This is a genomic window from Streptomyces canus 299MFChir4.1 (assembly GCF_000383615.1).
Lineage (GTDB): Bacteria > Actinomycetota > Actinomycetes > Streptomycetales > Streptomycetaceae > Streptomyces > Streptomyces canus_C.
Genome location: NZ_KB911583.1, coordinates 225,426 through 276,276, shown reverse-complemented (window position 1 = coordinate 276,276; position 50,851 = coordinate 225,426). Strand labels below are relative to the sequence as shown.

Here is a 50,851-nt window from a genome sequence, read left to right as displayed (position 1 = left end):
CCTCGCTGCTGGCGGGCCGGATCGCGCTCGGCCTGGGGTGGCGGGAGGATGCCCGACGGCACCTGGAGGTGGCGGCCCGCAGCCGGCGCAGCGGGCCGCCGCTGGCGCGGATGACGGGATGGGCCGCGCAGGCGCTGTGGGCGCGGGCCGCGGGCTCCGACCGGCGGGTGCTGGAAGCCTGTCGCCGCGGCCTGGACGTCCTCGACGCTCACCGTACGACCCTGGGCGCCTCGGAGCTGCGGGCGCGGGCCACCGCGCAGGGCGCCGAGCTCGCCGGGCTCGCCGCGCGGGCCTCGCTCGCGTCGGGCGGGCCGCGACGGCTGCTGGTGTGGAGCGAACGCTGGCGGGCCACCGTGCTGTCCGCGCCGCCGACCCGCCCGCCGGCCGACCCGGCGCTGCTCAGCGACCTCACCGCCTTCCGGGAGATAGCGGCACGCGCGGAGGGGTCCCGGATGGAGGGCCGGCCGGTGCCGACGCTGGAGCGTGAACAGCGGCGCCTGGAACGCGAGATCCGCTCCCGGACCCTCCATATGCGCGGCGACGCTCCTGGCGACGGCTACCGGTTCGACCCCGGCAGGCTGCTCGAACGGCTCGGTGACGACGTCCGGCTGGTCGAACTCGCCGTGCTCGACGGCCGGGTCCAGGTGCTGCTGTGCGCGCAGGGCCGGGTACGGCGGTTCGAGGGCGGGCTGCTCGCCGACGCCGAGCGGGAGGCGGAGCACGTCCAGGCGGGGCTCAGGCGACTGGCCCACCCGGGGGCGGAGGCTCGGCTTCCGGTGGTGGAGGCGGCCGGGCGGCGGCTGGAGGAGCTGCTGCTCGGGCCGGCCGCGGCGCAACTCGGGTCCGGCCCGGTCGTGGTGGTGCCGCCGGGGCGGCTGCACCAGGTGCCGTGGGCGCTGCTGCCCTCGCTGCGGGAGCGGGTGTTCAGCGTGTCGCCGTCGGCGAGCAGCTGGCTGCGGGCGAGGGAGACCGCGCCGCCGCCGAGCGGACGCCAGGTGCTCGTCCGCGGACCGGGGCTCGCGACCGGGGGCGCCGAGGTGCCCGAACTGGCCGGGCGGCACGGCTCCGCGACGGTCTTGGAGTACGACGACGCGCGCGTGCCGCGGGTGCTGGAGGAGCTGGACGGGGCGGCGCTGGCGCACATCGCCGCGCACGGCACGTTCCGTGCGGACAGCCCGCTGTTCTCGTCGCTGCGGATGGCCGACGGGCCGCTCATCGTCCACGACTTCGAGCGCCTGGACCGCAGTCCGTACCGGATCATCCTGTCCTGCTGCGACACGGCCCGGTTCGCCTCGGTCGGCGCGGACGAGCTGCTCGGCCTGGTCACCGCGCTGCTGCCGCTGGGCACGGCGGGAGTGGTGGCGTGCAGCGCGCCGGTCAACGACGAGGCGGTGGTGCCGCTGATGCTCACGCTGCACAAGGGGCTCGGTGCGGGGGCGTCCATGGCGGAGGCGCTACGCGACGCGCGGGCCTCGCTGCCGGGGGACTCGGTGCATCAGGCGACGGGGTGGGCGTTCTCGGCGTTCGGGGCGGCGTGAGCCGCGCCACGGCGGTGTGTGGGGCGGCCTGACCCCTCCCCCGAATACTGGGGGTCAGACCGCCCCGGTCCGGGGTTCGGCTCAGGCCGGCTGTGCCTCCGGCAGCTCCACCAGGCACGGCAGGGCGTCGCGGTCGCTCGCGCCGAGGCGGGCGTACGCGCTGTAGAGGTGGTTGCCGACCGTACGGACGGACAGGGTGAGTTTCTCCGCGATCTGGCGGTTGCTCAGTCCGGCGGCCGCGAGGGTGACGATCTGCCGCTGGCGGGCGGTGAGTTCGCCGAGGACCAGCCCGGACAGGGCCGGGGTGCGGGCGCCCTGACAACGGCGGGCCAGGGCGACGGCGCGGGTGCGTGAGGTGCGGGCCGCTCCAGGGTCGCGGTGCGCTTGCGAGGCCTGGGCGTACGCCTCCGCCGCGAAGAGCAGGAAACCGCGCTCCTCCAGTGCCTGGGCCGCACCGTCGAGGGCGAGCCCGTCGCCCCGGGCGAGCGCGTCGGCGTGCGCGGCGAAGACTCCGGTCAGCCTGCCGACGGCCCGGTCGGGCGCGCCGAGGCGCACGGCGTCGTACGGCTCCGCACCGACCGCGTCGAGAGCCGCGTCGAGATCACCGCGGGCGGCGGCCCACCAGGTGGCTGCGCCGGCTGAGGGGACTGTAGGGGTCGTGGGTCGGGGGGTGCCGGAGCCGGCGGCGGGCCGAGCGGGTCGACCAGCTGGTCCGGCCGATGGGTCCGAAGGGCGGTTGGCACCGGCGTCCCTTCGGCAGCCGGCGGAGCCGAGATCTCCGGGTCCGGCGTCTGCCGAGGCGGCGGGCGATCGACGGTCGTCGGCACCCGCGTGCGTCACCACCGGCACCGGGTCGGCTGTCTGCGGAACCACGGACGCCGGATCGCCCGCCTCGGTGACCACCGACTCCGAGTCACCCGGCTGCGCCACCACCGGCCCCGGATCGCCCGACTGTGCCGTCGCCAAGGTGAGTTCGAGGCCGCAGGGCAGGTCACCGGAGGTGGCTCGCAGACCCTCCCTCGCCCAGGACGCGGCCTCCCGCAGTTCGCCGCGCAGGCGGGCGAAGCGGGCTCGTACGGCGGCGTGCGGGGCCGGGATGCCGACACCCTCGCTCACCAGCCACTCCCCCACCGGTGCCGGCACGGTCCGTACGTCCGTCTCGGCGATCGCCCGGGTCAGCGTGGCCGTCTCGGTCTCCAGCGCGGCCGTGCGGTCGGACGGGGTGGGGGCGAGGCGGCGGGCCCTGAGGCGTCCGGCCGCTGCCCGCAGCACCGGCCCGTGGAGGGGGTGGGCGAGGCGGGCGGTGCCGTGGTCGTCGACGTGGACCAGGCCGTCGCCCTCCAGGGCTTCGAGCGCGGCAAGGTCGAGCGTGTCGGCGTCCGCGGGGAGCGGCTCGCAGAACGCCAGGCGGTCCAGGGTCTCGCGCTCACCGGGACCCGTGCGGTCGAGGAGGTCCCCGGCGCGTTCGCGCACGGTCGCGGTGACCGGCACCGGTCCCCGCCACTCCCACTCGGCCGAGTCCGCGACGCGCTCCAGGAGCCCCTGCTCGCGCACCGCTCCCACGAGTTCGCGCAACAGTCGCAGATCGCCCTGGCAGAGGCGGTACAGCCGGTTGACGGTCAGGGCCTCCAGGCCGCCCGCACCGGCCGCGAGCAACCGCGCGGTCTCCTCGCGCGGCAGCGGCTCCAGGGCGAGGCGCGGCAGCAGTTCACCGGTCCACAGTCGGGAGACCGCGCCCGGCGCCCGCGTTCCGTCGGTGGCGACGACCAGGAGCCGGGTGCGGCCGTGCACGGCGAGCTGGTGGACCAGGGCGGCCGAGGCGTCGTCGAGCAGATGGGCGTCGTCGACCAGCAACATCCGTACCCCTGACAGCAGTTGGACCGCGCGATGCAGGGACACGGTCTCCGGGAGGAGGTGTGCGAAGGCGGCGAACGGGAGGCCGCGGGTCTCGGGCGTACCCGCGGCCCTGGCGCAGTCGGTGCCGCGCACGGCCTCCGTGACCAGTCGGGTCTTGCCGCGCCCCGCCGGTCCGGTCACCACGATGCCGTGCCGGCCTCCCGCCACCGACCCGCGGACCAGGTCGAGTTCCTCCTCGCGCCCGGTGAACGGCCAGGGCAGCTCAAGGGTCTTCGCGTCCCGTTCGAATGTCGTCACGGAAGCTAGAGCAGCGCTACTCAGTCCTGATACAGGGGGACTTGAGTAGCCCCCGACTCAGGCGGTCCGGGACGCCCGACGGCACGCTGAACCCCATGACCGCACGCTACTGCTCCCTCGCGCAGCAGTCGGCTCCGGCGTTCGCGCCGGGACTGGCCGCCGAGCGGCTGAGTGCGCTCATCGGCGGCAGCCGGATGTGGGTCAACAGCACGGTCCTGCACTACTGCTTCTTCGACGGCGATACCGACGGGTCGGTCATCCCGGTTCCGGGGACCGGTCAGTCCCGCCGGGTGTCGTGGGTGGGGGACGAGAAGCAGCGGGACGTGGTGCGCGAGTGTTTCCAGGAGTGGCAGGACCTCGGGATCGGGGTGAGGTTCGCCGAGGTCGGCGACCGTTCGGAGGCCGAGCTGCGCATCGGGTTCCAGATCGGCGACGGCTCCTGGTCGACCGTGGGCAAGGACGCGCTCCTCGTCGGTCTGAACGAACGCACCATGAACTTCGGCTGGGACCTGACCGCGCCCGGGGAGCGCGGGACGGCGCTGCACGAGATCGGGCACGCGCTGGGCATGCTGCACGAGCACCAGAGTCCGTTCGCCGGCATCCACTGGGACGACGAGGCCGTCTACGCCGACCTGGCGGGCCCGCCGAACTTCTGGAGCCGGGAACGGACCAGCTTCAACATCCTGCGCAAGCTGGACCCGGACGAGGTCAACGGCTCCGTCTGGGACCCGCAGTCGATCATGGAGTATCCCTTCGAGGCGGGGCTCATCCTGGAGCCGGAGCAGTACCGTGCGGGCCTCAACCCGCCCGGCTCGCTGTCGGCCGCCGACAAGGAGTACGTCCTGCGCTGGTACCCGCCGGCCCAGCCGAGCCGGCCGCCGGCGCTGGTGCCCTTCCGGTCCGCGCCGCTCGGGCTCGGCCCGGGTGAGCAGGCCGACTTCACCGTGGAACCGCCGGAGACCCGCGAGTACACCGTGGGCACCTTCGGCGACGGCGACAGCGTGGTCGTGGTCTTCGAGGAGCGGGACGGGGAACCCCGCTATCTCTCCGGCCGGGACGACGGAGGCACTCCGCACAACGCCGTGATTAGGGCCCGTCTCGTGAAGGGCCGCCGCTACTTCGTCCGTGTACGCCTGTACTCCGCGTGGGGTTCGGGGGAAACCGCGGTCATGTGCTGGTGACAGCACGACAGGCCGCACGGGCGAGGCTGGACCACTGTCCGGCGCCGGGGGAATGGCCGGAAGTACGTAGCCTTCGGGGGAAGGTAGTGCTTAGGGGCACCGAGATACGTACCCGGCCTGCCGGGTCCGCTGCACGGGGGTGGCAGCGGACCCGGCTTAATCGTTGATCAGGGGTTTTCAGTCGGCGGTGACTTCGTTGACGAGGTCGAGGATGTCTCCGAGGCGGCCACGCATCCGCTCGACGAGGAGGATGAGGCCGGCCGCGTCCAGGCGTCCGAGGTCCTGCGCGCGTGCGTCTTCAAGGTCGCGGCGGGCGAATTCGATTCGCGTCTTCTGCCCCTCGGTGAGGTGCCCATGTGTAGGAGCATGCTCGTGCGTCATTTGTCACCTGATACGTGCGGTGGGCGGAACGGGTGCCTGAGGGGTGCTGTAATCGTTTGCCTACACTGCGTGCGTTGACAATAGGCCAAAGATCACATCATCCGAACGGGTGTTTTATTCACCTGGGGCTTGCGCGACACCAGACTCCTTGATCTAAAAATGCCTGGTTTACCGTGCTGACTCGCGATCATGTACCCCAGAAGCGTGGGCGGGGTGCCCGATCACCCTGACGACGCCTGGCTCGCGGACCGACTCCGCACCATCGCTGACCGCATCCGCCTCGAACGCAAGCGGCAGAACCGCACCCAGGAATGGCTGTACCTGACGGCCGGCGTCAGCAGGTGGGCTGTCCAAGACGCCGAGTCAGGACTCGGCAACCCAACGACGCGGACGCTCCTGCGAATTGCCCGCGCTCTGGACGTCCCGCTGTCCACACTGCTTGAGAGGGAAGATTGACCCGCCGCCGGCGCTGGTCTCCGACACCGGCGGCGGGCCGTGGCCGCTCCCGCGGGGGAGCACGAGCGGCCGTTCATCCCTCCCGTACCGGCTCGTCGGCGCGCGACGCGAGAGAGGTCAGGGTCCGCCTGCGCGGGCACCGGCCACGGTGCGCGTACACCGTGATACCAGCGCCTGAGGCAGAGGAGTGGTCGTGCTGAATCTGCTGCTCGTCCGGGTAGATGCGGGCGCTGCATCGGGCGCAGTACTTCACCGGTACTCCCTCATCAGCCGTCGCAGCGTGAGCCCGGTCTCGCAAGCGGAGGCATCGTCGACGCACTGCTCGCACAACGGCGCGTGGTCATGCAGGGCGGCCAGCGCCGCGGTCTGGACGCAGCGGTGGTGGGCGCGCGGGAACCAGCGCATCCCAGGGTCGCGGCCGTCTAGGGGACTCAGGTGCTCGCCGAGGTCGACTGCCGTCTCCGGGGTGAGTGGGGTGTCGTCGGGGCACCAGACGCAGCTGGCGCCTCGCGTCTGCGCGTCCGCCAGGCCGTCCAGGTCGGGGAGTGTGAGCAAGGCGAGTGCCTCGCGGGAGTCGACTGTGCTGTCCGTGCGCGTGCTCATGCGGACCGCCCTGCTCGCTCGCTGTCTTCCAGGGCGGCCCGCAGGGCGGCGGGGTCGGTGATCCATCCGTCGTCGCCCGGGCAGACCCGCCAGTGTGGATCGCGGCCGTGAGTGCGTCGAGGTGGAGGGATCGCCACGGTCGCGCCTGCGCCGAGAGCGCGTGTGCCGGCCACCTCCCACCGGGCGGCCGTGCCGACCGGGGTGAAGAAGTAGAGGAGCTTGGTGAGCGGGTCGTCGACGACGGCCCCGCAGCGTGAGCCGAGGATCGCAACGGCCGGAACTCCGACGGCGCGCGGTACGCGGATGGCGTCCCAGTCGTGCCCGGCGTCCTCCAGGGTGCAGCCTGCGGCGGACGGTAAACGCGTGGGTGGCATCGGTACTCCTCGGACGCCTTGTGGATCAGGTGCGTACAAGGGTGGCCCTGCAATTGCACGGCGCCGAGGACTCTGAGAGGTCTTTTCGGTGCCGGAAACAGGACTTTCGTGCGCCCGGGAGGGTGGCCGCTGGCCAATTGGAGGACTCGGGGCGACACTTGCGGCAGCGCTCAACCAGGAGGTGCAGCAGTGGCACGCCCCGCAGGGAATTTCCGCCTTAAGGCCGCCCGCCTCGCGGCCGGTTACCACTCTCAGCAGGCCCTCGCCGACGCCCTCAAGGTCGGCGTCCGGCAGGTCCGCCGGTGGGAATCCGACGCCCCGCCCTTGCCTCAGCCTGAGGTAGGACAGGCTCTCACACGCCTCCTCGGCCAGGAGCTGGAAGCGCTCGGATTCACCCCGCCCGGGGGCGCCGCCGCCGGGCCCGCACGGCGCACCGTGCTCGCCGCGGCCGGAGGACTCGCCGCCGTCCCCACCCAGGCCGTCGCCGTACAGCCCGCGACCGCGGCCGACGACTACGCGGCCGTCACCCGCTCGCACCGGCGGCTGTACTGGTCCGTCGCGCCGGCGACCCTGCACCCGGCCGCGCTCGCGCACGCCACCTTTGGCTGCGCCCTTCTGCCGGAAGCTGTCGGCCAGACCCGGCAGCGCATCGCCGCGGCCCTCGCCGAGACCTGGCTCCTCGCCGGACGCATCGAGTTCTTCGACATGCGGGAGGCCGACCGTGCGCAGCAGACCCTGCTGCGTGCCTTGCAAGCCGCAGGCGAAGCCGACGATCCCCTGCTCGGGGCTGCAATCCTCGCGCACACCGCGTTCATTCCCGGGTGGGCCGGTGACCGGGAAGCGGCGGTCGAGCGAATGGTGGCCGCGCGGACCTACGCCCGGCGCGGGCCGGCGTCGGCTGAGCTGCTGGCGTGGCTGGACGCCGTCGAGGCCGAGTGCGAGACCCGGTGCGGGAACGCGCGCACGGCCCTGCACTTGATCCGGCACGCGGAGGATGTCCTCGCCGCGGGCAGTGAGCACGAGTCGCCTGAGTGGCTCGACTGGTTTACCCCGGTACGGCTGGCCGCCTTCAAGGGGAACACCGAGCTGCGCGCTCGCCACCTCCCGCAGGCCCGGGAGACGCTGCTTGGGGTGCTGGAGGCGCTCGACCCGGCCGAGGAGAAACAGCGCACGGTCGTCCTTGGAGACCTCGCTGCTGTCGAGGCGGCGGCCGGTGATCCGGAAGCGGCGTGCGGGTACGCGCTGCGGGCGCTCGATCAGCTGGAGCGGACGTGGTACGCGATGGGCATGGACCGTGTGCGGGAGGTGCGGCGCACGCTGGCGCCGCACCAGCACGAGCAGTGCGTGCGCGACCTCGACGACCGGCTGTATGGCTGGTCGACGACGGTGAGCGCGCTCAGCCGTTGAACTCGGCGATCCTGCCGGGCAGTTCCAGGAGGCTCTCGACCCTGAAGGTCGGGAGCTTCTCGGCTTCCTCGGTCCGCCACTGGATGGTTGCCCACGGGCCGCGGTGCACGAGAGCGCTGTGCATGCCTGCGGCGACGGCCGGGCGGAGGTCGTTGTCGACGCGGTCGCCGACGTAGAGGATCTCGTTGGTGGCGAACGGGGTGACCTCGGCGACCCGCTCGAAGAAGAGTGGGTCGGGCTTGCTGGCGCCCCAGTCGTCCGAGGTGCCGATCAGGTCGACGTCGTCGGTGAACAGCTCGCGCAGTAGCCCTCCTGCCCGGACCGTCTGGTTGCCCGCGATGCCCAGCCACAGCCCGTCCGCCCGCAGCTGGCGCAGGGCCGGGCGTACGTCGGCGTAGAGGTCTTCCTCGCCGAACCACTCCGGCTGACCAGCCGCGGCCCGCTTCTCCCGCTCCTTGTAGAGGTCGAAGCCGGGCCGGAACTCCTGGAACACCTCGCGGTAGTCCCTCCCTTGAGCGATGACCGCGCCGAACATCGAGTGGAAGGTGTGGCGCGGTACGCCGAGCCAGTCGGCCCATGTGCCGTACTCGCGGGTCTCGTCTACGAGGCACTCACCAACATCGAAGATCACAGCTCGAATCATGCGGGCAGGGTATCGGGCGCCGTGAGTCATCTGGATTGGCGGCCGCCGGCATGAGTGAATCGCCGCTGCGATCTCTAGACTTGGGGGTATGTCCCCCAGCCTCCCGAGCCCGGGCTCGGTGCGCCCTGCTGCCGTGGTGAACGAGGACATCCGGCAGCTTGCGAGACGTGCGTGGGGGCGGCCGTTCACGGATGAGGAACGGGCCCGGTATGAGCTGCTGGTGGTGGAGTGGACGGTTGCGGACCGGGCCGAAGTCGTGAAGGCGGCCTGAGCTAAGCGGCCTGCCGTCGCTGCGTCACACCCCACAGAGCCAGCAGCGCTACACCCTGCTGCTTCCCCGGGGCGTCCCCCGGCTGCGACGCGTCATCCTTCCGGCAGACCAAGGCGTCCGGATCCCAGGACGGGGCCTGCCACGAATAGCCGTCAGGGCAGGACTGCCCCGCTGGCCCTGCTGGCCCCTGCTCGCCGCGCTCACCCTGGGGCCCCTGTGGACCAGGAACGGTCGAGTCTGCCCCTGGCTCCCCCTGAGGCCCTTGCGGGCCGGGCACCGTGGAGTCCGCACCAGGCTGCCCCGGAGCACCCGACGCCCCCGGCGCGGGCGTGATCGTCGGGGCAGCCTGGCCGGGCTCACCCTCGGGTCCCCGCGGCCCCGGGATCGGCACAGGTACTTCCGCCCGGGCGGGCAGATTGGCCACGGCCTTCGTCGGGTCGGGTGCCACCGGGGTAGCGCCTTCCGCCTTCACCTGCTCCCGCAGCGCCCGCACGTCCCCCGCGAGCGTCGACACCGCCGTCCCCCGCAGATCCGCTTCCTTCGCAGCGGCCGCATACCGCTGGTCCTGCTCGCGGTCCTGCGCGTCGATGCGGTGCCACAGCACCAGGGAGATCCCGAACAGAGCGACGAGGGCGCACACGACCGCGAGGCCGCGCCAGTGCAAGACGATCGTGCGCTCTGTCCGGGTCATGGCGGGATGGTTCCTCCGAGTCGGGTGACCTCGATCTCCAGCTGAGTGATGCGGATGAGATCGCTGCGTCGCTGTAGTTGCAGGGAGACGACTTCGGTCTGCGCAGCAGCCAGTTCGGTCGTCTTACGGCCGAGCTCCTCTTGGAGCTGGTCGGTCATGGAGTTGAAGCGGGACAGTCTGTTCTCGCCGCGCTTGCCGATGTACGCCACCACCGCGGTGGACAGCACCCCTACGCTCGCGAGGACTGTGCCGATGGTGGTGGCGTCCAAGCGGGGCTCCTACTCGGCTGCGTGCTGTGGTGTGCCGGTCGACGTGGCCCGCTCGATCCCGGGCGCGATCCCGGACGGCTTCCACAGGGTGTGGTAGGTCGTACCGATGACGATGACCGCGATGAGGATGGAGCTCACGATGGTGCGGCCGTTGAAGTCGCCGTTGAAGTAGGCGGTTCCGAGGCCGACGATGGCGGCGACGACCAGGGCGAAGATCGCCTTGACCGCTCCGGACCATCTGGGCTGGTTGACGATGGCGATGATGGGCGGCAGGACGACGGCGAGCGCCGCAGCCCAGAGTTCCGCATCAGAGAGAGGCATGATCGTTCCCTTTCGGTTCAGGCGACCACGGTGAACAGGCCAGTCCTGTCACCGAGCTTGGCCAGCGAGGCGCCGCCGGGGATCCCGTTGGCGTCGGCGCCCGTGTATCCGAGGTGGCGCTGCCAGCGGGCGTACGCGTCGACCGTCCGCGACCCGAACGAGCCGTCCCCCGCGTAGGTCTTCGACAGGTAGCCGACCTGCACCAGCGCCGCCTCGGTCAGGTTCACCCCCGCCATGTATGTGACGTGGCCCTGCCTGGCGCCCGGGTCGGCCTTCGCCGCGCTCACGAGCCGCGACAGATCCACGCGCGGCTTCGACGGCGTCGGCTTCGGCGTCGACGTTGCGGTCTTCGTCAACTGCTTCCGCACATCAGCCCGGAACACGTCCATGTCGAACGACGGGTCGATCTTCCCCGGCTGGCACTCCTTGTGCCCCGCCACCGACCGCTCCGACCAGCCATGCGCCCGACACAGCGCAGCCGCCCACAACACCGCCTGCCGGTACTGCTCGGCCGGATACGGGTCCGCCCCGTCACCACGGTTCTCGATCTCCAGCCCGTACAGCGAGTCGTTCCCGTCCGCGTTCGCCTCGTTGTCCTTCGGCAGCGGCGACGACTCGGACCGCAACGCGGCAATCACGTCCGCGTCCACCAGGCCGGCATGGTTCGCTCGGCCCGCCGACAGCATCCACAAGCCCTCCGTTTTGCCGAGCCAGTTGTGGCACAGCGGGCCGGGCAAGTCCGGTCTTCCGTTGAAGCAGATCTCCTTGTCGCCGTGTCCGGCGGTGTGGTGGATCAGCACCCCGTACACCGGGCCGAAGGTCTTGCCGGTCTCGTCGTCCCGCTCGTGGGTGCGCCAGCCCGCATGCTCGTGCACGCTCAGGCCTTCGGCCTTCAGTACCGCCAGCAGCCGGTCCGCACTCAGTGGTGTAGCCATCGCACTCTCCTCAGACGATCGTTATGACCTGCTCGAACTTCCGCTTCACCACCGACTCCACCCCCGCCACCCCAGCCAAGGCATCGCGGACCGCGTTCACGATGACCATCTCCGACACCACCTGGCCCTCCTGGTCGATCGACCCGATCGATACCGCCACCACCGGCATCCCTTCCGAATTCCTGGCCGTGACCTGGTAGTTCGCCATCCGCGTCTCCTAAGCGATGCGCTGCAACCGCAGCCACGAGTCCGTGTACAACGTCACCGGCGACGCGTCCGAGACCAGCTGAGCCCAGTCGCACGAGTACGTGCCGGCCGTCGAGCCGACGCGGAGGATCCCGCCGAGGGTGAGGGTCAGGGGCGTGATCCCGGTGCCGAGCGTGCCGAACGAGCGGGCCGCGGTGATGTCGTTGGTTTCCATGCGGGCCGGGTAGCCGCGCCCGCCCTGCGTGTCCAACTGCGCGGCACCGGCCGCCGAGAACGTGATCACCGGGGAATGTCCGGCGCCCCAGCAGTACCACTCGCCGAGGGACCCGGACGGGGCGGACCAGTCGATGTTGAGGTCTGCGGCGGCCGGGCCGTCGTATTTGATCCAGCCGTCCATGGCGTACACGGCGCCCGCTTCGACGTCGAACTGGAGGTGGGGGTCGGCGCTTGCGGACGTGGTTGCGGCCCGCTGGGTGTCGCTCGTCTTGCGGGCGAACAGGGGCAACATGCTGCGGAGCAGGGCGCCGTTGATCCGCTGGCCGCCTGAGAGGGTGGGGTATTGCTCGGCCACAGCGTCCTCCTTACAGGGCGATGATCGTGGGGTAGGCGAGCCGGATGTCTTCGCCGGCCACCTGGGCTTTCGAGACGCCGTTGACCGCCCGGGTCACGGTCATCGTCTGAACGTTCGTCAACTGGAAGTTGTCCACCGACACGGTCACCGGCAAAAGGTTCGTGTTCGCCGAGTCGAGAATCGACCGCACCCCCACCGCCCCCGGCGCCTGCAGCGAATCGTCCGTCGCCGTCGCATGCCATGCCCCCGGCTCCACCCCGCCGCGCGGCCACGCCTTCGCGTACAGGCTCGTCCCGACGACCCGGAGGCGGAGCGTGAAGTAGGCGGCCGCAGCATGAGTGAGCTCCGTCGCCGTGACCGTGGCAAGGTCCGACTGCGTGCCGCCCACCCGCTTCTGCAACACCACCTGCACAGCCTGCGTCGTCGTGAACGTCAGCCGGGCATAGTAAATGTTGCTGGCGTCGATGAAGCGGGCGACCAGGCCGGTGTACTGGCTGCCCCCCGTCGCCAGGGCGCTCGTCGCGAAGTCGGCCCGCAGGTCCACATCCGCCGCGGGCGCGGTGACGGTGTCGTAGTAGGAGGCGTTCACTGCGGCCAGCGAGTGCGTGGCCTCGGTGCCGGTCGTGGCCCGGCCCGCAGCGACGCCGCCGGTCTGTGTCCACGCCTGCCCCGTGTCCGTGGTTCCCCAACTGTTCGCGGTGACGCGGGTGAACGTGTCTGAGACGTATGGCGTGACTGCGGTGACCGTCATGACCTCCCCGCCGGCCCGGACCGTGAACGGCAGGTCCGCCGCGTCGGTCGACCAGAGCATGGTGTTCGTCCCGGAGGGGATGACGTCGATGCTTGTCGCGCCGGCGGACACCGCGGAGACGAGCTCGCTGCCGTCGATGTCGATGCGGGCGCCCGCACTGTCGAGGTAGCCGATGCCGTTGTACGGCGACGATGGCGCGCAGGTGAAGGTGAGCCGGTGCTGGAGCTTGGTGATGGTCTCCTCGATACCGAGGAGTAGCTGGTCGATGGTGTCGGGTGCGCACCATGGGGTGGGCGGGCTGGTGATCTGGACGCGGTCGCCGAGGCGCAGGCTGAGGATCGCCCGCCGCATGTCGGGGGTGATGGACGGGTGGGCGAGGTTCACGCTGATCTGCGGGTGCCGCTCTTCGTCGACTGTGCCTAGGTGGACGCGCCACGCTGCGTGGTCGAGGAGGGTCGCCTGGTCGTTGTGGGCGAGGTTGAGGGTGAGCCCGTTGGACTCGCCGTACTTGCCGACCGTCGCCGTCCCGAGTGGGCCGTCCGTCTCCTCGAAGGTCGCCGACACCCCGTTCACGGTGACGGTCAGGATGTTCTGCGTCAGCCGGTCATCCTCGGTAGGCGTCGGCGTCTCAGACAGGTTGAACCCGGGGTACGACAGGACCAGCGCCGCATCCTGCGCGTACAGCGATGCCCGCGTGCGATAGCCGAGGCCGAGGACGGCCCGCGACTCGTACAGCAGCCCGCCGTCCGCCAGACACGACTCCTGCACCAACGCGAGCAGGTTGGCCTTGCCCTGCGCGCCGAGCTGCACGGTGTCGTCGAGGTCGCCGACCCAGTCGACCGCCACCCCCTCCTCGCCGCACAGCCGCTGGATGCGGCGCCCGGCCGTCTCCCCGATCGGGTTGAGGCGCACGCCGAGCGCATCGATCGCCGTGATCGCGGTCTCCACCGTGACGTGACCGACCGCAACACCCGGCAGAGTTGCAGTGCCCGCCGCACCGGACACCGCACGCGACGCGGGCCCGAACTGCACCCGTGTGACCCGGGTCAGCTGGGTCAGCGCGACCGTGTCCGACACCGTGTACGTCTGGAGGGTCCTGACGTCCTTCAGGCGCAGCGTGCGGGTGATGCTCGTCCCCGCCTCCTGCAGCTCGACGCTGACGTACAGGAGGCGTCCGCGGACATCGAGATCGTGGGGCAGCTCCGCACCCAGGACGGTGCCGTCGGAGGCGCAGGTACGGATCGTCAGGCTGCGGGTGGCCGTGTCGTAGAACACCTCCCAGAACTGGGAGGACCCGGCGCTGTAGTCAAGCTGATCGATCGCCACCAACACCTTGCCCAGCGACAGACCGGCCGCCGGAATGTAGGCGAGGAAACGGACCTGCGTGGCCGTCGGGTCGTCGTACTTGGGGACGCCGCCAGACAGGGTCGCGCTGGTCAAATCAGGCAACGGGTCGGACGCGTTGAACCCGTCATAGCTCGCAAGGCCAAGAGTGCCGGTCCACGTCATCGGCGAGCCAGTCGTCAGCGCCGACGCCAGCGACGTCGCCCCGGTCGCATCCTCGCACGGCCAGTAGGCCACCAGCCCCGCCGGAGCCGGGTCGGTGATGGCCTGGTAGATGACCGAGCGTTCCGGGGCCGGGCCTTGGGCGAGGCGCTGCATGGGGCCGGCCACAGTGACGTCGACCCACACATCGGTACCGGTGGAGTCCCAGCCGCGTGCCCAGTCCGAGATCTCACCCCAGATCCTGTAGGACTTCCCGCCGAGGCCGTCCGGCACGCTGATCCGCATGGGGGTGTTGCGCCCGATGAGCCCGTAGTACGGGCCGCTGGGGTTGCGGGGGCTGAAGCGGCCGTCGGTGTTCTTCAGCTGCAGCGTGGCGGTGGCGCGTTCGGTCTGGGAGCCCTCGCCGCCGGTGATGCCGTAGGTGATGCGGATCTGCCCGTTGTCGTCGCGGACGAGGACGTACCCGGCCGCGCTCAGGTCGATCCACTGCCCAGCGACGAGAAGTTCGACGGTGACCGCCGCGCCGGTGGAGGCTTCCCCGGACGCGCCGAGGGGACCGGCGACGGCGCCCATACGCCGCTGCCAGCCCATCGTCCGAGCTGCAACACTCCCTGCCACGATCCGCCCCTACTCGTCGAAGCAAACCCAGCACGTGAGGTTCACGGCGCTTCCATAGGTGGCACGCACGCGCAGGAACTTGGAGACCGCCACGTTCGGGCGCTCGTCCGGCATCCACTGCCACGAATAGCAAACGCCACCTGCCGACGAAGACCCCGGAGCCACCTGGACGACGTCGAAGATGCGGCTCGCGGTCGTCGTCCCTTCGGCCGTCGCCGTGTAGCCCGTAGCCGTCGTGCCCAGCGTTAGAAGAGATGCCGGGGCGTTCGGGTCCAGCGGCTGCACGCCCGCCGCCACATGGGCCGTCACGGTCGCCGCCACATCCGTCTGGATCAACTCCACCACGCCAGCGCTCGACGGCCCTGCGTCCGTGCTGTAGCCCCACGAGATCAGCTGGATCTGCCTCGTGGATGGTGTGGCCAGCTGCAGCATGGTCTTGATGCTTGTGCCTGTCGTGACCTTCGCCGTCGCGGCCGTGGTGGCCATCGCAGCGTTAAACACTTTGTAGCGATGCACAGTTGTCTCCTACCTGCCGCGTGGCGGCTTCAACGTTGCTTCGATCCCGCCGCGGTCCCGGACCGCCTTGCGCAGTTCATCCACCAGGAAGTTGGAGTACCTGCCGCTGTCGCCCGCCCGGATCTCCAGCACGACCGTCACCTCCTGCCGGCCGCCAGCAGGCGCCGCGTACGACCGGCCGCCACGCTGCGGCGTAGTGAGCATCGACGCCCACGGCGCCTGAGCCTGCGCCACCTTCCGCCGCGAATCCGGACCCGACCACACCCGCGACCCCACCGGCAGCTGCAACAACTCCGGCTCGTGCTCACCCACCCACGTCAACCCGCCCCGGATACCACCCGACGCCGCAGCGCCGACGATCCCGCCCGCAGCCTTCTTCCCAAACGCCCGCTCGACGAGCCGCTCCATGCCCTTAGCCAAGTGATCCATCGCCTTGACCAACCTGTCCTGCTGCGCCCCCAGCTTCTTCACCAGCGCGTCCTGCGCCTTGATCTGCCCCGCATACACGGCATCCGCCGTCGTCTTCCCCGCAGACGCCGCAGCCGAAGTGATCTGCTTCTGCAGGTCGTTGACCGAAGAGATCTCCGACGACGACGCCCCCAACAGAGCCCCCGCCGTCTCCAGGCCACCGCCCTCAATGCCGGCCTCGCCGATCTGCTGAATCAGATCCGACCGCAGACCCTTCCCCTTCAGCTGCTTCAAGGCGCTGGCGAACGCCGTCGCCTTGTCCCGCGACGCGGTCAGCCCGGCCATCACCGACGACGTCGTCACCAGGCCGTCACCGGACGCACCCTTGGTGATGCTCGCCGACGACAGGACACCGCCCCGGACCGACGAGGCCAGCTGGGAAGCCGCGCCCTTGAGGTCGTTGAGCTTGGACTTCGCCGACTCCAGGCTCTTGGAGACGGAGTTGAGCTGCTTCTCCCAGCGGATGAGGCCGTTGCCCCACATGTCGAGATTCCTGAGCAGGGTGCGTTCCGTTGACCCGTGGGTGGCCTTCTGGATGATGCCCCGCCACTGATTCAGTGAGTTGACCAGCGCGCTCAGGCTGTCGGGCTTCGCGAAAGCCGACCCGAACTCCGAGCGTCCGTATCCGGCGAACTGGCCGAAGCGGGAGACCGTCAGATCGCCCCTCGCCGAGCGGCGCGCCTCGGCCTCAGCCTTCGTCACACCGCCCTTGGCGTACCACTGCACGCTCCCACCGAGGATGCCGACAGTCTCCGCCGCGATCTGCCGGGACCGGCCCCGCTTGCTCGTAGCCAGCGGAATGTACGCCTCGCCGCCCGTCTCCGGCTCCGCCCACACCCTGATCGGGCCGCCTGAGGCGATCTGCGCCTGGTGGTCTTCCATGCCGCCGTCGGCGAAGTGCCGGAAGATGTTGCCGTTGTTGCTGAATGGCATCAGCTTCTTCGCGTTGTTCACGGCCCGCTGTACGACGTTCACGTACGACGTGCCGACCACCTTGCCCCGGATGGCGTTGACCGCCCCCCAGAAGCCGCTCGTGTTCGCTGCGACCGGCCCGTACTTCTTCGGGATTTTCGCGGCCTTCACCGCGCCGAGGACACTGAAGAACGATCCAGCGTCTGCACCCAGCTTCGCCCTGGCCTGCTTCTTGTCGAACGAGGCGAGGTCACCCTTCGCCTTCGCTACCGCCGCCTCAGCCACCCGCTTGTCCGCAGTCAGCTTCGCCCGCCGCTCCTTCGTCAGGGCCGGGTCCTTCAGCTGCTCCTTGAGGTAGGCGAGGTTCTCCACGGCCTCGTCCACGTTCATCTTCAGCTTCGCCCGGCCAAGCCGCGGCACGGTCTCACCGACGAAACTGTCGATGTCCCCGCCGACCTTGTCCAAGCCGGTGCGCGCGCCGGCCGCGAAGTCGTCGAAGTTCTCGTTCCACTCCTTGAACTTGTCGCCCAAACCGGGGATCCCGCCGAACGCCGTCGCGAGCCCGCTGACCATGATGTCGATGCCGGTCAGGATGCCTTCCGTGACCGTACGGAACGCTGTATAGAGGGTGGGCAGCGTGGAAATCCCGGTCGTGACGAAGTCGGTGATCGCCTCACCCGCGTCGTAGAACGCCTTCCGGATCTGCCCCTGATTGGCCTTCACCCAGTCCGACAGGCCCGTGAAACCGTCGAGGTTGTCCAGGTTGATGCCCGCGAGGGAGGCCAGGGACTCCAGCAGGGCGCCCCCCAGATTCGAGGCGAGGCTAGCCGCAGCATCCGCTGCTATCGGCAGGACCACGTTCAGGGCACGGAACCCGTCCGCCAGGAGATCACCCAGCGGCTTCAGCAGCGGCATCAGGCCCTGGAAGGCGCGGGCCACGATCTCGACGCCCTTGCCGACCGTGATGAGCATTTCGCCGAGGAGCGGCCCGAAGGCGTCCGCGAACGATCCGGAGATCTTCCCCAGGGACGGCAGGAGGCTGTCGTTGAGGAGGTAGGCGAGGCCGTCGATGACGTCGGAGGCGCCGCTGATGCCCTGCTCCAGGCCTTCGAACATGCCAGGCAGCCCAGTGTCCAGCAGGCCGCCGAACAGGTTTTGGAAGGCGTCCAGGCTGGGCTGCGACTTGGTGCCGAAGTCGAGGAACGACTGAGTGAAGTCACCGAGTGAGCCGGAGAGGTCCTCGAAAAACTTTGACCCCATCTTCACGTTCGTCATCAGCGACGACTTGAAGGCGGGACTGTCGGCGAACTTCGCTGCTTTCTCCGCGATCCGGCCGAACGTGTCACCCCCGGTCTTGATCGCCGGGTTGAGGTCCTTCATCGCCCCCTTGAGGGTGTCCATGGCCTTCGCGGTGTGCGGCAGGATCGCTTTCTCCGCGGTCTTCCGCCACTCCTCGAACGGGGCCTTCAACTCCTTCGCCTGCTTCTTCAGCCCGCCCATCGCCAGCGCGGCAGGCCCGGCCACGGCAGCCAGGCCCACGAGCATTGGCGCCGCCGCCCCGACCGCCGGGAGCACCGCGGTACCCAGCGCCGCCCCGATGCCGATCAGCTGCCCGGTGAGGCCGCCGCCGCTCTTGCCGAGAGACTGGCCGGCGGTGGACGCCGAGGACGAGACGTCGCCGAGCCGGTCGCCGAGAGTGGTCAGCGATCCGCCGGCCTGGTTGGCGTTGCGCTGTAGCTGGTTGATGTTGCGGTTGACGGAGTTGAAGCCGGGGCCGGTGAGGTCACGGACATTCACGGTGATCGTTACGTCGTCAGCCATCGTCGGCCCCTCCTTCCGCTACGTCGGGTGTGCCCAGCCGCTCGATGGCGACCAGACGCATCAGCTCGGTGCTCTCCTCCAGCAGGGAGGTGAGTGTGTAGCCGGGGAACCGCTCCAGCAGGCCGAGCAGGTGTCGGGCCCGGGTCAGCTCGCCAGGCTCGGTGACAGTGCTTCCATCGGCACGGATGCCACCAGGGACGGCTCGCCAGAGGGCGAGCTCGGCGCCAAAGGGTCAGCGTCGTGGACCCCCGTCAGCGACTGGATCCAAGCCATCTTCAGCGCTGTGACGAGGCTGGTGTCGACCTGGCGCAGGCCCTCGCGGGTGGCGGGGATCGGCTCGTCGTTGTCGTCGGTGAAGTTCCAGCTGACGAGGCGCTTCGCCATCTCCTCGACTGCGCTGTCGTCGTCGCTTTCGATGACGGCTTCCCACTCGCCGAGGCTCATGTGGCGGATGCGGGCCTCGGCGCCGTGGTACGGGTGGTCCGGGGAAAAGTCGATGCGCACGGTGCGCGGGGCTGCGTTGAATCCCATGGTCATCTCTCTTGGTGCGGACGGGTGGCGCTGTTGGTCTGTCGGCCGGTGATCATGACCAGGTAGGTACGACGCCATCGGCAAGGGCACCCGGTGCACTCCACGTAAGTTCGCCGGAGTCGGCGCGGGTCAGCTGGTAGTCGGAGAACAGGAGTTCGCCCGCGAGGGTGACGCCGTTGACGGTGTTCGTGCAGGTGCGGGCCACGCTGGTGGACGGCACGGTGCGGAACACCAGGTGCGCGCCGGTCGCGTTGAAGACGCCGTTGTAGGTGACGGACATGTCAGCGAGGAGCAGCAGCCGCTCGTTCGCGCTCTTGTCGACGCCCGTGGTGTCCTGCACACCCCTGGGGGTGGCCATCTGCCAGTTCGTGACGTCGTTACGGATGTCCGTCGGCGTGCCCGCAGAGGTATCGACAGAGAGTGTGGTTTGGCCCAACCCGGACGCTTTGCTCATGGCTCAGTTCCCTTCTGTTGCGGTGCTGGCCCGGGCGGGCAGCTCCTCGACCCACTTGGCTTCGCGCGCCCGGTCGGGGGCGAGAGAGCCGAACATCTTGCGGATGCCGTCGTCGACCCAGCCCCAGTGGAAGTGCGTGGGGTGGGTGATCGAGTGGTTGATCCAGTCGGCGACGAGCTTCACTTCGTGCACCCGCTTGCCACCGTCCGCCAGCCCGTACAGGCGGTCGCTAGGGGCCGTGATCAGCAGGGTGAAGCTTGCCGGTCCCAGCGCCTGCCGCCGGGAGCCTGAGCGCGTGGGGATCACGTGGACCGCGCGCGGTGTGCTGGCCTCGACGGTGTCGTACTCGCCGGTGACGTCGACTCCGTCGATGACCAGCCGCAGCTTCGGATCGCTCATGCCGTCACCCCTTCGCGATCTCGTCGGCGATCGCCTGCTGATGCGTGGCGAAGTCCTCAACCCAGTTGCCTGGGTTCTGGTGGAGCCGGGCCTTCGTACCGCGCGGGTTCCCCCGCCAGTCCCCGTCCCGGACGACGTACAGCGGCGGCCGGTCCACCCGCACCCGATGCAGCGACTGCTGCAGGCACGGCGTACCGGGCTCGAACTTGAGGTAGGTCTCACCCTCGGCGACCTGCTGCACCGTGTACTTCCGCCCGGAGTGCTGCACCGCGTGCAACACCTGCGGCGCCAGGCCCTCCACACGGACCTGGAAGCCGCCCGCGTAGTACTGGCAGTTCGCCTCCGCGCACGTCGCGGGCCGCCAATGCGTCGCAAGCGGCGACCGCATCTCGTACGTCTTGTACGCCTCCGGGCCCGCAACGGGCTGGATCCGGGTCAGCTGGACGCTCATCAGAAGACCACCGTCGTTTCGTTCTTGACGACGTTCACCGCGAACGCCAGCGAGGTGAAGCCGCCCGTCGTCACTGTGGCCGCGCGCAGGTATCGGCGCAGCGTCGCCGTCGGCCCGAGGGCGATCCGCTCAGCGAGCGGCGTACCGCCGGTGATCTGAGTGAAGGAGAAGCCGGCCACGTCGGCGAAAGTCACGTTGTCGGCGCTGTCCTGGATTTTCACCGTGACGTCCGTGCCGACGAAGCTGAAGGCCTGCAAGTAGGCCTGCCCGCCGAACGACGCCGACGCTGCGGTGTCGATGCCCGTGCCGTTCGTGGCCGCCGTGTCAGTGCGGATCCCCGCAGTGAGCTGCTGGCCCCACTCGATGCCGTAGCCGTTGGACTGCCCCGACACGGCGAAGGTGAGCATGCCGTCGTCGGCGCGGCTGCCGTCATAGTTGACCTGTTTGCCCACCAGGCTGGCGGCAGCGTCACCAAGCGCCGTGCCACGGCAGTACGTCAGGATCACGTCCGCGCGCGGCAGAGCGGCCAGCTTCTCGTGCGTTCCGCCCGTGACCGCAACGTGGTTGTGGAAGGCGGTGAACTCGATCTGCCCGGAGCGCAGTCCGCCTTGCCGCTCGTAGGCGCTCTTGTTGATGCCGGTGAAGTTCAGCAGCGCGGGTCCGCCGCCGATACCGCCGAGCTGCTGAATGTCGCCGGAGGCGTCGAAGCCTGCGATGTACAGGTTGTCGCCGAGCCCGCTGGATTTCATGGCACCTGCTCCCAGAGGTCCGAAACGATGAGGGGAAGGGTGATCGTGAGCACCCGGTATTCCGCGCCGGCCTCAGCGAGATAGCCCGCCCGCGCCGACAGGGGATCCCCGTAGGTCCCGAGGAGGTCGACCTCCTGCACCAGGTCCCCGAGTGTGAAGTCGCCGCTGTAGGCAGCCATCAGCGCGTCGAGCGCGGTCATGAGGTCCGGGTCGATCGCATCGGCTGGCTGCTGCACCATCGACGAGTACAGGCGCACGAACAGCACCAGCCGAGCCGTTGACGATCGCAGGCCGGAGCCGCCGCGGGCCGGGCCGATCTGCTCGACCCACACGGCCGCGGTGATCCCCGAGATGGGCGGGGACATGGGCTCGTGGCCGTTGACCTGAGCGAAGTACCCGGACGCCAGGGCGTGCGACTCGACTGCGCTGAGGATGGTGCGGATGTCGAGGGCCATGTCAGATCAGCCCCCGAGATCGGTAGCGGGCCAGCAGGTCGCGGGCGATCTGCGGAGCCTTGCGGTCCAGGAGCGGCTTGGTGCGGCGGAACGTGAAGTAGCCGGGGAAGCGGGTCACCGGGCTGTTGCGGGACCCTGTGCCCTCCAGCCACGGCCCGTAGATCACACCCCCGTCGTGGACCTCGTAGCCGGACCCGGCCCGGTCCACGCTGATCCGCGACTGGTAGTAGCCCGTCGGGTGGCGAAGGACCTGCCGCAGGCGCTGCTGGACCATCCGCTCGCCCTCACGCGCCACCTGATACTCGACGTCGTCCGCATAGTCGTGCAGAGCCCGCCCGGCCCGCCCGGTAGCCCACGGACCGGAAGCTGAGGAGTTGACACGCACGTCGAAGCCCGGCATCACACGCTCCTCGTCCGGGCCTTGCGGCCGTGCGCGTTGTAGACCTGCTCCCGCAGCCCGTCCAGCGACAGCGTCTCCAGCGCAGACGACTTGCTGCCCGAGGACGCCTTGGCGGTCCGCGCATACCCGGCCTGCTCCTGCAAGATCCGGTTGATGGCTTCGCCGACCGTCAGGTCGTGAACGAGGCCGGGCGGATCCCAGCGCTGCACGACGGAGGCGTCGCCGTGGGCAGCCGCCGTCGTGCCGAGCGCGCCACGGCGCACGGTGAGGGTGCGGGCCGCGTAGATGTCCGCGCCGAGGCTGTGGGCGGCGAGGACGCTGCCGTCCCACGCCCGCTGCACCGTCAACTGGTTGCCTGCGATGTCGACGATGAGCATGCGCTCGCTGTCGATGAGGAGGGTCTCGTCGACCGTGAACTGGGTGCCGTCGGTGACGGTGAGGGTGACGCTGTTGGCCTGCGCGGTCAGCCCGGAGCCGCCGACGTTCTGCCCGGTGTCGAGCATCTGGCGGCCGGTGACGAGCATGCGCTCGGAGTCGACGCGCAGGACGCTGCCGACACCAAGCTCAGCGGACGCGGCCGCGTTGACGGTGACGGCGGTCTCGCTGTCGTCGAGGGCCTCGGCAAGGGCGCCCACCGCAGTTTCGGTGTTGCGGTAGCCCCACAGGCCGGTAATGGCCACGGCCCGCTGGTGGGTGTCGCCGGACGACCAGGCCGCACTGGAGCCCAGGTTGACTTCGATGCGGCTGAACGGGGGCCCGGTACGGATCGGCTCCAACAGGATGCTCGCCGTGTCGAGGACCTCGCCCCCGGACGTGGCCGCGGTGAGGGAGATCAGCTGGCTGTCGTCGAGCCAGATCCGCCACGACGGCCGGTACTGCGAGTCCGGCCAGTCGAAGTACCGGGTGGCGACGACGGGGGCGAACTTACGGTGACACAGGTCCTCGACGCTGCGGGACGCGGACTCCAGGACGCGGTCGATCTGCCGCGAGTTGCGGGCTGTCGTCTTCACGTCGAGGGCGCGCATCACGTCCTCGCGGGTCGCGAACCACACGCCGTCCGTGGACGTGTTCGCGTCCTCTGCGGACGCCGGCGCGGTGACGGTGACCGTCTCCGTCGCAGTGACCGGGCTGCCGGTCTTAAGGCCTGTCCAGGTGGCGAGGTAGGCGCCCGGGGTGAGCGTGGACGCGGGCGTCCAGGCGTAGCCGTAGGAGCCGATCGCAGGGTGGGTGACGCCGCTGCTGGTCGCGGCGAGGGCCGTTGCGCCGGTGGCAACGCTGGTCACCGTGATGGTCGGAGTGGCGTCGAGATCGGTGAGTGAGCCGCCCACGAAGTCGTAGAACTGGGCAAGGAGCACTACCTGCTGCCCTGCGATTACGTCAGTCATCGTGCCCCCTCTCAGAAATAGCTGGTGATGATCGCGATGCCTGCGGCGCCGTTCCCGCCCGCACCGGAGTTGCTGCCGTTGACCGAGGCACCGCCCCCGCCACCACCGCCCCCGTACAGGCCACCGTTGGCCCCCGACTGGCCCACGCCCGTCGTCGACCCGGCCCCGCCTCCGCCGCCCGCCCCGGCCAGGCCACTGTTCGCGGCGACATCCGTGCCAGCGGTCGGGCTGGAGCCGCCCGCAACACCGGCGCTGCCACCGGAGTTCGTCGAGTTCGCTCCGCCCGATCCGCCGTTGTTCGCGGTGTTCCCGGACGAGACCCCGCCGCCCGCACCGCCGCCAGAGCCCGCGAGGACGCCGGGGCTGCCGTTGGACCCGGTCCCGCCCGATGTGGACGCTGCAGCGCCGGTCACGCCGGTGACGGTGCCGACACCGTTGGAGCCGCCCGTGCCGGTGGTGGCGGTACCGCCCGCACCTCCGCCGCTGGTGCCGACGCGGGCGTAGGTGCCGAAGCTGGTGGCGCCGCCGGAGCTTCCGGTCGCGCCGTCGGTGTCGTCCGTGGTGCGGGCCGCCGCGCCTGCGCCGCCGGTGCCGACGGTGACGGCGACTGTGGACGTCAGCGTGGAGGCTTGGAGGGTGGCGTGGAAGGCGGGGGCGCCTGCGCCTGCTCCGCCGCCGCAGCGGACGGTGCCTGCGGCTCCTCGCCTGCCGGATCCTCCGCCGCCTCCGCCACCGACGAGGTGGACGAGGACCGTTACCGCGCCGGTTGGTTTGGTCCAGGTGCCGTTCGCGGTGAAGACCTGCACGTCGGGGGCGCGGAACCGGCTGTCGTCGCCCGCCGCGACCTTGCCCGCTGTGGTGCCGAAGTCGACAGCCAGGGTGCGGTCTGCGGCCAAGGTGCCGCCGCCGGTCAGACCGGTCCCCGCGAGGACCTGCCGTGAGGCGGGTACGCGGGCGCCGACCTGGGTGTCGACGTAGGCCTTGGGTGCGGCGGTGAAGTCGGTGTCGGGGGAGGTGTCGGGCAGCACGAGTTCGCCGGTCATGGTGTCGCCCGCGCGGTTGACTTTGCGGGTGTCGCCGGTGGTGCTGGTGTAGCCGGTTGCCGTCATGCTGCCCTCCTCCCTCGAACTCGCCCTGTTGTGGATTTACTTGTCAGCGGAGCCGGTCTCCGACGTGCCCTCCTCCGGGCCGCCATCCGTCCCAGCGGCAGAAGAGCTCCCCGTCCGGCCCTTGCGAGAGCGGTTCGCCGTCGTTCGGGCAGGCGATGGGGCCTCGGTCTCGCTCGTCTCGGGCGAGGTCGGCTCCTTCTCGGAGGATGTCGAGGAGCTCGTACCAGCTGATACGTCCTCACCCTCTTCCGGCTCGTCAGCGGCCGCATTGGATGCGCCGCCGTGAACGGTGATCTTCGCCATGTCGTCCTCCTCCGGGGGCTGAGCCCGTTCGTCGACGCGCACCGTCGACCCGCACTCCGGGCACTTCGGTGCGCCCACCGAGTACTTGGTCGTGCACTCCGCGCACTCCCACACGGCCACGTCAGGCGCCCATGGCGGGCAGGTTCGCCGGGGCGCGGCCCGCGCCGAGATCCCGCTGAATCGCGGTCACCGCACCGGCGCCCGTGCTGGTGAGCTTCACGTACTTGTAGGTGTCGGACAGCGACGTGCCCTCCACCTCGACGACGGCCGCATTCTGCGTCGCCGCAGCAGCGGTGACCATCGTGGCCGCGGCCGCCTGCGTGCGCCGAGTCCACGCGTCCGTGCCGTTGCCGGTGTTCGTGTGGTACTCGGTGATGATCGCGAGGTTCTGCGCGCCGGTACCGGAGGAGTCCTTCGCCTCCTGCAGCGTGTAGGTGTCCCCGACCGCGCCGGTGAGGAAGCACGAGAAGGTGACGCCAGCTGCGGCGCCCTTCAGGGCGATCCACACGCCGTCGGCCGCGGGGGTGACGTTGATGATCCTGCCGAGCGCCTTCTGCGACATCGGGTGTTCCTTTCGTCTGGAGTCCGGTCCGGGGCGACACTGCCGGCCCGGTGATAGCCGGCCGCAGGGTGTAAATGCCGCGGCCGGCCAGGGCGGTTACGCGGCGAGCTCGATGAACGGGGAGAGCTTGTTGGTGCTGCCGTTCTGGGGGGTGATCGCGGACTGGATCCACGGCCGTCCGTCGACGCGCTGGATGATGCGGAAGGTGGTCTTGTCGGCGCCGAACTTGTAGTCCGTCGAGGAGTCGGCGGTCATGATCTGCCGGTCACCGACGAGGTAGTAGCTGAGGTCGACGAATGCGAGATCGCCGCGGGTGCCGAGCGTTCCAGCCTTCTCGGTGATGATCAGCGGCCGGCCGAAGATGCTCATCGGCATGCCCGCCGCAGCGTTGACGACGAAGACGCTGTTGCCGCCGGTGCCGACGGTGAGGCTCATCTGGAGGAGCTGCGGCAGGGCGTCGGGGGCGCACATCCACACTGCGCGCGACAGCGACGAGGGCAGCATCTGCGCGAACATGTTGACGACATCGGTGTACTTGATCTGGCTGGCAGTGGTGCGGGTCACCGCGATCGCGGCCGGGTTGCCTGCGCCACGGAAGCCAAGAGGCTCGCCGGTGCCGGACCCTGTCTGGAACTTCGCGTCCTCCTCGAAGGCGAGTGCCTTCGGCCACAGCGTCTCGATGAGGGACGAGAAGCTGCTGATGCTGTCCTGGAGGAGCTCGTTCGGCACCGCGCTGAGGCCGGTGAGCTTCTTCGCGTCGAGGGTGACGCGGCCGAACTTCGGGTTGGAGTCCTGGAGGTCGGCGCCTTCCTCACCCCAGTAGGCGACCATGCCGCCGAACACCGATCCGTTGTTCGTGGTGGTGTCGATCATCGGGAACGGGACCCGGGCCGACTCCATCGGGACGACCGTGGCGAGCGGCCGGACCACCGACTCTTCGAGGGCGAGCTGGAGAAGCTGGCTCCGAAGCGTCTCCGGGACGAGGAACCCGCCGTCCGCCGGGGACACGGACGATGCGGCGTTCCGCAGCGCATCGAGCTTCTCGGCGTCGGCCCGGGTGTTCTTGTGCCAGATGTTGCGGACGTAGTCGATGCTGTCCGCGAACAGGCTGTCGACCTGCGCGCCGACGGCGTTCTGGTTGTGGGCGGTGCCCTTCCGGTGCGAGGTGAGCATGCCGCCGCCACGCTTGGCCTGCGGGTCGAGGTCGAGGCGGCGGATGCCGTCCTTGGCGTCCTTGTCCATGCCGTTCTCGCGCATCATCTGCGCGAACACCCGCTGCGTCTCCTCGGCGACGAGCCGGTTGAGGTCGGTGCCCTCGCCCTGGAGTGCCTCGCCGTAGGCGGTGATGAACTCGGTCAGGGACTCGCGGGAGGCCATAACCTCCTTCAGCTTGCCGCCGTCGGCGAGCATCTCCGCCAGTTCCGCCGAGTTGCGCGGGATGGTCATCGTGGGTGCCACAGTTGCCTCCTTCAGGCCGTCGCCGCGCTGGACGACGTGTCGGGCTCGATCAGGTTGGTGACGAGCGCCGACCAGGCGTCGTCCTGGGTGAGGTGGGCGGTCAGGGCCGCCCACCCGTCTTCGGGTTCGGCGGCCGGCTGCTCCGGCTCGGCGACTGCGACAGGCTCGGGTGCAGGCGCCTCGACCACCACGTCCTCGACGGCCGCTTCGGGCTCGGTATTCCGGCCCGCGGCCATCTCACGGAAGGCGGCCAGCACCTGCTCACCGACCGCGTCGCCGACGTTGAAGGTGAGGGTGACCTGCTCGGGCTGCGGCTCGGCCGGGGTGGGCCCGGTGTAGCCGTAGGCGGCGAGGTCGAACGGCCGGGCCATGTCCGGCTCGTCCTCCTCGACAGGCTCCTCGACAGGGTCGGCGGCCTTCGGGGCGGCGATCGCCGCGTCTGCGAGCCCGTTGTCGACGGCGTCCTCGGGGAGGTACCAGGTTTCGGCGCGCATGCGGGCCCGCCACTCGTCGCGGGTGCCGCCGGCCCGGGCGGCGTAGGCGTCGGCGATGTTGTCGGAGATCAGGTCGAGGAGCTCGGCCATCTCCTCCATGTCGCTGGCGTTGCCCATGCACAGCCCGGACGCGTCGTGGATCATCAGCATGCTGTTCGGGGCCATCTCGATGCGGTCCCCGGCCATCGCGATCACCGAGGCGATCGAGGCGGCGATGCTGTCGACCTGCACCGTCACCAAAGCGGGGTGCGCGCGCAGGGCGTTGGCGATGGCGATGCCCTCGAACACCGACCCGCCCGGCGAGTTGATGCGCACGCGCATCCGGGGGGCGGTGATGCCGCGGAGTTCGGCGACGAGGTCGTCGGCGGTGCGCCCCCACCAGCCGCCGATCTCGTCGTACAGCATGACCTCGGCCTCGTCAGAGTCTGCGGCGTTGGTGATGCGATACCAGTCGCGGGCCTGCACGCCGAGCTGCTCGCGCTGCTTCTCGGCGCGCTCTCGCTGGCTCGCGGCGAACGCGGCCGCCCGTCCGGGCATGACGATGTTCACGGCGTGGCCTCCTCGGCGGGCGGGGTCCAGCCGAGCCGGACCAGCAGATCCTTCGTCGCGTCCGGCATCCACACATCCACCTCGGCATGCGTCGACACGTCCTCGATGACGAGGTCGAGTCGCGCCGTCGCCACAGGAGAGCTGTCCACGCTCAGCGACAGACTGCGCAGCGCGGGCGCGATGTCCTGGCCGTCGAGTTCGGCGGTCCAGCCTGGGCCGTCGGTCCGCTTGCCGATGCGCAGGGCGTGCGGCTTGCCGCTCATTCGTCGTCCTCCGTCTTCCGCCGCTTGACGACCTTGCAGCGGCAGTCGTTGCCGTACTCCGCACCCACGCAGTGCACGTAGCCGGAGCCGCCCGGGTAGTCCTTGTAGGCCTGCGCCCGGTTCTTGTAGGTCTGGCCGTCGTTGTCCCGGCACGGCTGACAGGTGTTGTCGTCCAACTCCGCGACAGCCACCCAACGCTGCGCGCCCTCAACCTCCGGCACGCCACCCTCCACAAGGGCGGCCACCAGCTCCGGCCACGACCCCTCAGGCTCGCCCTCTACCGGCCCCGAAGCCGCACGCCGGCCCCGCTGAGGCATCGACACCGGGGCAGGCACGTTCGTGTCCAGCCCGGCCCCGGCCCGGTTGAGAATGTCCCGCGCCTCATCCCACGTGATGACCACGCCAACACCCAGATAGATCGACTGGATCATGTCGCCGAGCTCACGCGGGCTGATCGTTCCGTCGCCGCCCATGCCCGGCGCCGGCGCCATCTCCGGCAGGCCAACCGCCGAGAGGATCCCTTCCGGCGCCCACAGGTTGGCGTCGGCGAGGGCCTTCGCCGCGTTCGCGCGGGCCGTGAGCGTGGCCGCCTCGGTCTCCGCGTCCGCAGGGACCGGGTTCTCGTAGTCGAACTCCAGACCCTCCGCCGTCGGCCCGTACATCGGCAGTAGCTCGTTGTTCAGCGCGCCCTTGATGCGCTCCAGGCGGGGGATCGTCAGCTGCTCCGCGAACCAGGCCTTCGCCGCCTCCGCGGTCGCGCGGTTGACGTCGTCGAGGTCACCGATCGCGAACTTCGGGATGCCGTAGGCCTCACGGATCGCCGCGCTCGTTGCGCCGCGCAGCTCCACGAACTGCATGTCCCGCTGGCTGATGGTGCGGTCGGCCCACTTCGCGCCGTACTCGACGATGGCGACCTTGTGCGCGTTGCCGACGCCCTTGTGCTGCTCGGCCCACCGCTCGCGCATCTCGTCGAACTCGTGGTCCTGCAAGTGCACGGGGACCTCGATGATCCCGCCGGGCTGCGCGCTGTTGAGGAAGAACGCCCGTGACCACTCCGCCGCGTACCGGGCGGTGTCCAAGTCCGGGAGGATCGACAGCACCGGGGAGAGCCCGCGGTACGGGTCCAACGGGTTCGGTCGGCGGAGTTGGATGACCTCGTCGAGTTCGAGGGGGATCTGCTCGCCGTCGGGGCTGGTGTACACCCAGCCCTTCAGGAACGTCTCCCGGTCCGGCTGGGGGGTCATGCGGTCGGGGCGGACGGGCCACATCTCCAGCGGCAGTTTGATGCCGGGGGCGCGGGCGATGACCCATTCGGTTTCGCCGGTGAGGTCGTAGTGCTGGGTGGATGCCTCGACGAATTCTTGCCTGGGCATGAACTTGTTGGGCCGGTTCCACAGGTCCAGGGCCGCGTGGGAGGTGACCTCGACGCGGTCTTCGGGCCGTCCGGACTTGGCCTTGCGGTAGAGCTTCCAGTCGACCTGTGCGGTGGCGTTGCTGGTGCGGTCGACGATGGAGAAGAGGGTGCCGGTCGCGGTCATGGCCCGCATCTGGGCTTCGGCGTCGCGCCGGGAGCCGAAGAGGCCTCCGCTGTAGGTCTGGGAGCGGCCTACGAGGGGGACGGGGAGGTTGGTGGCGGCCGTGCCAGCGCGGTTGAGGATCGCGCCGAGGAGGGTTCTGGCCACCTACCCCTCCCCTCACTGTTTGCCGCTGTAGCACCGCCAGTTCAGGACGAAGCAGCTGATTCCAGCTGCGGCGACGCCAGCGATCAGGTTCCACAACATGGCGGAACCCGACAACAGCATAAGGCCAGTCGCATCAAGTACAACCGGCATACCTCTATTCAATCCCTGTAGCCACCTGCGCACAGGTACCTTCCGAACCTTCACAGCCGCCCCGCCCTCCATCAGACCTGATTGTGGGAACCCTACGAAAGCCAGCGCACCGACGGGCGCGCGCCCAGATCCCGCTCCGCGACCATGTACCGCATCCCGTCCATCCCGTGGTCGTTCTCCTTCACCGGCTCTTCCTTCAGCCCCGCCTTGTTGCCCGGCTTTACCGCCCACACGTAGCCCGTGATCTCCTCCTCCGTGCACGCCGGCTTCTTCGCCGCGTCCAGGTCGGCGTCCCGCTCGACGAGTGCGCCCCGCAGGATGAACAGCCGCGGCCTGCCATCCCCTGCGGGCTTCAGGCGGGACTGCACGGCCTGAAGTCCGGGGCTCACAGCCTTGTTCGCGGCCGTCGTCCGCAGCTGGAGGTGCTTCTCCAGCGTGGCCCGGTCCTCGGCGTCGTGGTCGCAGATCACGCCGCGGGGCTGCGGCTCCCGCCACTGCCCAGACGGCCACACCATCAGCTCGCGCGCCTGGACGGCCATGTCCTCCACCAGGCGGCGCGTGTGGTACAGCTCGCGGTACAGGAACAGCCGGCCGTCGCCGTCCTCGGCCCACCACTGCATGACCATCGGGTTGGTGTAGCCGAAGTCCACGGTGATCCACCGCGTCCAGGAGGCGGGGATCGTGAACGGGTCGATGAGGTGGACGGCCTCGTCGAAGCCCTCGTAGATGAGGCCCTCGGCGGCGGCCCAGATCCCGTCACGGAGGCGGAGTTTGCGGACGCCGGTGAGCGCGTCGAGCTTCTTGAAGTACTCCCGGCCGACGTCGGTGAAGGTGCCGTCAGCGTTGACGTAGGCCGGGTTGTCGACATGCCGGGAGAGCAGCATGCGAGCCGTGCCCTGGTCGCAGCGCTGCTTGATCCAGTGCGCGGGGTGGGCGGGGTTGCAGGCGCCCATCTGCTGCTGCCACGACAGCTTGCCGTTGCGGAGGCGGGTGCCGATGGCTTCCCAGTCGTCGATGGTGAGCTCGGTGGCTTCGTCGGCGAAGACCATGTCGTACTCGGCCGACATGATCTTCTCGGGTTTATCCATCCCGCCGACGTCGATCTTCGCGCCGTTCGAGTACCGGTAGCCGGGCGCCTCCCGCACCGACCCGCCGAACCAGCGGACGATGCCGCGCGCGAGAGCGTCCGCGGCGACCTTCTTGTCGTAGGTGACGAGGGTCGTGGAGCCGAGGGACACCGCGGTCTTACGGACGATGAGGAAGCGGGCGTCCGGGTTGTGCAGGGCGGTCAAGTGCAGCCGGAACAGCGACGCGAGGCTCTTCCCGGTGCCGGCCGGGCCCGCCATGAAGACCTCGGAGTCGCGGGCCTTGAAGAGGTCTCGTGCTGCGCCGCGGGGTTCGTACCGGACGATGGCGTCCTGGTCGAGGGCGGTCGTCACGTGAGGTCCGCGGTGTCGACGCCGACGACCTCGTAGCGGACGGACCCGGACACGGCGACTTGCTGAGGCTGGTCGACGCCGAGGAGCTTGCGGTACGACTCGTTGATGGCGCGCATCTCCCTGATCGCGGCGAGCTTGGGGCCGTCATCGACCAGGGGCCTCTCCGTGCCGTCCTCGTCAGGCATGGTGATGACCTTGCCGTGGGAGACCACCACGTGATCGCGTTCCAGGACCTCCATCGCCGCGACGAACATGTTGTCCAACTGCGCAGCCTGCGATGCGACGAGCTCGGCGCCAGCCTGGCGGAGTACGGCCTGGCGGCACTTTTGGATGGCGCGCCAGGCGTTGCCCTTGTCGCTGTAGCCGAGTTGGTCCGCGATCTGTTGGTAGGTCATGCGGGGGTTGGCGGCTTTGAGGCGTGCGGCGGAGGCGGCGCGTTCGTCTTGGGTGATGGTGCTGGCGAATTGGTTGCTGGCGTCCCGGGGCTGGCCGGGCGGTTGTGGCTCGGCCGGCACCGGCTGTGTGGCGTCGTTACCGGTTGTCATGGTGTGATGGTAACGAGGTGGGCGTGCCGGTGGTTGGGTGCGCGCATGGCTGAGGGCCCACTCCCGGGCGGCGGGGGTGGGCCCTTCGGCGTGTGCGGGGTCAGGTGAGCTGCACGGCCGTGATCAGCGGGTGGGGTTCGAGGGCGACCCAGTCGCAGCCGCCGTGGGCGTGGACCGCGCCGGACTCTTCGTCCTGCCACGCGTTGTCGAGGTCGAAGGGGATGCGCTTGGCGGCCTCGACGAACGGGCCCTTCGCGGCGTCCTTCGAGGCGTAGACGCCGAGGACTTCGCCTCCTTCGTGGTCTTCTCCGGTGGACAAGACCCAGACGATCGGACCGGTGGCAGTTTCGCGGGCGGCGGCGAGTTCGGCGGTCTGGAAGTTCGGGCATTGCACGTGGTGTCCGTCGGTCGAGAAGCAGATGGCGCACGCGGTCATGTGGTTCATCCTGTCGTGTCGGTCGGTCACGCGGCGGGGGTGTGGTCGGGGCAGTAGTCCCGGCCTTCGACGTCGCTCCATCCGTCAGCGGCGAGGGAGCGGCGGTGGTCGGCGGCTTCCTTCTCGCGGGGCGTGGGCTGGAAGGCGGCGCGGAGGGAGTACTCAGGGCAGTCGTCGTGGGCGCAGCGGATGGTGTGGGCCATGAAGGGCTCCGATCAGGTCAGGTGTTGCGGCTGTCGATTTCGTCGCTGATCCGGTCGGCCAGGTCGGCGTGGAACTCGATCACGGAGTCGCTGCAGAAGCTGGGGTCGGTCAGTTGCAGGCAGGCGGCGCGTTCCTCGTGGAGTCCGAGGGTGGAGATGTTGGCGAGGGTCTCGGAGGGGAGCATGGCGGGATCCTTCCGGGTCAGGCCGCGAGCAGCATGCGGGCGGCGAGCTGGTGGTAGCACCGCGAGCCCTTGATTCCGGCGGGGCAGGAGCAGGCGGTGGGCGCGGTCCGATAGGTCTCGGTGCCGTCGGTGCTGACGGCGATGAAGATGACGCTGCGGAGGGGGATGATCGCGCCGTCTTCGATGAGTTCGCGGGCGCTGGTGATCTGGTGGGGCTTGTAGTCGGCGAGGTCGACCTGGGCGCGGCGGATGTGGCGGGCGCAGGTGGGGCCGTAGCCGGTGGCCTGGCTCTTGGCGCTGGTGAGGGTGCGGCCGCAGCGGAGGCAGTTGGTGTGGTGGGTGTTCTGCATGGCTGCCTCCGTGGTGCGGTGTTCCCGACTGGCTATGCCCAGTAGACTAGGCCTAGCGCATGAGGCATGTCAAGTAGACTAGGCCTACTCGATTAGGCATACTGGGGTCATGGTCACCCGAGACGACGTCACCAAGATCCGCCACGACTACGAGGACACCGTCGCCGAGGCGGAGCGCATCCGCGCCATCGCCCTGGCCGAGGCGGCGGACGAGATGCCGCAGAAGGACATCATCGAAGCCACCGGCTACAGCCGAGAGACCGTCAGGCGCCTGATCGCCGAAGGACGCCAGCTCGCCAAGGAGGCAACCGCATGAGCAGTGCGGCACCACCCTCAGGGACGACCCGCTATCTGTGTCCCCTCGAATGCGGGTGGCACCACGACGTGCCGCCGCCCAGCCTCGACCGCATCACCGAGCTCGGCGCGACTGCCGACCCTGCCGTCTCCGATGCCCACGAGGCGATCAACTCCGTCGCCCGCGACGCGTACCTCCGTGAGGCCACCCAGACGGAGACGGCACTTCGTGAGCACCTCGGCACGCACACGACGGAGCAGTTCGTGCGCGTCATCCACGGCCTGCGCGTGGAGGTCCAGCAGCTGCGGGGCGCGGGCCCGGTGCGCCCGGACGAGGAGCCCACATGAGGCGCGCCTGGTTCCAAGACGACGACGGCACCTACCGCCGCAACTGCCCACTCATCATGGCCGAACAGGACCAGCTGCTGAACATGCTGCTCCCGTGGCGCTACCGCGCACTGAAACGGGAGTGGCGGCAGGCATGGCGTCACGGCGTGATCCGCTCAGACACGATCGGCCGTCGCGACCACGTGGTTACGGCGGCTCCGTTCCGTGAGGCGTACCCGGACAAGCCGGGGCTGTGGAGCCTGGACGAGGAACGAACGGCATGAGGCGCGCCCTCACCGCCACCCGGGAAGCGGCCGGGCAGGCGTACGGATACGTCCGCTGGTGCTTCCCGAAGGGCCACCTCTGGACAGGGCGTAGCGACGAGCACCCCGACTGGAAGGGCGTCTGCGTCACCTGCGGCAAGGTCGCACCCCCGCGCCCGAGCTGGCGCCGCTTCATCCTCATGGGCGACTGCGTGCCCAGCGAGTAGCCCACCGCATGACGAAGGCCCCGCCCGGGGTACTGGGCGGGGCCTTGTCGTGGTGAACAGCAGCGCCCCGACACCTTGGGAGAGCGGAGCGCCGCCGCCGAAGCAACCGCTGGCGGATGTGACCGTTCGCAGCTCCGGATCACCCGCTACGCGCTGCGACGCGTAGGCGCCCCCGCGATCGCTTCGGCCTCCGACCGTAGACGCCACCCACCCGGAACACCAGACCCCGGACGAGGGACGTCTCCGGCTACTTCACCAACCACTCCGCCGGCTCATCCAACGAATCCGGCGAGTACAACACCCGCTCCGGCCGCCCCAACTCCGGCACCTGAAACGCGATGTTCCCCCGCACGCAGTCCCCGACCTTCACCTTCGCATCCATCGGATACAACGGCTGCGGCAGCTCCCCAGCATTCGTCCCTGCCGCCTCCACACGCGCCCCATCCGCATACGCGAGCGACCACACGAGCGGACTGACCCCGAACCCGTCCGTGCCCGTGTTGCACACCTTCACCTCCACCGCGGCCCACTTCTGACCCGACGACAGCATCTCCGGCACGCCCTTGATCCCGGTGTCCTGGTACTTCAGCACAGCCGCAGTGAACTTGGCGTCCGAGGTGCTGATGTTCGCCGTGTCGCCGACCTTCAGCGTCTCCTGGCTGGCCGTGGGGCTTGGGCTCGGCGACGTTTCGGCGGCCTGTGTGGTGCTCGCCTTCGACACGGCGGGCTCGTCGCTGCTGCCGGAGGAGCAGGCGGTGGCTCCGGTGAGGAGCAGGGCAGCGGTGAGCAGGGTGGTGGTGTGGCGCATGGTCCCCCCAAGGATGTGACAGTTGGGGCGGATCGTAGCCGCCGGCACCGACAGCAGGCCCGGGGAACGGCGAAGGCTCCACCGACGGGGGGATGCGGTGGAGCCTTCATCAGGGGCATCCGTGGCGCTCGAACCTCGGCTGCATGGCCAGTGTGGCACGGCACGTCAGGTGAAGAGGCGTACTACAGCTTCCGCGAGGATGAGCAGCACGAGCCCGATCAGTAGCACTCGCGTGTCCACGTACCGGCCGTCCGGGTCCCGCGTGCTTCCCGGCACCCGCTCGATCGCCTCACCGGCCGGCACGAGGCCGCCGTGCTCGTCGTCGCGGTGCTGCTGCCTGCAGGCTTCGGCGTCGGCCCGGGTGGGCTGTGGTCTGCTCGCGGCACGGCAGGTGCGGCAGCGGTACACGTACGGCATCAGGCGCTCCGCGGCGGGATGGCATCGGTAAGCGCCTGGGCTGCTGCGGCGGCGACGCGTGCGGGATCGGACCGCTTCGCTTCCGAGCGACGCCTGAGGCAGGCGAACAGCGCCCACACTGCCAGCACGACGAGCGCGTGCACGCAGATCATCAGCAGGGGCTGAGCGAAGTACGAGCGGAAGAGGCCGGGTGCCTCGGCGGGCGAGAGCCTGGGGAACACCTCGCGACGGGCCAAGCGGTCAAAACCTACGACCCACAGATAGGTGCCCAGCAAGGGCAGGACAACCCAGTACCGGATGGGTCGTCGGCGTGGGGATGCAGGCGCTGCGGCAACAAGGTCTGCCACGTGTTGGGCGAAATGGGGAGCATTGAAGAGCCGATGCCCGTCGTGGATGTGCTGTGTGATGAGCTTTTCTTCGAGGGCCCCCAGTCGGCCCTCTGGTGCGCTGGCGATCTGCGTGATGACGGGAGCCAGTTGCTGCATGCGCAGAGTGCCGATCCATACCTGCATGGCCGGGTTGGTAGGCGACGAAAGGTGTCCGGCGAGTCGCTCGCTGAGCGTCTTCGTGGTCTTGCCGACGTATCGGATGGTGCCGTCGCGCGGATCGGTGAGGGTGTACACGGCTCCGGTCATGGCGTTCGCGGGCCTCTCTTGGTGTGTAGCTGGCCCCTGTAGCTGGGGCGTAGTCCAGGTGTGGTTTCGCAGGTCACGCAGGGTGTAGTTCAGACTCCGGCGGGTCTTGGCCTTCACGGTCGGGGAGAGGCTCGGGAAGGGGTGGAAGGTCGTCTCGGTGGATGCCCACGGTGACACCCAGGCCGCGCACGCGGACGCGGTTTTTGACGGGGAAGCGGTGCTGTTCCAGGTGGGTCCGGAGCGTGGTCACGTCGAGGTTCTCGAACATGCCGTGTGCTTGGGCGTGGTCGAGGAGGTCGCGGAGGTGGACGCCTTGCCGGTCGCCGATCTGTTGCCAGATCCATTCGAGGGTGGCCGTGTAGACGTCCTGCTGGGGGGTGCCGGTCGGTTGGTCGGCGGTCGGCTCGGGTTCTGCGGCGGCGGGGGGCGCCACCCACCAGGCGGCTGCGCACCAGGCGACGACCGCTGCGGGGATGGCGAAGCGGGCGATGTGGGGGGCGTGCCAGCAGCCGTATCCGGCGACGTAGGCGCCGAGGGCGAGGGCGCCGAGGCTTTCCTGGAAGCTGAGGCGTTCCCGGAGCGCTGACCATGCCCGGGCGGCGAGCACGACGGATCCGGTCCACAGGGTGGTGCCCGCCCCCGCGAATGCGAGGACGGGCCGGATTTCATCCCTGAGCCAGGCGGGGAGGAGCCTCTCCCCTACCCTTTTAACGATCTTCATCAGGTGGCCCCGATCGCTTGCGCACCCGTCAGAATGAGGGCCTGTGGGAGGCCCCAGATGCCCCCGGCCTGCGCCCACACCCCGGCCGCGATGATCCCCGTGAGCGCGGCCTTCCCCGGGGACAACTCCCGGAAGTACATGAGGCAGGCGAGCAGCAGGCTCACGGCGCCGAGGCCCGCGGTGCCAAACCCGCCGCCGGTGAACACCGAGGCGAATGCGTCACTGAGGTTCCTCCCGACCACCCAGATCGATCCGGCGACCATGTAGAACGTGCCGGCTGCCACGCCGACCCATTGGGCCTGGTCAGAGGTGAGGCGCTTGCGGATGCGGGACTTCTTCCCTCCACCGCCCCCGCCGGCGGCTGCAGGGCCCGCCCCTCCGCCTCCCTTGGGGTCGCGGATGCCGGTCCACAGGATCAGGGTGAGGACGAGGGCGATACCACCCGCCCCGACGCTGCCGAGGATCTTCCCGCCCTCGATGCCGACGGCCGCAGCGGGGGCGGCGATGATGCTGGTGTGCACGGATATCTCCTGGTCAGTGGGCTGCGGGTGCCCAGAGGGCGAGTGCGAGGACGGCGGTAGCGAGGGGGATGCGGGCAGCCCAGGCGATGCCGGGCCACCAGTGGCGGGTGCGCCGGTCCCACACGTGCGCGATCAGCAGGGTCGCGACGACGCCGAGGACGACGCCCGCGCCGATGCCCTCGCTTTGGCCGCAGTCGTGGAGGGCCCACGCGAACTGGTCGTACAGGCCGAGGCCCCATCCGGCGCCGGCCGCGCTGGCGTTGTAGAGGCCGGCGCGGGTGCGGTCGCTGAGCGCGGCGGGCGCCCGGTCGCGGACGCGGTGGACGATCGCGGGGGTGTGGGGGCGCGGCCAGTAGCCGGGTTGGGGTTCGAACCGGCCAGCCCGGGCGGGCGCGTCGTCGTCCGGCTCGTCCTCGTCCTCGTCTTCGTCGAGGAACGGGTCAGACTTCGGCGCCCACCAGTCCTCCGCCGGTACGGGCGGGGGCGCGTCGGGGCCCACGCCGTGCTGCTTGAGGATCGCCTTCATGCGGAGCTCGTCGCCCCCCTGCTCGGTGCCGCTCATGCGTATCCCCCCTTGGACCGGGTCCTGGCGCGCTCCCGGCGTACCGCCGCGGCGACGCTGTCCTTGTTCGCGTCGGGCCGGGCAGCCATCACGCCTCGGATCGCGTCCGCGTTGTTCGGGTGGTTCGCGATCTGCTCGCGAACGAGATCGGCGATGCTCGGCTGGTCGGGATCGGCGTTCGGCCTGTTCAACGGGCTGTTCGCCAGGTGTTCGCTCGGCTTGTTCGCGAGCATGCTCGGGGCGTTCGGAGGCTGCTCGCCCTGCTCGCCGATCACGTTGTTCGGCTGCTCGGCGCTCCCCGCGGTGAGGGCGAGTGGGGTACGCCGGTTCAGCTCGGCGCGCTTGTGGATGCGCTCCAGGGTGACCTCGAAGTCGGCGTCATCGCGGGCGAGGGTGGTGCGGGCCTCGGCGCGGATGCGGGCGATCTCGGCGTCCGCGCGGGCGTCGTGCAGCTGCGCCTTGTAGGACGACTCACGGATCACCGCGTCGATCTCGGCCTGCTGCTCCGGGGTGGGGGCGGTGGTGTCCTTCATTGCGGCGAGTGCGAACGCCCACACGATCTTCCCGACGGCGACGACGAACGGCCCGGCGACAGCCTGGGCGCGGCCGCCGACCTGGTGGCCGTGGATGACGAGGAGGAGGGCGACGCCGACGGCGATGAGCCAGCCCGCGAGGGTGGGTGCCCAGCGACGGCCGGCGAGGGTGACGCCCTTGTATTCGGCCCACAGGACGGTGATCCAGCCGATGTCTCCGGCGAGGGCGACGGAGAGGCCGAACTTGCCGGAGTGCATGAGGTCGGTGATGGCGTACCCGGACCAGGCCAGTGAGAGCACGGCGAGGGCTACGGCGCCGTAGAGGATGGGCGGGCGTTCGGTCTTCACGGTGCTCTCCTGGGAGCGGGAAGGGCCGCCCTGGTGGGGCGGCTGACGCGGGCTGGGTCAGGCTCCGTGCGGGACGGCGAAGAGGTTGGCGTTGGCGTGCCGGCGCAGGACGATGGCGCGCGCGTGCCAGTCATTCACCGCGTCGGCGATCGGGTCCTCGAAGGCGAACCACTCGGTGCGGCCGATCCTCAGCTCGGAGAACCGGGCGTGCAGCTCGTCTTCCTTCCGACGGTCGCCGGGCACGCAGGCAATGACGTTGCGCGGCGCAAGCGCGAGCGCACGAACGCGGTTGCGGAGGTGGGTGGTCGTGCCGATCTTCACGCGGTTGCCGTTGAGGATGAAGTAGACGACGTTCTCGTGGCCGCGGTCCGGGATGTGCAGCGGCCTGTATCCGGTCTCTTCGTCGAAGTTGCCGATGGCGAAGGCGACGTCGTTCACCGCTCGGCGCACTTCTGCTCGACGAGCTCGGCGGCCCGGTTCCAGTCGACGCTGCTGTCTCCGGCGCCTTGCTGCATCTGTTCGGCCGCCCATTCGGGTCCGCCCACCGCGATACCGAGACACATGGCGTCTTTGTCGTCCTTGGTCTGCTGTTCCCAGGAGAGGTCGACTACGAGTTCGGTCATGTCGTCGGTGAGGGTGGGCTGTTCGACGGGGTCGGGCTGGCTGGTGACGGTGACCGTCGGGTCCGGCTCGGGGGTGCTGGTGGTGCAGGCGGTAAGGGCGCACGCGGTGAGTGCGAGGGCTGCGATCAGGCGGAGTCTCATGGGCTGCTTTCGTGGAAGGGGGCCGGCCCCGCGCGCCGTGGGGGAACGGAGTCGCGCGGGGCCGGCCGATCGGGGGTGGGTCAGGTGGAGCGGAACCAGCCAGTGGGTTTGCCGTTGCCGCGTTGGCGGTCGCTGTCTTCCCAGCGCTGGCCTTGGCGGGCGGCCTTGGCGGCTTTGGTCTGGTGCCGTTCGCGGCGCTTGCGGGCGGCTTCGTCGCTGGCGCTTTCTCGGCCTGCGTACCGCTCTGCGGCGAGTTGGTGGTCGTTGCCGCCGAACAGCCAGGAGAGTCGGCCCATCAGTGGTCACCGTCGCTTTCGGCGGTGGCGCGGATGCCGGTTGCGCCCCAGCCGTTGGCGTAGTCGGTGGCGGCGCGGGAGTGGAGTTCGGCTGCCGTGGCGGTCGCGTCGTCGGCGACGGGGGTGGTCGGCTGCTCGCTCATCGGGTCGCCTCCGGGTCGCCGTAGTTCTCGGGGAGTCCGTGGCGTCGCAGCCATTCGCTCTCGTAGTCGTTGCGGCCGACCGCTTCGAAGGTGGCGCGGGCGTCGTTGACCTCGTCGTCGGTCATCTGGGTGGAGGTTTTGTTCGCCCAGGTTTTGCCGGTGAGGTCGGGCCAGGGGGCTGCCGATCCGCTCATGCGTTGGCCCCTTGCTTCGGGAAGGGGTTGGCGGCGAGGTGCTTGGTGAGGGCGCGCCCGGCCTTGGCTTGGGCGGGGTGGCGGAGGGTTCCGCAGAGGCCGCAGTTGCGGGGGTCGTGCTTCGGGGTGTGCTGATCGCTAGGCTTCACGTGCCTGCCTCTTCGTCACGGTTGAAGGTGGGCGGCCCCGGCCCATCAGGAGTGGCGACTCCGGGCCGGGGCCTTGTTGTTGATCACGGAAGGGCAGTTGCTCCCGTCCGTTGTATGGGGACCGTACAGCGTTGTATGGTCCCCATGCAAGAGAGTCGGGGCGTGCCGCTTCCAGCCGGGAAGAGAGGAGCGGGCGTGGACGACGCGAACGAGGAGGTGCAGCGGGTGTCAGACGCCCTTGAAGCCGTCGACGGCATCGCGGATCTGGAAGAGCGCGTGCGTGCGAGAAACCAGGTACTCGCGCTTCAGGCCACGCGGGTGAAGGACTGGCATGCGGAGCGGCGCGACCTCGTGCTCGCGATGCGTGCCGAGGATCCGCCGGTCCCGATCCGGACGATCGCCGCGCGGTTGGAGATGTCGGCGGGCGTGGTGCAGGACATCATCCGTGGGCACACCGGCTCGTGGAAGAACCGAGAGAAGCGGCCGGAGGCTGAGTCGGATGGATGAGCTGGTGCGGTGGTTGGGCGAGCAGTTCGACGAGGACGAGCGGATCGCGCGGGCAGCACCGCCTGGGCCGTGGCTCGGAACGGACGCAGAGGATGTCGGCGCCTGGTCTGTGTATGACCCGGAGTGGCTGATCGCTTCAGCGACGGTCTACACCCACAACCAGCCGATGGGCGGGAAGCGCGGGCCCGGGTATATCGACGCCTCGGCGACCACAGCCCACATCGCGGAGTGGGATCCGGCTCGGGTGCTGGCCGAGATCGACGCGAAGCGGGATCTGCTCGTCTTCGCCAAGGGCATCCACGACCACCACGAGACGTTCACGACCGGCGTCTACGCCCGGCTGGAGAAGACGCTGCGCCTGTACGCGCTGGCCTACAAGGAGAGGCCCGGCTACCGCGAGGAGTGGCGGCCGTAGCCTGCTCGCGCCGAAGCCCCGCCTCGATGGATGAGGCGGGGCTTCTTCGTGCCCGGAGCCGTCGGGCGGAGTAGCGCGGCCCGGGGGCGCCAGAGCAGTGAAGCCAACGGGCAGCAATCCGATCGTACGACAGGCGTTCAGCTGGCGTTGGTGGGCGGGTTGTTCGGGGTTGTTCGCGCCGGTTGTTCGGCGGGCGGCCGGATGGCTTCGCGGAGTTCGACGAGCCGTGCATCCCACCAGCGGTTGATCAACACGCCGAGAGGCGGGGGTCCGGCTTTCACCCACTGCTCGTAGAGGGCGGTGACCGGCGCGGTGGACTTCCCCCGGTGCATGAGGTCGTCGGCTGCGCATGGGTTGGGGCAGTCGAGGCGGGAGCAGGTGACGTAGCCGCCGGAGCCGAGGAAGAGACTGCTGCCGTTGCAGGCGGGGCAACGGCCTTGGACGAGCGGGTGCGCGGCGGCGGCCGGGGCGGTGGATGCGGGTTGCTCGGTCACGGGGTGGGCTCCTCGTCGAGGGCGCGGATGGTCGGGCAGGGGTGCGGTACCGAGTAGTCGGGGTAGTCGCCGGCGGAGCAGTGTTCGCAGTCGCCGGTGTGCTCGTTGCGGCGGTGGAGGGTGCGGGTGTGGGCGATGGCGGCTTCGGCCCGCATGAGCCGGCCCGTGATCCCGTCGTCCGCGTACACGTGGGCGCCGGTCCAGGGTGAGGCCACGGTCACGGTGCCGTCGGTCCAGCCGATGAGCCACCATCCGGGCTGGGGGTGGGCGTGCCCGTCGGGGGTGGCGACGGTGAGCTGGTTGTTGTCGAACCAGTACTGGTGGAGGTCGAGCCAGGCGGGGACGGTGCCGCCATCCCAGACGTGTTTGTGGACGGGGCGCAGGTCGGTCACTGGCCGTTCCTGTCGTGGAGGCCGAGGGCGTGGCGGACCCCGGGGTAGCGGTCGTTGGCGAAACTCTGGCGCTGGATCTGGAAGTCGACCGGCAGCCCGGTGCGCTGGCGGGCGAGCTCACTGATCGCCGCGCAGAGGAGACTCCACAGCCCGTCCGGGAACTGTCCGGGTTCGACGGGCGGGAACAGGTGATCAAACTCCTCATCGGGCAGGATCAGGCGGACGTCGACGTCCCGCCACTGCTTGCCGACGGCGGCTGTGCCGACGAGGTAGGGCAGGTGGCCGAAGGCGTCGTTGATCTCGCGGCCGAAGGCGTCGAGGTGGAGGGCGGCGGGCATGCCGACGCCGACCATGGGACGGGGCTGGTCGGTCATAGGTACTCCCGGGGCGGCTCGATGTCGGTGATCGTGTGCAGCTGGATCGCGGTGAGGCCTTGGCCTCGCAGGTCGCGGAGGCGCGGGTCGTCGGGTTCGAGGTCCCAGTCGTCCCAGCAGGGGTCGCAGTCGGGCGGGGCGGTCACGGTCGGGCCTTCCGCTCACCGCGCGGGATCGCGGCCAGTTCCCGTACCCGCGTCAGCCGTTCGGGATCGGCGCCGAACGATCGGTGCCGCGTGCAGCGGGCGCACTGCCCGTAGGTGTCGTGCTCCAGCACCGGCTGTTCGCACACGCACGTCGAGTGCGCCCGTTCGATTGCCGAGCAGTCGCGGTGGAACAGTCCCTTCTCGCCCCGCCACCAGCGGGCGCGCGGCCCGTCCCACTGGTGGGACACGTTGACCGCGTCACCCTTCACCGAGGGGCCTCCGCACCAGGCGCAGCGGGTGAGGAGTCGGCGCCGGAGGTGCTGGAGCGGGCTGACCTGGATCTTCCAGTGGCGGATGTGCCACTGCCAGCGCATGCCACGGCAGGTGGTGTCGTCGTAGCCGGACGGGTCGCGGTGCCAGACGGTGATCATGCACGGCCAGTAGAGGCCACGTCCGGCAAGGACCATGTACGGGTCGCCGATGCGCCAGCGGATCCCGTCGCGGGCGGCTTGCTTGGTGCGCCAGTCCGCGATCTCGGGCCAGGGGCGTCGGATTTCGAAGGCGACGGTCAGCGGGTCATGCATGCGGCTTCCTTGTCGGTTCGGGCCCACGTGGGGCCGTTTCGCGGGCACAGGCGGGCTTCAGTCCTCGCGCTCCCACGTGGTTCCGTTGTCGTCGTCGTGGTCTTCTTCGTGGCCGGGTTCGAGCTGGCAGGAGATCTCGTGGCCGACGGAGTTGTGGGCCATCTCGCCGCAGACCGGTCCGGTTCGGCGCGGTCCGCTGTCCAGTTGATCAAGGAGTCGTTCGCGGGCTTCGCGGGCACGGCGCTTCTCCCAGCCTTGGCGTGCGCCTCGGGCGCGGTTGGCTTTGGTGATGGGGTCGTTCTTCCGGGCGAGGCGGAGCAGTTCGCGGGCTGCGCGGCGCTGGTCGGCCATCTGCTGGGCTGCTGCGCCGAGCGCGGTGAACAGGTCACCCATGGCGTCACCGCGTCGCGCCGGGTCGTGCATGGCGCGGTCCATATTGATCACGGCCTGCTCGACGTCCATGGATTCCGGCTTGTCGGTCATTGGACACCTCAGTACTGGTCGGGCTGTGGTTGGATGCGAGGCGGGGCGCCCCCGATATCAGCGGGGGCGCCCCGTCGGCTTCACGCGGCGGACTCCGTAGTCGTTGGCGGCTCCCTCAGCAGGGACTCCAGCGCCTCGCGGTGGGTGGTCACGGCGTAGCGGAGCAGGTCTTCAACGCGCTGGCCGTATGGCTGCGGGGAGTACCACAGCTCAAGGTTCTCCAGGCGGTTGTCATCGCGGACACCGTTGACGTGGTGCACGTTCTCGGTCTTGAGGAGCGGGCGTCCAAGATGCCGCTCCATCACGAAACGGTGCTCGCTGACTGCGCGTCCGTCTTCCAGTCTGATCATCACGTACCCCTGACTCGTGATGTACCGATCGCCGGGGCGTCGCCTCGTGTTCGTCTCTGACCAGTGAGCCGCGCAGTAGCCCAGCGACTGTCCGTCCCTGTTCCGCTTCACCTGCTCCGAACACTGATCGTTCTTGCAGACCTTGGGGTCCCTCCTTGGCTTAGGGACTCGCAGGGTGGCGTTGTAGTGCGCGCTGCAATACCCCATCCCGCGATCACGTCGGTCGCGCTTTACCGGCTCGTCACAACCCTCGGTTTTGCAGATCTTCTTTGCGGCCACGCTTGCCAAACCTCCACTTTGGAGTAGTTGAACTACTCCAATCCTAGCAGTAGACGACCTACTCAAAGGCGCTATCTTGGGAAGATGGAGATCCCCGGCTACCTCACGTCTGACCAGGTCGCGGCACGTCTCGGCATCAACCGGCAGAGCGTCTACAACCTCGTCAACCGGGTCGCCGACTTCCCGAAGCCCGAGAAGATCGGCCGCGCCTCGGTCTGGCCCGAGGCCGCCGTCGACGAGTGGCGGGCCCGGCACCCGAAGCGCTCGAAGCCGCAGAAGCCCGCCTGAGCGTCTCGCGCGACGCTGGACGTAAATCCGTGCGCCGAGCCAGCCGCGAGCCCAGGACGGCCCCACGGAGCGCCGCCGCGCGCCCCGCAGCGGCCACGGCTGCCCTTGGTGCCCGCACAGGAGTCCCGCGACCGCGACCGTCACGACGGCGATAGCGGCGGCAGTCACGACTGCCTCGCCTCGGTCGCGAACTCGATGACGATCTCCTCGTCGCGGACGTGGAACCGGAGCGCGCCCCCGGACAGGGCCTCGCCGACGGGGATGCCGTGTGCCTCTCGGTACGCGACCTGTGCCGCCGTCCACGCCTTGCCGATCTCCTCGGAGGTCGCGCCCCAGGGTTCGGCGGCGGGGATGATCCAGCGGCGGATGGTGCGGGTGACGGTCTCGGACGTGTATTCAGCCACGGCTCGGCTCCCCGCACTCCGGCCCGCAGAACGCGTGCTCGCCCTCAGCGTGGGCCTGCTCGCGTTCATGGTTGGTGCAGGGCTCACCGGCCTCGGCGTCGCACCGATCGGGCGCGGGCCCGCACGGCGTCTCGTCCTGTCCCGCCCCGGCAGCAGACACCACAACGGCGGGGGCGGTCAGCGTGTGGTCGGTCGTCCCGGGCCGGGCGTCGGGCACGTCCCAGGGCTCGGGTTCGCCGGAACAGCCGGATACCGCGCACGAGTGCTCGCCCTCGTCGTTCCCGGGTTGCGGCTCGCCACCCAACCGGCGCAGCTCGGCGACCTGGGCCTCGATCTCGGCCGCGCGCTTGTCGAGGGCCGCACCCTCACGGCGAAGTCGATCGGCTTCACGGGTCAAGGCGTCCCAGTCGGCCGCCGACGGCAGCACGGCCAGCACCGCGTCGACCATCTCGTCGGCCTCCGAGTCCAGGCTTCCGGCGGCGTCGGGCCCCATCAGCGCCTCGGCGATGCGGTCGCGGAGGGTGGCGGCAGACGACACGACCGGCACGGCAGGATCCGACCCCATCACGCGGTCGATGACGGCGAGGGTGTCGCGGGCCTGGTCGATGGCCTGCACCCGCGCGGACGCTGCGACGGTCATCTCACATAGGCGGCGGACCTCCGTAAGCGCTGCAGCCGTCCTGTCTTCCGCCTGCCCGGTGGCGAGTGCGGGTAGGGCGGTGCGGATCTTGTCGCGGAGTTCGCAGCCCGCGCACGCGAGGCCGGCGGCAAGGTTGTCGTGCCGGGCCACGGAGCCGTGCAGGGCGGACAGGTAGCGCTCGGCGTCGCGAAGCAGGCGGGCGGTGTCGGTGGTGGGGTCGGGCATGGTGCGACTCCTCGCGGTCGTAGGGTTCGGGGCGGGCCGGCCGCACGCGATAGCAGCGCGTGCGGCCGTGCTCGTGGTCATGCGGGCTGGTCGGAGAACAGGTCGAGACGGTCACCGAGCGGACGGTTCGCCCACAGCACCTCGGTGCGCGTCTTGTCGCCGTTGCCGTTGTTGGCCATGGCCGCGGTTTCGTAGACGTGCCAGCCGTCGAACAGCTCGTCGTACAGCGGGCTGTGGTAGCCGGACAGGACGACCGCGGCCCGGCACCCGGTCAGTGCGGCCGCAAGCTCCCGATGGTCGGCCTCGGCCTTCATCTCGTGCCCGTAGTGCGCGCTGTTGCGGGTGCTGGCCAGGTATGGCGGATCGACGTACAGGACGGCTTCCGGCTCGGCTCCGTACTTGGCGATCAGGTCGACCGCTGGCAGGCACTCCAGCGACACGCGGGCCAGGCGCTCCGCCACCGGGGCGAGCCGATCGAGGTAGGCGTCGATGTAGGCCGGCATGGAGACGCCGTTATTGGGGCCGATGATCCGCCGCCAGCCGGTACGCCGCGATTCCAGGCCGTTGGAGCGGGCCTGGGTGAGGCGCACCCAGACGCGGCGGGCGATCTCGATGTCGTCGTCGGCTGCTTCGAACGCGCCGTCGAGTTCGGCGAGGCTGTGCGGGGTGAGGGTGCAGGCGCGGGCGAGTTCGATGGGCTGGTCGCGCAGGACCCGCCAGAACGTCATCAGGTCGCGGTTGAGGTCGTTGATGGTCTCAATCTTCGACGGCGGCTTGGCGAGCAGCACCGACAGAGAGCCGCCGAACGGTTCCACGTAGTGGGCGTGGCCGGGCAGCAGGCTGACGATCCACGGAGCGACGCGCTGCTTGCTGCCGAAGTACGGGACGGGTGACTTCACGGGTGTTCCTTTCGGGGTGGCTGGCCGGCAGACCGGTCAGGCGGTGGCGGGGGTCAGTCGTGGGGGCCAGCGAGGTCTTCGCGAAGGACGGCGGCGCGCGACGCTTCGAGTTCCAGCCAGTAGGGCTCGCCCTCTGGTCCGGACAGCAGGACGATCACGGAGTCGTCGTCGCCCCACATCACGTCGTTCAGGCCCCACCGGAGGCGAGTGGGGTTCTCGGCGGACGCGAGGTCTTCGGTGCGCTGCTCCAACTCGGCACGCAGGCGGCGGACCTCGGCGACCAGCGCGGGCACGTCCTCCCCCAGCACGGCCTCAGCGTCCTCCAGCGCTTCCTGCTCGGACAGCGGCGAGTAGCAGTTGATCCAGCCGGACAGGGCGGCGTGTCGGCTCTTGGCGAGGGCCTCCAGGTCGGTGAGCTGCTGTTCGGTGAGCGGGGTGTGGGTCACGGGGTTCCTTTCGGGGTGCTGGCCGGCAGACCGGTCAGGCGGTGCGGTCGGTGGTGAGGCCGAGGAGAGCGGCGAGCCGTTCGTGTCCGGCCGCAGTGGCTTCGGTGGAGGCGCGCAGCTTCGCGACGGCCCGGCGCAGGCGGCGGACGGTCCGCGCCCTGTTGGCGATCAGGAGGTCGATCAAGGCTTCGGGATCGCAGCGGTCGAGCTGCTGCCGGAGCCGGGTCAGTTCCTCATCGGGTGTGGTCATGTCGGGCCTTTCTGGGTTGTTTCGTCGTGGTTGTCACGCGTGCGGCGGCTGTAACCGGGTGACGGTCTGGTTGCGGTGGGTGGTGTTGTCCCGAGTGCGTTGTCAGGCGGCGGGGTCGGTGATCGCGAGCTGTCCGGTGGCTTCGATGGCGGCTCGGCGTGTGGCTGCTGCGGTGTGGCGGTGGTGGTCGCGGTCGTAGTGGAGGTGGCAGCCCTGGCACATGGCGCGGAGGTTGGTCTCGTCGCAGTTCTCGGGGGTGTGGTCGAGGTGGGCGACGGTGAGGACGACCTTCGAGCCGGTGCCGTAGGCGGTGCCGCCGTTGTGGTTGGGGCAGCGGCCGGTGTGTGTGCCGCGTCCGCATTCGCCGTGGCATTCGCAGCGGCCGGCGGCGCGGACGGTGCGGATGTGGAGGCTGATGGTCTTCCAGTTGGCCGGGTAGCGGTGGCGGTTCTCGGGGCGGATGGGCATGGGGGCTCCTTTCAGGCGGCGTCGTGGGGTTTGTCGGTGGCGGGGTTGCAGCGTGTTGAGTGGTCTGCTGCGGGGTTGGTGGCCACGAACGTCTTGACGTCGGTGCTCCCGGTGGCGCGTTTGTGGGCGCCGCAGCGGGTGCAGAGGTAGTCGGCGGTGGGGGTTTGTCCGCGGTCGAGGCCGTGGATGTGGAGGCCTCCGATCCAGCCGCTCATGAAGCCAGGGCCTTCGTCGTGCCGGTGCGGCGTAGCCGGTTGTCGGCGTCCGTGTTCGCCTGGCGGCAGGCCGCGTCGATCGGCTCACCGCGCTTCACGTGCCGCGTGTACGCGGACCGGGTGCCGCACGGTGCGAGGAGTCGCCCGCTCTCGGAGTACGCGGCTGCCGACTTGGAGGCCTGCTCGCGCCGCTGGTTCCGCTCCTGCTGGTCCGCGAGATGCGAGGCCAGTACGCAGCCCTCCCGCTCGCAGGTGCGTCGCACGATCCCTTCGGCGGGCCGGCCGCGGTCGAGACGGAATGCGATCTGCGCGGGCGTGTGGTAGGCGCCGTCGCAGTAGACGGGGATGGCGCCGGTCCAGGCGACATGCCCGTCTTTGAGGTGGACGGTGCGTTCGTCGTATAGGGACTGGAAGGTCCGCGGGCGCGGCTCCTCGTCAGTGGTGTTGAGGGGTTTGATGCCGCGGCGGCGCAGGATCTTGCGGCGCTCTTTCTCGGAGAGGCCGCCCCATGTGCCGTACGGCTCCCGGTTGTCCAGTGCCCACTGTCCGCACTGGTCCATGACGGGGCAGCGACGGCAGACGGCCTTGGCTTCCTCGATGCCGGTGTCGCTGGTCTCGTACATGGCGTCGGGGTTGGCAGTGCAGGGTGCACTGGGGCGGCTGCCACGGGGACTGATCCGGATCATGCCGTACCCCCGAAGATCGCCTTGTACAGGGAGTTCGTGTGCTCTCGCATCGGCCGGTCTTGCAGGCAGCGGCCGGCCACGCAGCGCTCCACGGTGCAGCTGGGGGTGACGTTGCCGATCGGGCCGCGGCCGTGCTGCAGGCGGAAGGAGAAGGGGCGGGCGTAGTGGTGCTGCCCTTGGTGAACGAAGAACGGGGCACGGTTCTTGAGCGGGCCGGCCCACTGAAGGTGGCCGCCGTCGATGGGGCGCGTGTACTGGGCGAACGCAGCCTCAGGCGTGGTCGGCAGGACTCGGCAGGTTTTGGGCGCGGGCAGGCCGAGGGCTTCGCGGGTGCGCTGCACGGTGAGAGGCGAGCAGCGGAGCTCGCGGCAGATGTGGGCTTGTGGCATCCCGGCCAAGAGGAGTTCGGCGATGTCGTCGCGGATCTTCATCGGGCGATCACCGCCTGCTGCTTGGTGGGCCACTGGAACGCGGCGTGCTGCGCGGGGGTGAGTTCCTGGATGACGAGGGTGAGTTGGCTGCCCTTGACGACGGGTCCGATGCGCATGTCGGGTCCGACGAGGCGGGTGTGGTCGTCGTCTTCGAGGACGCCCGCGTCGACGAGCCCGTCGACGGCGGCCTTGAAGGATGGGTAGAAGTTCGCGGGGTCGATGCGGCGGCGGGACCCGGGGTGGAGGACTCCGAGGATGTACGCCCGTTCCAGGACGTAGTCGGGGGTGGCCGCGGCGAGCGCTGCTCGCATGTGCTCGTTCTCCGAGCAGGCGGTGTGGGCGGCGGAGCGGAGTCGGCTGGTGAGGTCCGCGCGGACGCGGTGGTGGATGCGCTGGTTGGCGCTCATGAGCTTCAGCCCTGGGGGGAGGTCCAGGGTGAAGAGGCGGGGTGGTGTGGTCACAGCAGCGTCTCCTGTACGGGTTGGGGCGGGCATTGGTGGTCGCGGACGACGGGGTGTTTCGGGGGGCCTGCGCGGATGTGGAAGTGGGTTCGCCAGGTGAGGCGCCGTACTCCGAGGGCGTTGGTTGTCAGGTGCCAGGTGAGGCGGCCTTCGAGGCGGGCGAGGAGTTCGGCGGTGGTGTCGAGGGGTTCCGGGTCGGCGATCACGTCGAGGGCGGCGACGCGGCCGGCGCGGGCGCGTAGGACGGGGCAGTGACAGCGCGGGCAGGTGCCTTCGCGGATACGGTCACTGGCTTGGTCGATGCGTTCAGCAAGCCATTTCGGCTGGTCAGAGCGGGTCATGGGTGGCTCCTGCTGTGTGTGGTGCCGGTGGGGCAGTGACAGCAGTGACCGATCAGGGGGTTTCTCAGGTTGAACACCTTGCGTGCGCGTGGGGCTGGAACTAGGGATTTACGGTCACTGCGGTCACTGTGCGAGCGTTGTTGCAGGTCAGATGCGGTTTTTGACAGTGACCGTAGGGTCATCGAAACGGTCACGTATCGGTCACTGCTGTCACTGAGGGCGGTGATCACTCGTCGCGCTCCTCGTCCTCGGGGTGGGCAAGGAGTGCGACGCCCACGTAGAAGCGGCGCCCGTTGGAACGGGTCTGCTCGATGCCGAAGCGGGTGCGCAGCTCTCGGCCGAACACCTGCGGCTTCAGCGGGGTCTCGCCTTCGGCGCGGCACCAGTCGTCGTATGCGGCGCGAAGCTTGGCGGTGTTGATCGCAACGTGGTTGCCGCCGCCGAGGTGGCAGCAGTCCGCCATGAAGCGGGCAAGGGAGTCCTCTTCCTCCGCGTAGGTCTCCGTGAACGCCATGACCGTGCCGGGCTCGCGCAGCCCCTTGTCGAAGACATCGACGGCGCCCGCGATGATCCAGGCGAGGATCCCGGGGCCTTCCTCCTCGGCGAGGATCCGGGCGAGGTTCTCGATCTTTCTCTCTGGCGGGACGCTGCGGGTGAAGGGGATGAGGCGCAGGCGCCGCCAGAACGAGTCGCCGCCGGCCTTCACCGCGGGGAGGTGGTTGCCC

77 protein-coding genes and 1 pseudogene (2 of these 78 only partly in view) are annotated in these 50,851 nt (G+C 69.9%); 12 read left to right on the top strand and 66 right to left on the bottom strand.

Annotation, left to right across the window (positions count from 1 at the left end; all coding sequences use genetic code 11):
• On the top strand, nt 1-1,538 hold the 3' portion of the coding sequence (locus H293_RS0105325; RefSeq protein WP_033415278.1) for a CHAT domain-containing protein. It extends 1,030 nt beyond the left edge of the window; 1,538 of the gene's 2,568 nt are visible here — the last part of the coding sequence; its start codon lies off the left edge, out of view; its stop codon occupies nt 1,536-1,538.
• A gap of 81 nt (nt 1,539-1,619) precedes the next feature.
• Here H293_RS0105325 and H293_RS0105320 read toward each other — a convergent pair whose 3' ends face one another.
• On the bottom strand, nt 1,620-3,692 hold the full coding sequence (locus H293_RS0105320; protein ID WP_020116846.1) for a LuxR family transcriptional regulator: 2,073 nt from the start codon (nt 3,690-3,692) through the stop codon (nt 1,620-1,622).
• A 95-nt stretch (nt 3,693-3,787) separates the two neighbouring features.
• Between H293_RS0105320 and absR1 the strand changes: the two genes are divergently transcribed.
• On the top strand, nt 3,788-4,873 hold the full coding sequence (absR1, locus tag H293_RS0105315; protein ID WP_020116845.1) for a beta-glucuronidase AbsR1: 1,086 nt from the start codon (nt 3,788-3,790) through the stop codon (nt 4,871-4,873).
• A 177-nt stretch (nt 4,874-5,050) separates the two neighbouring features.
• On the opposite strand, the gene H293_RS0105310 is transcribed toward absR1, so the two are convergent.
• Nucleotides 5,051-5,254 (bottom strand): hypothetical protein, encoded by a 204-nt coding sequence (locus H293_RS0105310; RefSeq protein ID WP_020116844.1) that lies wholly within the window; start codon nt 5,252-5,254, stop codon nt 5,051-5,053.
• A 189-nt stretch (nt 5,255-5,443) separates the two neighbouring features.
• Between H293_RS0105310 and H293_RS0105305 the strand changes: the two genes are divergently transcribed.
• Nucleotides 5,444-5,710 (top strand): helix-turn-helix transcriptional regulator, encoded by a 267-nt coding sequence (locus H293_RS0105305; RefSeq protein ID WP_020116843.1) that lies wholly within the window; start codon nt 5,444-5,446, stop codon nt 5,708-5,710.
• Between the two features lie 249 nt (nt 5,711-5,959).
• Here the strand turns inward: H293_RS0105305 and H293_RS0105300 are convergent, their stop codons facing one another.
• On the bottom strand, nt 5,960-6,313 hold the full coding sequence (locus H293_RS0105300) for a hypothetical protein (protein ID WP_020116842.1): 354 nt from the start codon (nt 6,311-6,313) through the stop codon (nt 5,960-5,962).
• Nucleotides 6,310-6,687, bottom strand: a complete 378-nt coding sequence (locus H293_RS0105295) for a hypothetical protein (protein WP_020116841.1) — start codon at nt 6,685-6,687, stop codon at nt 6,310-6,312. The genes H293_RS0105300 and H293_RS0105295 overlap by 4 nt, the downstream gene beginning before the upstream one ends.
• Nucleotides 6,688-6,876: 189 nt before the next feature.
• Here H293_RS0105295 and H293_RS0105290 point away from each other — a divergent pair, with 189 nt between their 5' ends.
• Nucleotides 6,877-8,094, top strand: coding sequence for a helix-turn-helix domain-containing protein (locus tag H293_RS0105290; protein WP_020116840.1), 1,218 nt, complete (start codon nt 6,877-6,879; stop codon nt 8,092-8,094).
• Here H293_RS0105290 and H293_RS0105285 read toward each other — a convergent pair.
• The gene (locus H293_RS0105285; protein WP_028807565.1) at nt 8,084-8,737 is read right to left on the bottom strand and encodes an HAD family hydrolase; all 654 of its coding nucleotides are present in this window, start codon (nt 8,735-8,737) and stop codon (nt 8,084-8,086) included. The genes H293_RS0105290 and H293_RS0105285 overlap by 11 nt on opposite strands.
• 88 nt (nt 8,738-8,825) lie before the next feature.
• Between H293_RS0105285 and H293_RS0105280 the strand changes: the two genes are divergently transcribed.
• The gene (locus tag H293_RS0105280; protein ID WP_020116838.1) at nt 8,826-9,008 is read left to right on the top strand and encodes a hypothetical protein; all 183 of its coding nucleotides are present in this window, start codon (nt 8,826-8,828) and stop codon (nt 9,006-9,008) included.
• A gap of 1 nt (nt 9,009) precedes the next feature.
• Here the strand turns inward: H293_RS0105280 and H293_RS49125 are convergent, their stop codons facing one another.
• The 29 genes from H293_RS49125 to H293_RS57095 all read right to left on the bottom strand — a co-directional run bounded on the left by H293_RS49125 (nt 9,010) and on the right by H293_RS57095 (nt 33,146).
• Entirely contained in the window at nt 9,010-9,699 is a 690-nt protein-coding gene (locus H293_RS49125; protein ID WP_063746908.1) for a collagen-like domain-containing protein, read from the bottom strand.
• Nucleotides 9,696-9,968: a hypothetical protein gene (locus H293_RS0105270; RefSeq protein ID WP_020116837.1), complete on the bottom strand. Its 273-nt coding sequence runs from the start codon at nt 9,966-9,968 to the stop codon at nt 9,696-9,698. Before H293_RS0105270 ends, H293_RS49125 begins: the two co-directional genes overlap by 4 nt.
• A gap of 9 nt (nt 9,969-9,977) precedes the next feature.
• Entirely contained in the window at nt 9,978-10,289 is a 312-nt protein-coding gene (locus H293_RS49120; protein ID WP_020116836.1) for a hypothetical protein, read from the bottom strand.
• A 17-nt stretch (nt 10,290-10,306) separates the two neighbouring features.
• Complete coding sequence (locus H293_RS0105260; RefSeq protein ID WP_020116835.1) at nt 10,307-11,224, bottom strand: N-acetylmuramoyl-L-alanine amidase; 918 nt, start codon at nt 11,222-11,224, stop codon at nt 10,307-10,309.
• A 10-nt stretch (nt 11,225-11,234) separates the two neighbouring features.
• Nucleotides 11,235-11,432 (bottom strand): hypothetical protein, encoded by a 198-nt coding sequence (locus H293_RS0105255; protein WP_020116834.1) that lies wholly within the window; start codon nt 11,430-11,432, stop codon nt 11,235-11,237.
• A gap of 9 nt (nt 11,433-11,441) precedes the next feature.
• On the bottom strand, nt 11,442-12,002 hold the full coding sequence (locus tag H293_RS0105250; protein WP_020116833.1) for a hypothetical protein: 561 nt from the start codon (nt 12,000-12,002) through the stop codon (nt 11,442-11,444).
• A gap of 10 nt (nt 12,003-12,012) precedes the next feature.
• Nucleotides 12,013-14,877 carry a hypothetical protein gene (locus H293_RS0105245; protein WP_158694401.1) on the bottom strand — a complete coding sequence of 955 codons (2,865 nt, stop codon included), beginning with the start codon at nt 14,875-14,877 and terminating at the stop codon, nt 12,013-12,015.
• 9 nt (nt 14,878-14,886) lie between these two features.
• Entirely contained in the window at nt 14,887-15,393 is a 507-nt protein-coding gene (locus H293_RS59895; RefSeq protein WP_020116832.1) for a hypothetical protein, read from the bottom strand.
• 9 nt (nt 15,394-15,402) lie between these two features.
• Nucleotides 15,403-18,594 carry a hypothetical protein gene (locus H293_RS0105235; RefSeq protein ID WP_020116831.1) on the bottom strand — a complete coding sequence of 1,064 codons (3,192 nt, stop codon included), beginning with the start codon at nt 18,592-18,594 and terminating at the stop codon, nt 15,403-15,405.
• Nucleotides 18,595-18,738: 144 nt separating this feature from the next.
• On the bottom strand, nt 18,739-19,131 hold the full coding sequence (locus H293_RS0105230; protein ID WP_020116830.1) for a hypothetical protein: 393 nt from the start codon (nt 19,129-19,131) through the stop codon (nt 18,739-18,741).
• Nucleotides 19,132-19,177: 46 nt separating this feature from the next.
• Nucleotides 19,178-19,483 carry a hypothetical protein gene (locus H293_RS0105225; RefSeq protein WP_020116829.1) on the bottom strand — a complete coding sequence of 102 codons (306 nt, stop codon included), beginning with the start codon at nt 19,481-19,483 and terminating at the stop codon, nt 19,178-19,180.
• A gap of 99 nt (nt 19,484-19,582) precedes the next feature.
• Nucleotides 19,583-19,978: a hypothetical protein gene (locus H293_RS0105220; RefSeq protein WP_020116828.1), complete on the bottom strand. Its 396-nt coding sequence runs from the start codon at nt 19,976-19,978 to the stop codon at nt 19,583-19,585.
• A 4-nt stretch (nt 19,979-19,982) separates the two neighbouring features.
• Nucleotides 19,983-20,429, bottom strand: a complete 447-nt coding sequence (locus H293_RS0105215) for a hypothetical protein (RefSeq protein WP_020116827.1) — start codon at nt 20,427-20,429, stop codon at nt 19,983-19,985.
• Nucleotides 20,429-21,178: a hypothetical protein gene (locus tag H293_RS0105210; RefSeq protein ID WP_020116826.1), complete on the bottom strand. Its 750-nt coding sequence runs from the start codon at nt 21,176-21,178 to the stop codon at nt 20,429-20,431. Before H293_RS0105210 ends, H293_RS0105215 begins: the two co-directional genes overlap by 1 nt.
• Nucleotides 21,175-21,633: a hypothetical protein gene (locus H293_RS0105205; protein ID WP_020116825.1), complete on the bottom strand. Its 459-nt coding sequence runs from the start codon at nt 21,631-21,633 to the stop codon at nt 21,175-21,177. The genes H293_RS0105210 and H293_RS0105205 overlap by 4 nt, the downstream gene beginning before the upstream one ends.
• A 1-nt stretch (nt 21,634) precedes the next feature.
• Complete coding sequence (locus tag H293_RS0105200) at nt 21,635-22,033, bottom strand: hypothetical protein (protein ID WP_020116824.1); 399 nt, start codon at nt 22,031-22,033, stop codon at nt 21,635-21,637.
• Nucleotides 22,033-23,418, bottom strand: a complete 1,386-nt coding sequence (locus H293_RS53665; protein ID WP_158694400.1) for a hypothetical protein — start codon at nt 23,416-23,418, stop codon at nt 22,033-22,035. The genes H293_RS0105200 and H293_RS53665 overlap by 1 nt, the downstream gene beginning before the upstream one ends.
• Before the next feature lie 11 nt (nt 23,419-23,429).
• Nucleotides 23,430-24,527: a glycine-rich domain-containing protein gene (locus H293_RS58355; protein ID WP_020116822.1), complete on the bottom strand. Its 1,098-nt coding sequence runs from the start codon at nt 24,525-24,527 to the stop codon at nt 23,430-23,432.
• A gap of 424 nt (nt 24,528-24,951) precedes the next feature.
• On the bottom strand, nt 24,952-25,392 hold the full coding sequence (locus H293_RS0105180; RefSeq protein WP_020116820.1) for a hypothetical protein: 441 nt from the start codon (nt 25,390-25,392) through the stop codon (nt 24,952-24,954).
• A 96-nt stretch (nt 25,393-25,488) separates the two neighbouring features.
• Complete coding sequence (locus tag H293_RS0105175) at nt 25,489-26,850, bottom strand: phage major capsid protein (protein ID WP_158694399.1); 1,362 nt, start codon at nt 26,848-26,850, stop codon at nt 25,489-25,491.
• An 11-nt stretch (nt 26,851-26,861) separates the two neighbouring features.
• Nucleotides 26,862-27,893 (bottom strand): head maturation protease, ClpP-related, encoded by a 1,032-nt coding sequence (locus tag H293_RS53660; protein ID WP_020116818.1) that lies wholly within the window; start codon nt 27,891-27,893, stop codon nt 26,862-26,864.
• On the bottom strand, nt 27,890-28,156 hold the full coding sequence (locus tag H293_RS0105165) for a hypothetical protein (RefSeq protein ID WP_020116817.1): 267 nt from the start codon (nt 28,154-28,156) through the stop codon (nt 27,890-27,892). Before H293_RS0105165 ends, H293_RS53660 begins: the two co-directional genes overlap by 4 nt.
• Complete coding sequence (locus tag H293_RS0105160; protein ID WP_020116816.1) at nt 28,153-29,838, bottom strand: phage portal protein; 1,686 nt, start codon at nt 29,836-29,838, stop codon at nt 28,153-28,155. The genes H293_RS0105165 and H293_RS0105160 overlap by 4 nt, the downstream gene beginning before the upstream one ends.
• Before the next feature lie 242 nt (nt 29,839-30,080).
• A complete protein-coding gene (locus H293_RS0105155; protein WP_020116815.1) occupies nt 30,081-31,427 on the bottom strand; it encodes a phage terminase large subunit in 1,347 nt (448 codons plus the stop codon).
• A complete protein-coding gene (locus H293_RS0105150) occupies nt 31,424-31,972 on the bottom strand; it encodes a hypothetical protein (RefSeq protein WP_158694398.1) in 549 nt (182 codons plus the stop codon). Before H293_RS0105150 ends, H293_RS0105155 begins: the two co-directional genes overlap by 4 nt.
• Nucleotides 31,973-32,072: 100 nt before the next feature.
• Nucleotides 32,073-32,438: a hypothetical protein gene (locus tag H293_RS0105145; RefSeq protein WP_259294433.1), complete on the bottom strand. Its 366-nt coding sequence runs from the start codon at nt 32,436-32,438 to the stop codon at nt 32,073-32,075.
• A complete protein-coding gene (locus tag H293_RS58350) occupies nt 32,435-32,611 on the bottom strand; it encodes a hypothetical protein (protein ID WP_020116812.1) in 177 nt (58 codons plus the stop codon). The genes H293_RS0105145 and H293_RS58350 overlap by 4 nt, the downstream gene beginning before the upstream one ends.
• Nucleotides 32,612-32,628: 17 nt before the next feature.
• Nucleotides 32,629-32,796: a hypothetical protein gene (locus H293_RS58345; protein ID WP_020116811.1), complete on the bottom strand. Its 168-nt coding sequence runs from the start codon at nt 32,794-32,796 to the stop codon at nt 32,629-32,631.
• A gap of 17 nt (nt 32,797-32,813) precedes the next feature.
• Nucleotides 32,814-33,146, bottom strand: coding sequence for a DUF6011 domain-containing protein (locus H293_RS57095; RefSeq protein ID WP_020116810.1), 333 nt, complete (start codon nt 33,144-33,146; stop codon nt 32,814-32,816).
• Between the two features lie 109 nt (nt 33,147-33,255).
• Here H293_RS57095 and H293_RS0105125 point away from each other — a divergent pair, with 109 nt between their 5' ends.
• From H293_RS0105125 to H293_RS0105110, 4 genes are read left to right on the top strand one after another with little or no spacing between them, the layout of a single operon-like run.
• Nucleotides 33,256-33,462 (top strand): helix-turn-helix domain-containing protein, encoded by a 207-nt coding sequence (locus tag H293_RS0105125; RefSeq protein ID WP_020116809.1) that lies wholly within the window; start codon nt 33,256-33,258, stop codon nt 33,460-33,462.
• Nucleotides 33,459-33,788, top strand: a complete 330-nt coding sequence (locus H293_RS0105120) for a hypothetical protein (RefSeq protein WP_020116808.1) — start codon at nt 33,459-33,461, stop codon at nt 33,786-33,788. Before H293_RS0105125 ends, H293_RS0105120 begins: the two co-directional genes overlap by 4 nt.
• Nucleotides 33,785-34,051, top strand: coding sequence for a hypothetical protein (locus H293_RS0105115; RefSeq protein ID WP_020116807.1), 267 nt, complete (start codon nt 33,785-33,787; stop codon nt 34,049-34,051). The genes H293_RS0105120 and H293_RS0105115 overlap by 4 nt, the downstream gene beginning before the upstream one ends.
• A complete protein-coding gene (locus H293_RS0105110) occupies nt 34,048-34,257 on the top strand; it encodes a hypothetical protein (protein WP_020116806.1) in 210 nt (69 codons plus the stop codon). Before H293_RS0105115 ends, H293_RS0105110 begins: the two co-directional genes overlap by 4 nt.
• 247 nt (nt 34,258-34,504) lie before the next feature.
• Here H293_RS0105110 and H293_RS0105105 read toward each other — a convergent pair whose 3' ends face one another.
• The 13 genes from H293_RS0105105 to H293_RS58335 all read right to left on the bottom strand — a co-directional run bounded on the left by H293_RS0105105 (nt 34,505) and on the right by H293_RS58335 (nt 40,348).
• The gene (locus H293_RS0105105; protein ID WP_158694397.1) at nt 34,505-35,065 is read right to left on the bottom strand and encodes a DUF4352 domain-containing protein; all 561 of its coding nucleotides are present in this window, start codon (nt 35,063-35,065) and stop codon (nt 34,505-34,507) included.
• A gap of 165 nt (nt 35,066-35,230) precedes the next feature.
• On the bottom strand, nt 35,231-35,482 hold the full coding sequence (locus H293_RS0105100) for a hypothetical protein (protein ID WP_020116804.1): 252 nt from the start codon (nt 35,480-35,482) through the stop codon (nt 35,231-35,233).
• Complete coding sequence (locus H293_RS0105095) at nt 35,482-36,105, bottom strand: GIY-YIG nuclease family protein (RefSeq protein ID WP_033415236.1); 624 nt, start codon at nt 36,103-36,105, stop codon at nt 35,482-35,484. The genes H293_RS0105100 and H293_RS0105095 overlap by 1 nt, the downstream gene beginning before the upstream one ends.
• 85 nt (nt 36,106-36,190) lie before the next feature.
• Entirely contained in the window at nt 36,191-36,838 is a 648-nt protein-coding gene (locus H293_RS0105090) for a hypothetical protein (protein WP_158694396.1), read from the bottom strand.
• Nucleotides 36,838-37,359, bottom strand: coding sequence for a hypothetical protein (locus H293_RS0105085; protein ID WP_020116801.1), 522 nt, complete (start codon nt 37,357-37,359; stop codon nt 36,838-36,840). The genes H293_RS0105090 and H293_RS0105085 overlap by 1 nt, the downstream gene beginning before the upstream one ends.
• Nucleotides 37,360-37,372: 13 nt before the next feature.
• Nucleotides 37,373-37,921 (bottom strand): hypothetical protein, encoded by a 549-nt coding sequence (locus tag H293_RS0105080; protein ID WP_020116800.1) that lies wholly within the window; start codon nt 37,919-37,921, stop codon nt 37,373-37,375.
• Nucleotides 37,918-38,802, bottom strand: a complete 885-nt coding sequence (locus tag H293_RS0105075; protein WP_020116799.1) for a hypothetical protein — start codon at nt 38,800-38,802, stop codon at nt 37,918-37,920. Before H293_RS0105075 ends, H293_RS0105080 begins: the two co-directional genes overlap by 4 nt.
• A gap of 57 nt (nt 38,803-38,859) precedes the next feature.
• Nucleotides 38,860-39,240: a GIY-YIG nuclease family protein gene (locus tag H293_RS0105070; protein WP_158694395.1), complete on the bottom strand. Its 381-nt coding sequence runs from the start codon at nt 39,238-39,240 to the stop codon at nt 38,860-38,862.
• Nucleotides 39,237-39,566 (bottom strand): hypothetical protein, encoded by a 330-nt coding sequence (locus H293_RS0105065; protein ID WP_020116797.1) that lies wholly within the window; start codon nt 39,564-39,566, stop codon nt 39,237-39,239. The genes H293_RS0105070 and H293_RS0105065 overlap by 4 nt, the downstream gene beginning before the upstream one ends.
• 80 nt (nt 39,567-39,646) lie before the next feature.
• A complete protein-coding gene (locus H293_RS0105060) occupies nt 39,647-39,862 on the bottom strand; it encodes a hypothetical protein (protein WP_020116796.1) in 216 nt (71 codons plus the stop codon).
• On the bottom strand, nt 39,862-40,005 hold the full coding sequence (locus H293_RS58340; protein WP_020116795.1) for a hypothetical protein: 144 nt from the start codon (nt 40,003-40,005) through the stop codon (nt 39,862-39,864). The genes H293_RS0105060 and H293_RS58340 overlap by 1 nt, the downstream gene beginning before the upstream one ends.
• A complete protein-coding gene (locus tag H293_RS0105050) occupies nt 40,002-40,199 on the bottom strand; it encodes a hypothetical protein (RefSeq protein ID WP_020116794.1) in 198 nt (65 codons plus the stop codon). Before H293_RS0105050 ends, H293_RS58340 begins: the two co-directional genes overlap by 4 nt.
• Nucleotides 40,196-40,348, bottom strand: a complete 153-nt coding sequence (locus tag H293_RS58335; RefSeq protein ID WP_158694394.1) for a hypothetical protein — start codon at nt 40,346-40,348, stop codon at nt 40,196-40,198. The genes H293_RS0105050 and H293_RS58335 overlap by 4 nt, the downstream gene beginning before the upstream one ends.
• A 195-nt stretch (nt 40,349-40,543) precedes the next feature.
• Here H293_RS58335 and H293_RS0105045 point away from each other — a divergent pair, with 195 nt between their 5' ends.
• Nucleotides 40,544-40,855 carry a hypothetical protein gene (locus H293_RS0105045; protein WP_020116793.1) on the top strand — a complete coding sequence of 104 codons (312 nt, stop codon included), beginning with the start codon at nt 40,544-40,546 and terminating at the stop codon, nt 40,853-40,855.
• Nucleotides 40,848-41,270 (top strand): DUF6221 family protein, encoded by a 423-nt coding sequence (locus H293_RS0105040; RefSeq protein ID WP_020116792.1) that lies wholly within the window; start codon nt 40,848-40,850, stop codon nt 41,268-41,270. Before H293_RS0105045 ends, H293_RS0105040 begins: the two co-directional genes overlap by 8 nt.
• A 137-nt stretch (nt 41,271-41,407) precedes the next feature.
• Here H293_RS0105040 and H293_RS0105035 read toward each other — a convergent pair whose 3' ends face one another.
• The 7 genes from H293_RS0105035 to H293_RS58325 form a co-directional block, all read right to left on the bottom strand.
• The gene (locus H293_RS0105035; RefSeq protein ID WP_020116791.1) at nt 41,408-41,764 is read right to left on the bottom strand and encodes a hypothetical protein; all 357 of its coding nucleotides are present in this window, start codon (nt 41,762-41,764) and stop codon (nt 41,408-41,410) included.
• A complete protein-coding gene (locus H293_RS0105030) occupies nt 41,761-42,156 on the bottom strand; it encodes a hypothetical protein (RefSeq protein WP_020116790.1) in 396 nt (131 codons plus the stop codon). The genes H293_RS0105035 and H293_RS0105030 overlap by 4 nt, the downstream gene beginning before the upstream one ends.
• A complete protein-coding gene (locus H293_RS49100) occupies nt 42,153-42,530 on the bottom strand; it encodes a hypothetical protein (protein WP_020116789.1) in 378 nt (125 codons plus the stop codon). The genes H293_RS0105030 and H293_RS49100 overlap by 4 nt, the downstream gene beginning before the upstream one ends.
• On the bottom strand, nt 42,527-42,676 hold the full coding sequence (locus H293_RS58330) for a hypothetical protein (protein ID WP_020116788.1): 150 nt from the start codon (nt 42,674-42,676) through the stop codon (nt 42,527-42,529). Before H293_RS58330 ends, H293_RS49100 begins: the two co-directional genes overlap by 4 nt.
• The gene (locus H293_RS53655; RefSeq protein ID WP_020665685.1) at nt 42,673-43,260 is read right to left on the bottom strand and encodes a hypothetical protein; all 588 of its coding nucleotides are present in this window, start codon (nt 43,258-43,260) and stop codon (nt 42,673-42,675) included. Before H293_RS53655 ends, H293_RS58330 begins: the two co-directional genes overlap by 4 nt.
• A 57-nt stretch (nt 43,261-43,317) precedes the next feature.
• A complete protein-coding gene (locus H293_RS0105010) occupies nt 43,318-43,743 on the bottom strand; it encodes a hypothetical protein (RefSeq protein ID WP_020116785.1) in 426 nt (141 codons plus the stop codon).
• An 80-nt stretch (nt 43,744-43,823) separates the two neighbouring features.
• Nucleotides 43,824-44,093: an HNH endonuclease gene (locus tag H293_RS58325; RefSeq protein ID WP_020116784.1), complete on the bottom strand. Its 270-nt coding sequence runs from the start codon at nt 44,091-44,093 to the stop codon at nt 43,824-43,826.
• 363 nt (nt 44,094-44,456) lie between these two features.
• Here H293_RS58325 and H293_RS49085 point away from each other — a divergent pair, with 363 nt between their 5' ends.
• Nucleotides 44,457-44,660 carry a helix-turn-helix transcriptional regulator gene (locus H293_RS49085; RefSeq protein ID WP_020116783.1) on the top strand — a complete coding sequence of 68 codons (204 nt, stop codon included), beginning with the start codon at nt 44,457-44,459 and terminating at the stop codon, nt 44,658-44,660.
• A 164-nt stretch (nt 44,661-44,824) separates the two neighbouring features.
• On the opposite strand, the gene H293_RS0104995 is transcribed toward H293_RS49085, so the two are convergent.
• From H293_RS0104995 to H293_RS0104940, 12 genes and pseudogenes are all read right to left on the bottom strand, one after another.
• The gene (locus tag H293_RS0104995) at nt 44,825-45,064 is read right to left on the bottom strand and encodes a hypothetical protein (protein WP_020116782.1); all 240 of its coding nucleotides are present in this window, start codon (nt 45,062-45,064) and stop codon (nt 44,825-44,827) included.
• Nucleotides 45,057-45,929 (bottom strand): hypothetical protein, encoded by an 873-nt coding sequence (locus H293_RS0104990; RefSeq protein WP_020116781.1) that lies wholly within the window; start codon nt 45,927-45,929, stop codon nt 45,057-45,059. The genes H293_RS0104995 and H293_RS0104990 overlap by 8 nt, the downstream gene beginning before the upstream one ends.
• 77 nt (nt 45,930-46,006) lie before the next feature.
• Nucleotides 46,007-46,828, bottom strand: a complete 822-nt coding sequence (locus tag H293_RS0104985; protein WP_020116780.1) for a DNA adenine methylase — start codon at nt 46,826-46,828, stop codon at nt 46,007-46,009.
• 53 nt (nt 46,829-46,881) lie between these two features.
• A complete protein-coding gene (locus H293_RS0104980; protein WP_020116779.1) occupies nt 46,882-47,274 on the bottom strand; it encodes a hypothetical protein in 393 nt (130 codons plus the stop codon).
• Between the two features lie 34 nt (nt 47,275-47,308).
• Nucleotides 47,309-47,524: a hypothetical protein gene (locus tag H293_RS0104975; protein ID WP_020116778.1), complete on the bottom strand. Its 216-nt coding sequence runs from the start codon at nt 47,522-47,524 to the stop codon at nt 47,309-47,311.
• Between the two features lie 102 nt (nt 47,525-47,626).
• A complete protein-coding gene (locus H293_RS49080; RefSeq protein ID WP_020116777.1) occupies nt 47,627-47,992 on the bottom strand; it encodes a hypothetical protein in 366 nt (121 codons plus the stop codon).
• Nucleotides 47,993-48,003: 11 nt separating this feature from the next.
• Nucleotides 48,004-48,207 (bottom strand): hypothetical protein, encoded by a 204-nt coding sequence (locus H293_RS49075; protein WP_020116776.1) that lies wholly within the window; start codon nt 48,205-48,207, stop codon nt 48,004-48,006.
• A gap of 464 nt (nt 48,208-48,671) precedes the next feature.
• Nucleotides 48,672-48,893: pseudogene (locus H293_RS59890) on the bottom strand (WhiB family transcriptional regulator); the annotation flags it as partial.
• A complete protein-coding gene (locus H293_RS49065; RefSeq protein WP_020116774.1) occupies nt 48,890-49,324 on the bottom strand; it encodes a helix-turn-helix domain-containing protein in 435 nt (144 codons plus the stop codon). The gene H293_RS49065 and the pseudogene H293_RS59890, both read right to left, overlap by 4 nt.
• On the bottom strand, nt 49,321-49,785 hold the full coding sequence (locus tag H293_RS0104950) for a hypothetical protein (protein WP_020116773.1): 465 nt from the start codon (nt 49,783-49,785) through the stop codon (nt 49,321-49,323). Before H293_RS0104950 ends, H293_RS49065 begins: the two co-directional genes overlap by 4 nt.
• Nucleotides 49,782-50,126, bottom strand: a complete 345-nt coding sequence (locus tag H293_RS53645) for a hypothetical protein (RefSeq protein ID WP_020116772.1) — start codon at nt 50,124-50,126, stop codon at nt 49,782-49,784. The genes H293_RS0104950 and H293_RS53645 overlap by 4 nt, the downstream gene beginning before the upstream one ends.
• 226 nt (nt 50,127-50,352) lie before the next feature.
• Nucleotides 50,353-50,851 carry the 3' portion of a phage/plasmid primase, P4 family gene (locus tag H293_RS0104940; RefSeq protein WP_020116771.1) on the bottom strand. 2,039 nt of this gene lie beyond the right edge of the window, so 499 of the gene's 2,538 nt are visible here — the last part of the coding sequence; the start codon falls outside the window, past its right edge; the stop codon is at nt 50,353-50,355.

Bases quoted from the DNA above. Each gene is read 5' to 3' on its own strand.
- absR1 (WP_020116845.1), top strand. From the start codon at position 3,788: ATGACCGCACGCTACTGCTCCCTCGCGCAGCAGTCGGCTCCGGCGTTC.
- H293_RS0105310 (WP_020116844.1), bottom strand. From the start codon at position 5,254: ATGACGCACGAGCATGCTCCTACACATGGGCACCTCACCGAGGGGCAG.
- H293_RS0105305 (WP_020116843.1), top strand. From the start codon at position 5,444: ATGTACCCCAGAAGCGTGGGCGGGGTGCCCGATCACCCTGACGACGCC.
- H293_RS0105300 (WP_020116842.1), bottom strand. From the start codon at position 6,313: ATGAGCACGCGCACGGACAGCACAGTCGACTCCCGCGAGGCACTCGCC.
- H293_RS0105295 (WP_020116841.1), bottom strand. From the start codon at position 6,687: ATGCCACCCACGCGTTTACCGTCCGCCGCAGGCTGCACCCTGGAGGAC.
- H293_RS0105285 (WP_028807565.1), bottom strand. From the start codon at position 8,737: ATGATTCGAGCTGTGATCTTCGATGTTGGTGAGTGCCTCGTAGACGAG.
- H293_RS0105280 (WP_020116838.1), top strand. From the start codon at position 8,826: ATGTCCCCCAGCCTCCCGAGCCCGGGCTCGGTGCGCCCTGCTGCCGTG.
- H293_RS49125 (WP_063746908.1), bottom strand. From the start codon at position 9,699: ATGACCCGGACAGAGCGCACGATCGTCTTGCACTGGCGCGGCCTCGCG.
- H293_RS49120 (WP_020116836.1), bottom strand. From the start codon at position 10,289: ATGCCTCTCTCTGATGCGGAACTCTGGGCTGCGGCGCTCGCCGTCGTC.
- H293_RS0105260 (WP_020116835.1), bottom strand. From the start codon at position 11,224: ATGGCTACACCACTGAGTGCGGACCGGCTGCTGGCGGTACTGAAGGCC.
- H293_RS0105255 (WP_020116834.1), bottom strand. From the start codon at position 11,432: ATGGCGAACTACCAGGTCACGGCCAGGAATTCGGAAGGGATGCCGGTG.
- H293_RS0105235 (WP_020116831.1), bottom strand. From the start codon at position 18,594: ATGGCTGACGACGTAACGATCACCGTGAATGTCCGTGACCTCACCGGC.
- H293_RS0105230 (WP_020116830.1), bottom strand. From the start codon at position 19,131: ATGACCATGGGATTCAACGCAGCCCCGCGCACCGTGCGCATCGACTTT.
- H293_RS0105225 (WP_020116829.1), bottom strand. From the start codon at position 19,483: ATGGCCACCCCCAGGGGTGTGCAGGACACCACGGGCGTCGACAAGAGC.
- H293_RS0105220 (WP_020116828.1), bottom strand. From the start codon at position 19,978: ATGAGCGATCCGAAGCTGCGGCTGGTCATCGACGGAGTCGACGTCACC.
- H293_RS0105215 (WP_020116827.1), bottom strand. From the start codon at position 20,429: ATGAGCGTCCAGCTGACCCGGATCCAGCCCGTTGCGGGCCCGGAGGCG.
- H293_RS0105210 (WP_020116826.1), bottom strand. From the start codon at position 21,178: ATGAAATCCAGCGGGCTCGGCGACAACCTGTACATCGCAGGCTTCGAC.
- H293_RS0105205 (WP_020116825.1), bottom strand. From the start codon at position 21,633: ATGGCCCTCGACATCCGCACCATCCTCAGCGCAGTCGAGTCGCACGCC.
- H293_RS0105200 (WP_020116824.1), bottom strand. From the start codon at position 22,033: ATGCCGGGCTTCGACGTGCGTGTCAACTCCTCAGCTTCCGGTCCGTGG.
- H293_RS53665 (WP_158694400.1), bottom strand. From the start codon at position 23,418: ATGACTGACGTAATCGCAGGGCAGCAGGTAGTGCTCCTTGCCCAGTTC.
- H293_RS58355 (WP_020116822.1), bottom strand. From the start codon at position 24,527: ATGACGGCAACCGGCTACACCAGCACCACCGGCGACACCCGCAAAGTC.
- H293_RS0105180 (WP_020116820.1), bottom strand. From the start codon at position 25,392: ATGTCGCAGAAGGCGCTCGGCAGGATCATCAACGTCACCCCCGCGGCC.
- H293_RS0105165 (WP_020116817.1), bottom strand. From the start codon at position 28,156: ATGAGCGGCAAGCCGCACGCCCTGCGCATCGGCAAGCGGACCGACGGC.
- H293_RS0105150 (WP_158694398.1), bottom strand. From the start codon at position 31,972: ATGACAACCGGTAACGACGCCACACAGCCGGTGCCGGCCGAGCCACAA.
- H293_RS58350 (WP_020116812.1), bottom strand. From the start codon at position 32,611: ATGGCCCACACCATCCGCTGCGCCCACGACGACTGCCCTGAGTACTCC.
- H293_RS58345 (WP_020116811.1), bottom strand. From the start codon at position 32,796: ATGCTCCCCTCCGAGACCCTCGCCAACATCTCCACCCTCGGACTCCAC.
- H293_RS57095 (WP_020116810.1), bottom strand. From the start codon at position 33,146: ATGCAGAACACCCACCACACCAACTGCCTCCGCTGCGGCCGCACCCTC.
- H293_RS0105125 (WP_020116809.1), top strand. From the start codon at position 33,256: ATGGTCACCCGAGACGACGTCACCAAGATCCGCCACGACTACGAGGAC.
- H293_RS0105120 (WP_020116808.1), top strand. From the start codon at position 33,459: ATGAGCAGTGCGGCACCACCCTCAGGGACGACCCGCTATCTGTGTCCC.
- H293_RS0105115 (WP_020116807.1), top strand. From the start codon at position 33,785: ATGAGGCGCGCCTGGTTCCAAGACGACGACGGCACCTACCGCCGCAAC.
- H293_RS0105110 (WP_020116806.1), top strand. From the start codon at position 34,048: ATGAGGCGCGCCCTCACCGCCACCCGGGAAGCGGCCGGGCAGGCGTAC.
- H293_RS0105105 (WP_158694397.1), bottom strand. From the start codon at position 35,065: ATGCGCCACACCACCACCCTGCTCACCGCTGCCCTGCTCCTCACCGGA.
- H293_RS0105100 (WP_020116804.1), bottom strand. From the start codon at position 35,482: ATGCCGTACGTGTACCGCTGCCGCACCTGCCGTGCCGCGAGCAGACCA.
- H293_RS0105090 (WP_158694396.1), bottom strand. From the start codon at position 36,838: ATGAAGATCGTTAAAAGGGTAGGGGAGAGGCTCCTCCCCGCCTGGCTC.
- H293_RS0105080 (WP_020116800.1), bottom strand. From the start codon at position 37,921: ATGAGCGGCACCGAGCAGGGGGGCGACGAGCTCCGCATGAAGGCGATC.
- H293_RS0105065 (WP_020116797.1), bottom strand. From the start codon at position 39,566: ATGAGACTCCGCCTGATCGCAGCCCTCGCACTCACCGCGTGCGCCCTT.
- H293_RS0105060 (WP_020116796.1), bottom strand. From the start codon at position 39,862: ATGGGCCGACTCTCCTGGCTGTTCGGCGGCAACGACCACCAACTCGCC.
- H293_RS58340 (WP_020116795.1), bottom strand. From the start codon at position 40,005: ATGAGCGAGCAGCCGACCACCCCCGTCGCCGACGACGCGACCGCCACG.
- H293_RS0105050 (WP_020116794.1), bottom strand. From the start codon at position 40,199: ATGAGCGGATCGGCAGCCCCCTGGCCCGACCTCACCGGCAAAACCTGG.
- H293_RS0105040 (WP_020116792.1), top strand. From the start codon at position 40,848: ATGGATGAGCTGGTGCGGTGGTTGGGCGAGCAGTTCGACGAGGACGAG.
- H293_RS49100 (WP_020116789.1), bottom strand. From the start codon at position 42,530: ATGACCGACCAGCCCCGTCCCATGGTCGGCGTCGGCATGCCCGCCGCC.
- H293_RS53655 (WP_020665685.1), bottom strand. From the start codon at position 43,260: ATGCATGACCCGCTGACCGTCGCCTTCGAAATCCGACGCCCCTGGCCC.
- H293_RS0105010 (WP_020116785.1), bottom strand. From the start codon at position 43,743: ATGACCGACAAGCCGGAATCCATGGACGTCGAGCAGGCCGTGATCAAT.
- H293_RS58325 (WP_020116784.1), bottom strand. From the start codon at position 44,093: ATGATCAGACTGGAAGACGGACGCGCAGTCAGCGAGCACCGTTTCGTG.
- H293_RS49085 (WP_020116783.1), top strand. From the start codon at position 44,457: ATGGAGATCCCCGGCTACCTCACGTCTGACCAGGTCGCGGCACGTCTC.
- H293_RS0104990 (WP_020116781.1), bottom strand. From the start codon at position 45,929: ATGCCCGACCCCACCACCGACACCGCCCGCCTGCTTCGCGACGCCGAG.
- H293_RS0104975 (WP_020116778.1), bottom strand. From the start codon at position 47,524: ATGACCACACCCGATGAGGAACTGACCCGGCTCCGGCAGCAGCTCGAC.
- H293_RS49080 (WP_020116777.1), bottom strand. From the start codon at position 47,992: ATGCCCATCCGCCCCGAGAACCGCCACCGCTACCCGGCCAACTGGAAG.
- H293_RS49075 (WP_020116776.1), bottom strand. From the start codon at position 48,207: ATGAGCGGCTGGATCGGAGGCCTCCACATCCACGGCCTCGACCGCGGA.
- H293_RS49065 (WP_020116774.1), bottom strand. From the start codon at position 49,324: ATGAAGATCCGCGACGACATCGCCGAACTCCTCTTGGCCGGGATGCCA.
- H293_RS53645 (WP_020116772.1), bottom strand. From the start codon at position 50,126: ATGACCCGCTCTGACCAGCCGAAATGGCTTGCTGAACGCATCGACCAA.